Raw genomic sequence first — 56382 nt, forward strand, 5'->3', positions numbered from 1 at the left:
GCCCCTGAAAGCCCATCCACAACGCGATTCGATCCGCCACACTGGTACCCAGACGCTTGGCGAAGCGATCAAATGGCGTATCACGCTGAGTGAAGTCGACCATCTCTTTCTGGCCAATCACCTCGCGCGCCACATAGCTGGCACTGCCCAACGCATCGACCAACCCCAGCTGCAGCGCCTGCTCGCCCGACCAGACCAAACCCGAGAACAGTTCGGGATACTCGTCCGCCTTGAGACGCTCACCGCGCCCCTGCCTCACGCTTTCGATGAATTGGCGATGCGTGGTCTCCAGCACCCCTTTCCAGAAGCGGGTTTCCTCTTCCTTCTGCGGCTGGAACGGATCGAGAAACGCCTTGTGCTCACCCGAGGTGTAGACGCGACGCTCCACACCAAGCTTCTCCATGGCTTCGACGAAACCGAAGCTGGCCGCCGTGACACCAATAGAGCCGACCAGACTGGCCTTGTCGGCATAGATCTCATCAGCCGCACTGGCAATGTAGTAGGCACCGGAGGCACCCAGATCACTGATTACCGCATAGACCTTGGTCTGCGGATATTCGCCGCGCAAACGACGGATCTCGTCATAGATGTAGCCGGACTGCACCGGGCTGCCGCCCGGGCTATTGATGCGCAGGATCACACCTTTGGTATTGGTGTCCTCGAAGGCGGCGCGCAGACTGCCCACCACCTTGTCAGCACTGGCCTCTTCACGATCAGCGATCATGCCGCGAATGTCGATCAATGCCGTATGTGCAGTGGTGGTCGAGGCCGACTTCAGGTTGAGCGCTGGCAACACCAACGCCAGCGCACCAAACAGGTAAATGAAGGTCAGCAGCTTGAAAAAGATGCCCCAGCGCCGCGAGCGACGCTGCTCCTGAACACTGGACAACAGCGCCTTCTCCAGCAACTTCCAGCTTTTGGCATCCTCGCCAGACAAAGACGATGACTTCCACTCATCCGACATGCTCACTCACCTCTGCAGGACGCTGCGCCTGACGGCCTTCCAGCCACGCACGCAGCTCATTGAATTCATTGATCGTCAAACGCGGCGAGCACTCGCGCAGCACCGACAACGGCTGCGCACCGAAACCTACCGCCACGGCATCCATCCCGGCATTGCGCGCCATCAGCAGGTCGAAGGTCGAATCCCCCACCATCAGCGCGCGCTCGGGCTGCACCCGGCAATGTGCAAGAATCTCATGCAGCATCAGCGGATCAGGCTTGCTCGCCGTCTCGTCGGCGCAACGGGTGATATCGAAGTAATCCAGCCAACCCTTGTCAGCCAGCACCCGATGCAACCCCTTGCGCCCCTTGCCAGTGGCCACGGCAAGACGATAACCCTGATCTCGAAAGACCTCGAGCGACTCGCGCACACCCTCGAACAGTGGCGACGGCTCGGTTTCCAGCGCCAGATACTGCTCGCTGTAGGCACGCCGGATGGTTTCGATTCGCAGCGGCTCATCGAGTTCCGGGTAAAGCGTGCGAATCGCCACACCCAGCTCCAGACCAATGATCCCGCGCACCGCAACATCCGTGCAGCGCGGCACGCACGCCACATCGGCAGCACGGTGCATGGCCTCGACGATACGGCCGATGGAATCCACCAGCGTGCCGTCCCAATCGAAAATCAGTAGCTGATAATCAGACACTCAGACGCTCCAGGGTCTTCGCCCACATCTCATCCACCGGAGCCTCGAGCTTCAGCACGCCACCATCGGGCAGCGGCACGTGCAACTCATAGGCATGCAGGAACAGGCGCTTACCGCCCAGCTCGCGAATCTCGCGGGAGAAGTCGTCGTCGCCGTATTTGCTGTCGCCGGCGATACCATGCCCCGCATATTGGGCATGCACACGAATCTGATGGGTACGACCAGTGATCGGCCTGGCTTCGACCAGCGTGGCGAACTCACCGAAACGGCGCAGCACGCGAAATACCGTGAGCGCCTCCTTGCCCTCGGGATTCACCTCGACCATACGCTCGCCGGAGCGCAGGTTGCTTTTCAGTAGCGGCGCGGCGATCTGCTTCTTGGCAGTCGCCCAGTGGCCACGCACCAACGCCATATAGCGCTTGTCCACGCCATCGCCGCGCAGCGCTTCGTGCAGGTGGCGCAGCATGCTGCGCTTCTTGGCGATCATCAGCAGGCCTGACGTATCGCGATCGAGACGATGCACCAGTTCCAGATCCTTGGCATCGGGACGCAACTGGCGAAACGCCTCGATCACTCCGTAATTCAAACCGCTGCCGCCATGCACGGCGATACCGGCCGGCTTGTTCAGCACGATCAGCGCCTTGTCCTCATAAACGATGGCGGCTTCGAGGCGCTGCAGCAGCCCCTGCGCCAGCGGCTCGGGCTCATCGCGCTCAGCCAGGCGCAGCGGCGGCACGCGCACCACGTCACCAGCCTGGAGTTTGTATTCGGGCTTGATCCGCCCCTTGTTAACCCGCACTTCGCCCTTGCGCAGAATGCGGTAAATCAGGGTCTTGGGCACGCCCTTGAGCTGTGTCCTGAGGAAGTTGTCGATGCGTTGGCCGGCGAGATCCGGTGCAACCTCGATCAGCTGAACGCCGGAGGTTGGAGAGGCGGGAGTAGTCATTGCGCAATCATAACAATTTTTTATGGAATTGAAGCACTTAATCATTGCTGCTATAGTCGCGAACGCCGCCAAAAGCGGCCTGGCTTGCGGATGAATGCCAAACTTGCCATCCCCTGCCCGCGCAAACGTATTTGGACGTGAGGCCGTCCGACGGATTCTTCAGGTTAGAAAGGCCGCAAAAGGCCACGAAGACTTCGGAAATAAAGCCTTGAGTATGATGCGCGATTCGCCCACCGGGCGGTCGCGGTAACTGACAACCGCTGCGGAATCCGCGCGCGGCACCCGATTTTCAGCGATACGTGTAGGGTGGAGATGTACAACTGTCGGACTGCGTAGCATATCGCTTGATCAAAGACGCCTCATCTCGTCCGCTACCGCCAGTTGATTCCTCTTCCTGACTGAGTGCTTTCTGTCACCACAGCAAGCAGGAGACGTCCGTCGCGACCGCGGCCCGATAATGGCTGACCGTCGCTAGACAGTGGAACGATTTACGACCGTTTCTGACGCGCCTGACACCGACCCTGAGAGTCGTGTGTGCCTAACGTGGCTTCCGCTAGCCCCGGAACCCATTGGTACCACATGAAAAGAATGCTAATTAACGCGACTCAGCCTGAAGAGTTGCGTGTTGCCCTGGTAGATGGCCAAAAACTCTACGACCTGGACATCGAGTCCGGCGCCCGTGAACAAAAAAAGGCCAACATCTACAAAGGCCGCATCACCCGCGTTGAACCCAGCCTCGAAGCCGCCTTCGTCGACTTCGGCTCCGAACGCCACGGCTTCCTCCCCCTCAAAGAAATCTCCCGCGAATATTTCTCCAAGTCTCCTGAAGGCGGCCGCGTCAACATCAAGGACGTGCTCAAGGAAGGCCAGGAAGTCATCGTCCAGGTCGAGAAAGAAGAACGCGGCAACAAGGGCGCAGCCCTGACCACGTTCATCAGCCTGGCCGGCCGTTACCTGGTGCTGATGCCGAATAACCCGCGTGCCGGTGGCATCAGCCGCCGTATCGAAGGCGAAGAGCGCAACGAATTGCGTGAAGCGCTGAATGGCCTCAACGCTCCGGCCGACATGGGTCTGATCGTGCGCACTGCCGGCCTGGGCCGCTCCAGCGAAGAAATGCAGTGGGACCTCGACTACCTGCTGCAACTGTGGAGCGCCATCAAGGAAGCCTCCACCAGCCGCCCTGCCCCGTTCCTGATCTATCAGGAATCCAACGTCATCATCCGCGCCATCCGCGACTACCTGCGCCAGGACATCGGCGAAGTGCTGGTCGACAGCGTCGAAGCCCAGGAAGAAGCGCTGTCCTTTATCCAGCAGGTGATGCCGCAGTACGCCAGCAAGATCAAGCTGTACGAAGACAGCGTGCCGCTGTTCAACCGCTTCCAGATCGAAAGCCAGATCGAAACCGCCTTCCAGCGTGAAGTGAAACTGCCGTCCGGTGGTTCCATCGTCATCGACCCGACCGAAGCCCTGGTTTCCATCGACATCAACTCGGCGCGCGCCACCAAGGGCAGCGACATCGAGGAAACCGCGCTGCAGACCAACCTGGAAGCGGCCGAGGAAATCGCCCGCCAGCTGCGCCTGCGCGACATCGGCGGCCTGATCGTCATCGACTTCATCGACATGACCCCGGCCAAGAACCAGCGCGCCGTCGAAGAGAAGGTGCGTGAAGCCCTGGAAGCCGACCGCGCCCGCGTCCAGGTCGGCCGCATCTCGCGCTTCGGCCTGCTGGAAATGTCCCGTCAGCGCCTGCGTCCGTCCCTCGGCGAGACCAGCGGCATCGTCTGCCCGCGTTGCAACGGTCAAGGCATCATCCGCGACGTCGAATCCCTGTCGCTGGCCATCCTGCGCCTGATCGAAGAAGAAGCGCTGAAGGATCGCACCGCCGAAGTCCGCGCTCAGGTACCGATCCCGGTCGCCGCCTTCCTGCTCAACGAGAAGCGCAACTCGATCACCAAGATCGAACTGCGCACCCGTGCGCGTATCGTGATCCTGCCGAACGATCACCTGGAAACCCCGCATTTCGAAGTGCAGCGCCTGCGTGACGACAGCCCGGAAGCCCTGAGCGGCCAGACCAGCTACGAAATCGCCGCCACTGCGGAAACCGAAGAAACCGCCGCCCAGCCGGCCGCTGCCACGCGCACTCTGGTTCGCCAGGAAGCCGCGATCAAGGCCGCACCGCGCAGCAGCGCTCCGGTCGCTGCCGAGCCACAGACCCCGCTGGCTCCGAGCAAGGCGCCAGAGCCAAGCCTGTTCAAAGGCCTGGTGAAATCGCTGGTCAGCCTGTTCGCCGGCAAGGAAGAAGAAGCCAAGCCCGCAGTCGTCGAGAAGAAAAGCAACGAGCGTCCGCCGCGTGAAGAGCGCCGCAACGGTCGTCAGCAGAGCCGTAACCGTGGCGGTCGCCGCGATGACGAGCGCAAACCTCGTGAAGAGCGCGCCCCGCGTGAAGAACGTCAGGCCCGTGAACCGCGTGAAGAACGCCAACCTCGCGAAGAGCGTCAACCGCGTGAAGAGCGCGCCCCACGTGAGCCGCGCGAAGGTCAGGAAAATCGCCGTGAGCGCAAGCCGCGCGAAGAACGCGCCCCGCGTGAAGAGCGCGTGCGTGAACTGCGTGAACCTATCGCAGCCGATACCGATGCCGATGCTGGTAACGAGCAACGCGAAGAGCGTGCCGAGCGCCAGCCGCGTGGTGAACGTCAGGAGCGTCAGCGTCAACCGCGTGAAGAGCGTCAGCCGCGTGCCGAGCAAACCGAGGCCCTGCAGGACGAAGCACTGCCGAACGAAGAGCAACTGCAGGACGACGAGCAGGACAGCAACGATGGCGAGCGCCCACGTCGCCGTTCCCGCGGTCAGCGTCGTCGCAGCAATCGTCGCGAACGTCAGCGTGATGCCGATGGCAACCTGATCGAGAGCGCCGAGAACAGCGAAGCTGCCGGTAACGACGCTCAGACCGTCACCCCGGTCGCCGTGGCTACTGCCGCTGCCGTGGTTGCAGAAAGCGTCGACAGCAGCGAAGCCGTTGCCAGCGAGGCTCCGGTCAGCGAAGCCCCGGCCGTCGAAGCCCCGTCTGTTCAGGTTGAAGAAGCCCCTGCTGCTCAACCGGTCGAGGCGCAAGCCGAGGCTGCTGTGAGTGAAGTGGCTGAAGCTGCTCCGGTCGCAGAGAAAGCGGTTGAGGCAGAACCGGCCGCAGTCGAAACCCCTGCTGCCGTTGAAGCGCCAGTTGCCGAGCCGGTCGCTCAAGCTGAGCCGACTGTCGAAGTTGCCCAGGAGCCTGCTCCGGCACCGGTCGAGCAAGCACCTGCTGCCGCAGCGGTTCCGGCCAATGCCACTGGCCGCGCACCGAACGACCCGCGTGAAGTGCGTCGTCGTCAGCGTGAAGCTGAGCGCCTGGCGCGCGAAGCTGCACAGGCCGCCGCTGCAGCCCCGGCTGTAGAAGCTGCCCCAGTAGTCGACGCCGCTCCGGTCGCTGAAGCAAGCGCCCCGGCAGAAGCCGAAGCCGCTGTAGTCGAAACAGCTCCTGTAGTCGAGCCGGTCGCTGAAGCCGAAGCCACCTCTGTCGTAAGCGAGCAACGCGTGAGCGATGCGGTAGAGCAAGCGCAGCCGGAAGAAGAAACGCCAGCCGACAAGGAGGAGGTCAAGCCCCAGGCTTGATCCTCCTGCGGTAAGTAAAAAGGGGATGCCTAGGCATCCCCTTTTTCATTTCCGTGTCTGGCGCTGCAGAAGCGTAGCCGGATGCAATCCGGGAGCGGCAGGCAGCGGATCACGCCCTGCCTACAGTTCAGAGCACGTTGGGCTCGATCTCCAACTCAACACCGAAGCGCTCGAATACATCGCTCTGGATACGCTGCGCCAGCTGCAGCAGTTGCGCGCCCGTGGCCTTGCCGTAATTGACCAGCACCAGCGCCTGCAAACGATGCACGCCGGCATCGCCCTCGCGAAAGCCTTTCCACCCTGCCCGCTCGATCAACCAGCCAGCCGCCAGTTTGACCAGGCCATCACCAGCCGGATAGCTGACCAGATCGGCACGCTCGGCGCGAATGCGCTCGGCCAGCTCGAACGAAACCAGCGGATTCTTGAAGAAGCTGCCGGCATTACCCAGCTCGGTGGGATCTGGCAGCTTTTCGCTGCGGATGGCGCAGATCGCTCGACTGACATCGGTGGCGGTCGGCACTTCGACGCCCATCTCCGCAAGGCGCTGGCGCACCGGGCCGTAGTCAAGGCGCAGTGCAGCCAGACGGCTCAAGCGGAAACGTACGCGCAGGATCAACCAGCGCCCGGCTTCGCGCTTGAACAGACTGTCGCGGTAGGCGAAGGCACAGTCTTCCAGCGCGAAGTCGCGCAGCTCGCCGCTGTGCCGATCCAGAGCGGTCAGGCCGGCAAACAGATCCTTGATCTCCACACCATAGGCGCCAATGTTCTGCATCGGCGCAGCGCCCACGGTACCGGGAATCAGGCTGAGGTTTTCCAGGCCATTGAGGCCCTGCGCCAGGCTCCATTGCACGAACGGATGCCAGGGCTCGCCGGCTTCGGCCTCCACCAGCACCTGCTCGCCGTCGTCCTCGAGGATACGAATGCCACGGCTGGCCATGCGCAGTACCAGCGCCTCGACATCGCGGGTCAGCAGCAGGTTGCTGCCACCGCCGATCACCAGCAGCGGCAAGCCCTGCTGCCCGGCCAGGCGTAGCGCCTCGCGCACTTCGTCATCGTTGTGGGCTGCGGCGAAATGCCGGGCACGCACCTCGACACCAAAGCTATTGAAGGCCTTGAGCGACACATCACTCTGCAGATTCAGGCTCACAGGCGCCCCTTGATTTCCACCAGCAGCGCATCACTGGCTTGCTCGATCAGATCCAGCACCTGCTCGAAGCCATCGTCGCCGCCGTAGTAGGGATCAGGCACCTCATCCAACGCCAGTTCATAGCGACGCAGATAAAGGTCGAGATCAGCCCGAGCAGCCGCCGGGCGCAGCGTCTTGAGATTGCGCAGATTGCTCTGGTCCATGGCCAGGATCAGGTCAAAACGTTGAAAGTCAGCAGCCTCGACTTGACGTGCACGCAGCGCCGACAAGTCATAACCCCGACGCAACGCGGCCTGACGGGTGCGACTGTCCGGCGCCTTGCCGACGTGCCAGTCACCAGTGCCGGCGGAATCCACCTGCACACGACCGTCCAGCCCTGCCGCACGCAGCTTGTGGCGCAGCACGCCTTCAGCCGTGGGCGAGCGGCAGATATTGCCCAGGCAAACGAACAGAACCTTCATCAGGCCCCCAGCAGGTGGCGCACCCGCTCCAGGTCTTCGGCGGTATCCACGCCAGCAGCCGGCGCTTCGAGCGCATCGGCGACATGGATGCGCACGCCGTTATACAACGCGCGCAACTGCTCCAGGCACTCGGTGTCTTCCAGCCAGCACGGGCCCCAGGCAACGAAGTCATGCAGAAAACCCGCGCGGTAGGCATAGATACCAATGTGGCGACGGTATGGCACACCTTGCGGCAGCACATCGCGGCACTTGGCAAAGGCATCGCGCGCCCAGGCCAGCGGTGCACGGCTGAAGGTCAGCGCCAGGCCACTCTTGTCGGCCACCACCTTGACCACATTGGGGTTGAATAGGGAGGTGACGTCCTCGATGGGCTCGGCCAGGGTGGCGATACCGGCCTGCGGATTGGCCGCCAGGTTGGCTGCCACCTGATCAATGATCACAGGCGGAATCAGCGGCTCGTCGCCCTGCACGTTGACCACAATGGCGTCGGCCGGCAAACCGAGCTGGGTGGCGACTTCGGCCAGGCGGTCGGTGCCGGAGTTGTGATCCTCGCGGGTCAGCAGCACCTCGGCGCCAAAGGCCTGGCAGGCTTCGACGATACGCGCATCGTCGGTGGCGATGACCACGCGCTGGGCCGAACTCTTCTTCGCCTGCTCCCAGACATGCTGCACCATGGGCTTGCCGGCGATGTCCTGCAGCGGCTTGCCGGGCAGGCGGGTGGAGGCGTAACGAGCAGGAATGACGACGGTGAAGGCTGCGCTCATTTACTTGTCCAGACGCTCATCGGGGGTCAGGGTGCGCGCTTCGCTTTCCAGCATCACCGGAATGCCGTCGCGGATCGGGTAGGCCACGCCAGCGCCCTTGCTGATCAGTTCAGTCTTGTCTTTGGAAAGCTGCAGCGGGCCCTTGCAGATCGGGCAGGCGAGAATGTCGAGCAGTTTAAGGTCCATGGTGGAATCCTTGCTGGGGTCATCAGGACCCCGGTATGAGGCGGGCCAGCTCTCCATCCAGCCAGTCGACGAACGCCGGCGTGGGCGCGGCGTCGACGGCCAGGTACCACCAGTCGGCGGCGGCGAAGGCCCGGCATTTCACCGCATCCTTCTCCGTCATCAGCAGCGGCAGCGACGGCTCGAAGCTGAGCAGCGTGGCATCGTACTGGGCATGGTCGGCGAAGGGATGCGGAACCGGCTGCCAGTTTAGCGCTTCGAGGGTATTGAAGAAACGTTGCGGATTACCGATACCGGCCACCGCATGCACCGCCTGACCGGGCGGGAAGTGCTCGAGGCCGACACGCTCACCACTGGCAACGTTGACCAGCGCGGTTGGCTGCAGGCGAAAGGCGTAGCCCTCGGCACTATCGGCTTCGGCGCCGTTGAACAACACGGCATCCACCTCGGCCAGACGCTCGACTGGCTCGCGCAATGGCCCGGCGGGCAGGCAACGCCCATTGCCCAGACCACGGGCGGCGTCGATCAGTACCAGCTCCAGATCACGCGCCAACCGGTAGTGCTGCAGGCCATCGTCGCAGAGGATCAGGTCAACCGATTCTTCGGCCAGCAGCGCACGTACGGCGCGGCTGCGATCCGGGTCGATCATCAAGGGCACGCCTGTACGCTGGACGATCAGCAGCGGCTCGTCGCCGGCCTGTGCGGCCGATTGATCGGCACGCACCCGCCACGGCAGGCTCGACGGCGTGGCACCATAGCCACGGCTGACCACGCCGACCTTGAGGCCACGGGCGCGGCAATGTTCGATGAGAAAGAGGATCAGCGGCGTCTTGCCGGTACCGCCGACGGTGATGTTGCCCACCACCAGCACCGGCACTGGGGCGCGATAGATATCACCCTCACCGGCCAGGAAACGCGTGCGCTTGCTCTGCACCACGCGACGGTACAGCCACTCCAGCGGCCGCAGCAGCGTCAGCGCCGGGTGACCGCGGTACCAGGCCTCGAGCAAGCGATCAGCAGCGCTCACTTCAGGGGGCTTCCTGTGCTTCCACCGTGGTGATGCGCAGGTGCGAGAAGCCCAGCTTGCCGGCAGCGTCCATGGCGGTGATCACCGCCTGGTGCGGGGTCTTGCCGTCGGCGCTGATGATTAGCGGCAGGCTGTTGTCGCCGTCGGACTCCTTCTGCAAGGCAGCCATGAGACTGCTCAGGTTGCTTTCCAGCAGTGCCTTGCCATTGAGCGAAAACGCGCCGTCGGCAGCGATCAACACTTCCAACTGTTTCAGCTCGGTCTGCTCGGGCGGCGTGCCGCTGGCGGCCTCCGGTAGGTCGACCTTGAGCTGGGTCTCGCGGGTGAAGGTAGTGGTGACCACGAAGAACAGCAACAGGATGAACACCACGTCGATCAACGAGGCCAGGTTGATCTCGACGTTCTCCCGCGGTTTACGCCGGAATTTCACGCCTTGCCCTCGCCCAGGTCGACATCGCGATCACCCTGCACCATCTCCACCAACTTGATCGCTTCCTGCTCCATGCCCACCACCAACTCGTCGACGCGGCGCTGCAGGTAGCGGTGGAAAAACAGCGCTGGGATCGCCACCATCAGGCCGGCTGCCGTGGTGATCAGCGCCTTGGCGATACCGCTGGCGAGCATGGAAGCGTTAGCCATGCCCGAGCCCATGAAGGAGCTGAAGATTTCGATCATGCCCAGCACGGTGCCAAGCAGGCCCAGCAGCGGCGCGATGCCGGCAATGGTGCCGAGCGCATTGAGATAACGCTCCAGCTCGTGGATGACGCGCGCGGCAGCCTCCTCGATGCACTCCTTCATGATTTCGCGACCATGCTTGGAGTTGGCCAGGCCGGCAGCGAGTATCTGCCCCAGCGGCGAATGCTCGCGCAGCTCCTTGAGCTTCTGGTTGTTGAGTTTCTTGTCCTTGATCCAGCGCCACACCTGAGCCAGCAAATTGGCCGGGGTGACGCGGGCGGGCCGCAGGGTCCACAGGCGCTCGGCAACGATACCGGCAGCAGCGATGGAACAGAGAATGATCGGCAGCATCATCCAGCCGCCAGCTTTGACCAGTTCCCACACGGTAGAGAATCCCCCTCGAAAAAGTGGCGCCACTCTAGCATAGGGCGCCGCCGTTCTCATTTTTCCCGCCAGAAACGTGGCTCGCTTCGCAACCCTCGCGCCGTACCATGTTGCCCCAGGCGAATATGCAGGGCACCGTGCAACGCCGTGTCATGCACCTCGACACCCGCAGCGCGATAGCGTGCAAGCACCTGCGGGTGAGGATGGCCGAAGGCGTTGTGGCGACTGCGGGTGATCAGCACATGCCGCGCTGCGACGGCATCGATGAACGCCTGGCTGGATGACGTGCGGCTGCCGTGGTGGGGAGCCAGTAGCCACTGCGAGGCCAGGGGCAAGTCAGCCTGCATCAGCGCCCGCTCGGCCTGTACGTCGATATCGCCGGTCAACAGCAGGCGTTCGCCCGCCGCCTCTATCTGCAGTACACAGGACAACTGGTTACCGGAGCCGGCCCGTTGCCACTGCCACAGCCTGAAGGTCACCTCGTTCCATTGCCAGCTCTGCCCCGACGCGCACGCTTCGGCGCCGAGGGCATCGGCCAGCCTTTGCGGCTCACCGCTGACAACCCTCGATACCGGCATCCCGGCCTTGATCGCGGCCGCACCACCGGCATGATCGTTATCGGCATGGCTGAGCAGCATCACGTCGAGCTGCCTGAGGTTCAGCGCCCGCAACGAGGGCAGGACAATACGCTCACCGGTATCGAAATCGCCAAAACGCGGCCCGGCATCGTAAAGCAATGCGTGCTCCCGGGTGCGCACCAGCACGGCCAGCCCCTGCCCTACATCCAGCACCCAGATGTCGGCACGCCCGTCGTCCAACTGCGGCGCCGGCAGAAACAATGCCGGCAATAGCAGCGCGATGCCGGGCCAGCGCAAGGGCACACCAGCCGGTAGCAGAAGCAGCAACGCGCCAGCCGCAGCCAATAGCCAGGCCCACAGCGGCAGGTTGCTGGGCAGCCAGGCCGGTAGCCAGGCAGCAATGGCGCCGAGCAGTTCGAACAACAGGTGCAATGCACCACCGGCCAGCCACAGCACGCCTTCACCCAGCCACGGGACAGACAACAGCAAAGCCCCCAACAACGCCAGAGGCACGACCAGCATGCCCACCCAGGGCACGGCAATCAGATTGGCCAGTGGCCCACTACTGCTCACCGGCAGACCGAGGATCAGCATCATCGGCAACAGGCCGATGGCCATGGTCCACTGTGCGCGCGTCAGGCCACGCCACCACCCCCAGAGACCGAGACGACCAGCGAATACCAGCACCAGAATCGCCACTGCCGAAAACGACAACCAGAACCCCGGCTGCAAGGACGCCAGTGGTTCCAGCAGCAGAACCACGATAAAGGCCAGCAGCAGCGGCCACCAGGCGCCCAGATGGCGAAAACGCATACGCCATAGCAGCACCAGCGCGACCATCACACAGGCTCGGCGCACCGGCACCTCGAAACCAGCCAGAAAACCGTAGAGCAAGGCTCCACTCAGGGCCAAGGCACAAGCACAGGGCAGCCAGGGCAGGCGCCTGGGCCAGGCACCGAGCTTCGCCAGCAGTGCCACCAGGCCATAGAGAAACCCGGCCAGCAGCGCGATGTGCTGCCCCGAGATAACCATCAGATGCACCGTTCCGGTGTGCTGAAGCAGGCGCCAGTCTGTTGTGCTCAGACCCGAACCATCGCCCAGAACCAGCGCCGCAATGGCGCCCTGCCGCTCAAAGGCCGGCACAGCCAGCAATTGCTGACGCAGGCTGTCACGCCAACTGCCCAATCCTGTCGCGGATGACAGGCGCTCACCTGACTTGATCGTACCCGTAGCGCCGATCCGCTGCGCCAACAACCAGGCCTCGTAGTCGAAACGCTGCGGATTGACCAGACCGTGCGGGCGCTTGAGATTGACCGCCAGCCGCCAGCGCTCGCCGCCTTGCACCGTCGGCCCGCCATACCAGGCCACGCGCAGCCTTTGCGGCAACTCGGCACGTCGCGAGTGGGCCTCCTCCAGCAAAAAGCGCACGACACCCTCGGAGACTTCGGGTAAGCCCACCACCCGCCCCTCCAGCCATAGGGTACGACCATCGAGTTGTGCAGCGAGGCGATCATCCAGCGCCGATTGCGCCGAACTGCACGCCCAGGCCAGCCCGAGCAGAAAGAAGCCCAGCGGATAAAGGCGCGATAGCAACAGTGCCAGGCCGGCACAGGCTGCAATCGCTAACAGCCAGCCGGGCGGCAAAGCCGGCAAAAAACGCAGCGTGAGCAAGCCCAGGGCCAGCGCCAACATCCCTGTTCGCATTCATCCTCCCTGCTCATCGAGCTACGGCGGGCGCGTCCGACGCTCACCTCCGGTCACAATATGGAAACGCCGCTCATGCGCAAAGCATGCATAATAGCGGTGCTTTTGCCTGCTCAGAGACTCTTCATGCCGCGTCGCTTATTCAAACGCTACATGCCCGACCCCGACAGCATCAAGGGTAACAAGTCCCTGCGTTTTCTCGGCAAGCTGATTCACGATCCCAACCTGTGGCATCTCAATCGTCACTCGGTAGCACGCGGCATGGCCATCGGACTGTTCTGGGCGATGATCCCAATGCCGATGCAGATGCTGGCCGCCGCCGCCGTCGCCATTCCGCTGCGCGCCAACCTGCCGATCTCCATCGGTCTGGTCTGGCTGACCAACCCCATCACCATGCCGCCTATTTTCTATTGCACCTACAAACTGGGCGCGTGGATCATGCAGACACCGCCGGTGCGCATGCCGGAGACGCTGAGCCTGGAATGGATCACGGCCGAGGTAGCGGTGCTGTGGAAGCCGCTGTACCTGGGTTCCTTCGTCGCGGGAATCATCCTCGCGGCACTGGGCTACGTCCTGACCATGCTCTACTGGCGCTGGTGGGTCCAGCGCAGCTGGCGCAAGCGCCAGGAAAAGCTTCACCAACAACGTCACTGAAAAAAAGCCGTCGAAATCGACGGCTTTTTTATGCTTACTCGTAACGTAGCGCTTCGGCTGGCTGTACTTGCGCTGCCCGCCAGGATGGGTAGAGCGTGGCGAGGAAGCTCAGAATCAATGCCGCCGAACAGATCAGCACCACATCCAGCCACTGCAGATCAGACGGCAGGCTGCTGATGAAATACACGTCGGAGCTCAGCACCTGCTGTCCGGCGAAGGATTCCAGCCAGGCCACCAGTGCACTGACATTCAGCGCCGCAAGCAAGCCGAATACCGTGCCGATCAGGGTGCCGACGAGGCCGATCACCGAGCCCTGCACCATGAAAATCGCCATGATCTGCCGTGGTGTGGCGCCCAGCGTACGCAGGATGGCGATATCGCCGCCCTTGTCGGCGACCACCATGATCAGCGTGGCGATGATATTGAAGGCTGCCACCGCGACGATCAGCAAGAGCAGCAGACCGATCATGGTCTTCTCCATCTTCATCGCGCTGAACAGGCTGCCCTGGGTGTGGGTCCAGTCGTCGGCACGGTAATCGGCGCCCAGCTGCGCCTGCAGCGCCTTGGACACCTGCGGCGCCTGATACAGGTCCTTCAGCGCCAGGCGAATGCCCGGCACAGTGCCCTCCGGCAGGCGCTGCATCGCTGCCGCATCGGCGACGTTGATCAGCGCCAGCGAGCTGTCCAACTCGGCGCCGACCTTGAATACCGCTGCCACGTTCAGCCGCTGCATGCGCGGGGTGACGCCACCAGGTGCACTGCTCAGCTCGGGAATGATCAGCGTCAGCTTATCGCCCACCTGCAGGCCAAAACGACGCGCAGTGATATCACCAATCACCACGCCGAACTCACCGGGCTGCAGATTGTTCAGGCTGCCCTGACGGATATGCTCGGGCAGGATCGACACCTTGCCCTCCTCGGCCGGATCAATACCGTGGATCTGGATCGGCTGCATCGTGCCGCGATGCGAAAGCATGCCCTCCAGCTCGGCATAAGGCGCAGCTGCCTGCACCTGCGGATTGGCCATGGCCTTTGCCGCCAGGGCGCGCCAGTCGGCAACCGGCTCGGCACCATAGAGCATGGCGTGCGGCACCATGCCGAGAATGCGCGAGCTCATTTCCTTCTGGAAGCCGTTCATCACCGACAGCACCACGATCATCGCCAGCACGCCGAGTGCCAGACCGATCATCGAAGTCAGCGAAATGAAGGAGATGAAATGGTTGCGGCGCTTGGCCCGTGTGTAGCGAGCGCCGATGAAGATACTCAGCGGACGAAACATTAGAGGGCCACCAGCTTGCCGTCCTGCAGGCTGAGCACGCGATCCATCTGGCGGGCCAGCTGCATGTCGTGGGTCACCACCAGGAACGCGGTGTTGGAGTCGCGGCTGAGTTCGCGCATCAGCTCCTGAATGCCTTCAGCGGTGTGCTGGTCGAGGTTACCGGTGGGCTCATCGAGCAGCACCAGCCCTGGGCGGTTGACCAGGGCACGGGCAATGGCCACGCGCTGACGCTCACCACCGGACAGTTCGGACGGTTTGTGATTGAGACGATGCCCAAGCCCGACTCGCTCGAGCAGCTTGGTGGCACGGTCACGCGCTTCGCTGATCGACGTCTTGCCGATCAGCAGCGGCATGCAGGCATTTTCCAGCGCGGTAAATTCGGCCAGCAGGTGGTGAAACTGGTAGACGAAGCCCAGCGCGCGGTTGCGCAGCAGACCTCGTGCGGTCTCGCTCAGCGCCGAGAGTTGCTCGCCGGCCAGCCACACGCTGCCTTCGCTGGGCGTATCCAGGCCGCCAAGCATGTTCAACAGGGTGCTCTTGCCGGAGCCGGAGCTGCCGACGATGGCCACACGTTCACCGGGGAAGAGTTCCAGCTCGAGGCCATCGAGCACCACCACCGACTCGGGACCCTCGTCGTAACGCTTGCTCAGGTTGCGACAACTGAGCACGGCATTGTGCTGTTTCATGGCGTTCTGGTTCATGGACTCACTCATAGCGCAGGGCCTCGGCCGGCTGGGTACGCGCAGCACGCCAGGCTGGATACAGGGTGGCGAAGAAGCTCAGCAGCAACGCCGCGGTACAGACCATCACCACGTCGGCGCTCTGCAGTTGCGAGGGCAGGTAATCGATGAAGTAGACATCGGCATTGAGAAACTTGATGCCCAGCAGACGCTCGATGCCGGCGATCAGGCTGCTGACGTTGAGCGCTGCGAGAATCCCCAGCACGGCGCCGATCAAGGTGCCGACCACACCGATCACCGTGCCCTGTACCATGAAGATGGCCATGATCTGCCGCGGCGTGGCGCCGAGGGTGCGCAGGATGGCGATGTCGCCCTTCTTGTCGGTCACCACCATCACCAGGGTGGAAATGATATTGAACGCGGCCACCGCGACGATCAGCAGCAGGAGCAGACCGATCATGGTCTTCTCCATGCGAATGGCCTGGTAAAGGTTGCCGTGGGTACGGGTCCAGTCGCGGGCATAGAAATCGCCGTCGAGAGTCTGGGCGATCTCCCAGGCACTGCGCGGTGCCTGGAACAGATCATCGAACTTCAGGCGCAAGCCCTGCACCTGATCCGGCTTCCAGCGCTGCAGGCGCGCCAGGTCACTGATGTTGGCCAGAGCCAGTGCACCATCGATCTCGCCAGCACCGACGTGGAAGATGCCGGTCACGGTAAAGCGCTTCAGACGCGGGAACATGCCGGCGGGTGTTACCGTGACTTCAGGCGCGACGAAGGTGACCTTGTCACCCAGCTTCAGGCCCAGCTTGGCCGCCGCCTTGTCGCCGATGACCATGGCGAAATCGCCAGGCTGCAGGCTGTCGAGACTGCCCTGCTGGAAGAAACCGTCGATGATCGACACCTTGCGTTCCTGCTCAGGATCGATGGCATTGATCAGCACCTTCTGCACCTTGCCGTCGTGTGTCAGCAGGCCCTGCATCTGAGTGAAGGGTGCCAGCGCCTCGACGCGCGGATGGCGCTCGACCTGTCGCGCCAATGCCGGCCAGTCGCTGACCGGGGTCGGCGATTCGACCGTGGCGTGAGGAATCATCCCCAGCACCCGAGTGCGCATTTCATGGTCGAAACCATTCATCACCGACAGCACCAGGATCATTACCATCACCCCGAGGGTGAGGCCGAGCATGGACGTCAGGGAAATGAAGGAGACGAAGTGGTTGCGACGCTTGGCCCGCGTGTAGCGCGTACCGATGAATACGAACAGAGGTCTGAACATGTCGGAGAGATTCGGGAAAAGAAAAAACGTCCTTGTGGCAGGGCCAGGTCAGCAGCCTTACACTCAGAAGCAACTCAAAGCCTGCTGCGTATCGGGCATGCTGCGTTAAAGACACTTGGAAAGTCGCTTATGACCAGCGCGCTTCAGTGTGGCCCCGAAGGGGCGAGCGAAGCGAGCAATGCTCGTTTACCATTCGTAACCGAGGCTTGTTCGACGACACTTGCCTGGCACGCATCCAGTTCGCGAGACTTTCAACAGGGTCTTCGACCACCACCGCTTTCATGGGTTCGCCATGTCGACTAACGATGTAGATGATCGCCGCGAATACTATCGTATCGACGATACGATCGCACTGGAATTCAGCCTGCTGTCGGGGGCCGAGGCCCATGCCAGCGACGCGCTCCACGATCCATCGCCGCTGTTCAACCTGCTCAGCGACCTGCACCTGATGGACTTCGAATCCCAGCATCTGCTGCGCCATATCACTGAGCGCGACCGTACCCTGGCCAACTACCTGAAGGTGATCAACAAACGCATCGACCTGCTCGGCCAGGCTGTGGCGCAAAGCCTGCTACGGGACATCGGTGCACCACGCCAGGTATCGCTGTCCGAAGGCGGTATCAGCTTCAATAACGCCCAGCCCGTGGCGCCGGGCAGCCATCTGGCGATCAAGATGGTGCTTATGCCACAAGCACTCGGCCTCCTGCTGCGTGGTCAGGTGGTGCACTGCAGCCAACGCGCGGACGGCCAATTCGAGATCGGCACCGAGTTCGAAGCGTTGACCGACGCACAGCGCCAGTTACTGGCTCGGCATATCCTGCAGAAGCAGGCTCTGGAGCGTCGCCAAGCCCGCGAATGACACTCGCCAAGGAACCGCTATGTATCGTCTCGCACTGCTCCTCACCCTACTCGCCCCTACTGCTCTGTTGGCCGACACCCTGACCATTCCCCTGGGCAGCCAGGGTGCCGATCTCGACGCCAGCAACCTGCCGCATAGAGGCCAGTCCAAGCGTGCGGTACTGGAGCGTTTCGGCCTGGCCGATGAAGAGCACAAGCCCGTCGGCCAGCCGCCGATCACACGCTGGGACTACCGCGATTTCAGCGTCTATTTCGAATACGATCACGTGATCAACAGCGTGCGCCATCACCAGCCACGTCACCTCGACACCGCCAAGGAGTAACAGTGACTCTCATCTACGGCCATCGCGGCGCCAAGGGCGAAGCCCCGGAAAATACCCTGGCCAGTTTCCAGCGCTGCCTGGAACACGGCGTCGACCGCTGCGAGCTGGATCTGCATCTGTCGCGCGACGGCGAACTGATGGTGATCCACGACCCGACGCTCAAGCGCACCACCGGTCTGCGCGGCAAGGTGGTCGAACACGACGCCGCCGAGCTGATCAAATACGATGCACGCAAGGGCGGCCCAGGCTGGGTGCGCCCCTGCCCCATTCCGCGCTTGGAAGAATTGTTCCAGCAGTGCAAGTTCGAGCATTGGCAGCTGGAGGTGAAAAGCGCCTCGAAAGTGCGCGCCGCGCGCACCGTGCTGGCCATCTCGGAGCTGGTCGAGCGCTTCGGCCTGCGTGAGCAGATCACCATCACCTCCAGCTCGCGGGAGGTACTCAAGGCCGCGCGCGAACTGACCCCGCAGTTGCAGCTCGGTCTGGTTGCCGAGTACGCCTGGCTCGACCCACTGAAAGTAGCGGCGCATTACGACTGCCACCTGCTGGCGCTGAACTGGACGCTGTGCACCCCGGAGCGCCTGCTCAAGGCGCAGAAGCAAGGACTGCACGTGTCGGTATGGACGGTCAACGAGCCGGCGCTGATGCGCCGCCTGGCCGACTTCGGTGTCGACAGCATCATCACCGACTTCCCCGGCATCGCGGTGCAGACGCTGCGCGGCTGAGCCTTAGCGCCCTCCCCCCCCGGCCCCTCTCCCGCAAGCGGGAGAGGCGAGCAAGCCAGAACAGCCCGGGCTACGAACACAATGCAGCCAGCACATGCAGCGCGCCCTCGAAAAGTGCCGTTTGGCGGCCCCAAAATGGCGCCACCAAAGATCGACTGATCGATGCTTATTTCTTGTTAATCAAATGGCTATGCGCGAAATTGACCATCCTGAGCCGCATCGAGAAGGCCCCATCACAGGGCATTTCGCGACCTTCGCGCACCAGCAAAATGCAATCGCTATACCAAACACCAAACCGGTCACTTCACGACTATTCTTGCGGAACCCTCACGCTGCATAGCACTCGTAAACAGTACATACCCAACGCAGAGGACTCCTCACCATGCCACGCAAAGCCGCTACTCCAAGCACCAAGGACGCCCTGCTGGATGAATTCCAGGCTCTGGTCAGCGACACCGAGAAGCTCCTGCAACATTCCGCCAGCCTGGCTGGTGAACAGGCCGAAGCGCTGCGCGATGACATTCGCAGCAGTCTTGACCGTGCCCGTGACACCTTGCACAAAGCCGAGTCCGGCCTGCGCGAACAGGGCAAGATCGCCGTCGACGCCACCGAGGATTACGTGCACAAACACCCGTGGCAGGCGCTCGGCCTGTCGGCCGCTATCGGCCTGGTGCTCGGCCTGCTGATCAGCCGCCGTTGACAGCGCCCATGTCCAACGGCCCCTCGCCACGGCGCCTGGGAGCAGCCCTGCTGGGCCTGCTCCAGGGCCACGTGGCGCTGCTGGCCCATGAACTCGAAGACCAACGCGACCAGGCACTGCGTGCGCTGCTCCTTGGCGGTCTGTGCCTGGCCTTCGCCCTGCTCCTGCTGATAGGTCTGTCCGCTCTGCTGCTGATCATCTACTGGGATACGCACCGCCTGGCAGTCGCCACCGGCCTGTGCCTGTTCTACGGTTTTGGTCTGCTCGGTTGCGGCGCCTGGCTGCTGACCAGTCTGCGCAACGCCGAGCCGCCGTTCAGCGCCAGCCTTGAAGAACTGCAACGTGACCGCGAGCAACTGCTGCCATGACGCCGACCCTGCCTCCTGGCGCCTCGCGCCGTGAACTTCGTAAAGCCGTGCTGCGCATGCGCCTGGAAATGCATCGCCAGGAACTGCGTCATGAAATCCTGCAGATCACTCATCCACTGCAACAGGTACGCGAGTACGGGCAGCGGCTGCGCCAGGGCAATGCACCCTTTTTGCTCACTGGCGGGGTGCTGGCTCTGGCCGGGCTGCTTGGCCGTAAACGCGGCTGGCGCCGCTGGCTGCGCCTGGCGTTGATCGTCATGCCGCTGCTGCGGCGCGCGCAACATGGTACGCGCGGGCGCTCACCTTTGGTCTAGACCTGGGCTGGCCGCGATCTTGCTAGGTTGAGCCACTCTGCCACCATCTGGTGGCTCAACCGCTGAGCGCTAAGGAAATCCCAGGTGATCGACGGACTGCCTTTTGCCGTCTTCCAACCCTTTATCGACACCGCCACCGGCCGAATCGCAGGCGTCGAGGCCTTGGCGCGACTACGCGATGCCGAGGGCCAGGTGCGCTCGGCCGGGCCGCTGTTCGCCGACCCGAAAACACCGCCAGCAGCCCTGCGCCGCCTCGACCGCCAGGTACGCGAGGATGCCCTGCAGCGCTTCCACCAGGCTCCGGCGGACTGGTTCCTCAGCCTGAACATTTCACCACGCTGGATCAGCCGCCTGCGCCCGGCACAGCCACTGCCCAGCCTGATTCAACTGCAGCGCAGCGGTATCGACCCTGCGCGCATCGTCTTCGAGATCACCGAGCTGGGCGGTGCCAGCCAGCGCTTACCCGACGTGGTGGCGCGCTACCGCGACGCTGGCGCGCGCATCGCTATCGACGATTTCGGCGCTGGCTATTCGCAGCTCGACCGCGTGCTGGCACTGCAACCGGACATCCTCAAGCTGGACATGCGCCTGTTCCAGGAAGCCGCTCGCGGCGGCCCTAGCGGCGAAGTGGTCAAGGCGCTGGCCCAGATGGCCGAAAAGACCGGTTGCTGGATCATCGCCGAAGGGGTGGAAACCGAAGCCGAGTTGAACTTCGCCCTGGAGTGCGGCGCCCGTTACGTCCAGGGGTTCCTGTTCGCCAGGCCGGAGGAGGAACTGTTCGCCAGCGACGCCTTCGTCGGCCGTTTCGCGCGCCTGCGTGACAGCTATGTACAGCAGAAACTCGCCGAGCGCGCGCGCCTGGTCAGCCTGCGCCAGCAACTGGCCGAATTGATGTCCGAACTCCGCTTCTGGGCCGAAAGCGGCGCCCCGGCAACGAGCCTTGAGGCGCCGGACAACTATCCCTGGCTGTTGCGCATCTATCAGTGCGACCGCCACGGCACCCAGCTCACACCCAACCTGCAGTGGCGCCAGAACATCTGGCAGGCCGATGAACGCTACCTTGGGCATAACTGGTCATGGCGCCCCTACTTCTATCAACTGCTGGCCGAAGGCTGGGAAGAGCGGCGCCTGACGCTCTCCACCACCTACCGCGACGCCACCACCAACCAGTACTGCCTGACCGCCGGGCAGTTCATCGACAATGGTCGTCGCCTACTGCTGGTGGACATCGACGCCGCCGGTTTCTGAGTACGCAGCTAGGCTTAGCAACAGGCTATCGGACTTCTCTCGGCACAGTCGAACAAGGCGCGCCTCGAGCCAGACGCACCTCGGATACATCCGTGCCCACAGAAGCCTCGCGCCGAACGGCTGAATGATCTGCCCCAGTCTTCGAGGCTGCGCTTATGCTCTGGCTAGCCCTGCGCCTGCTCACCCTACTGCTGCTCAGCGCCAGTGTGCTGGCCGCCGCATCCCCGACCTACCACGACGACATCGCTCCGCTACTGGCCAACCGCTGCCTGGTTTGCCACAGCGGCGCGCAGGCCCCGCTGGGCCTGCGCCTGGACAGCCTGGAAAATCTGTTGCGCGGCAGCCAGCGCGGGCCGGTGGTCCACGCTGGCGATGCTGCCGGCAGCGAGCTGCTGCGCCGCCTGACGGGCAGCAGCCAACCGCGCATGCCGCTGAGCGGCCCGCCATTTCTCGAAGCCGCCGAGATCGCCATGGTCGAACGCTGGATAAACGCCGACCTGCCAGCAGGCAACGAAAGCATGACCCGGCCTGCCGCCGCCGTCCCAAGCCTCGACGAGGTGGTCGACTACCGACACGTCGAAGCTATCCTGCTGCGCCGCTGAGCTACCTGCCATTCCGCCAGCGGCTTGATGGGCGCGGTTCCCGAGGGTTATCTACTGTCATCCTACGCAGCGACCGCTGGCCAGCGGCGAGCGCGCCCGCGTGGTGCCCGGCAACCCTGTAGCCAGCGAGCTGGTGCGGCGTATTCGCGGCCAGGCGCGACCGCGCATGCCGTACGACGGCCCTGCCCTATCTCACCGATGCGGAAATCGATCTGATCGTGGCCTGGATCGAACAAGGCGCACGCTGCCGGGCAGCCAGCAACCGTGCCGGTGGACGCCCGAGTACGTCTGCATGGCCGCCTGGATGATGCCGGCAGGCTGGACGGTCTGGCGCTACTGATCGACGCGCGCACGCGCCTGGACGATGCGCCGCACCCCGGCGCCTACGTGCAGGTACGCGGCCGCCTCGATGCCGGCGGCCGTGTGCAAGTAGAACGTCTACGCCTGCGCTAACTGCTCGGCAGGTGCGTCACTCGGGCGATAGGCGGTGTGCACCACCTTGCTGTCGACATGATTGATGGTGGGCAGTATCTGCGCGGCATCAGTCAGCGACGGCGCCATGGTCCAGCGGTCCAGTGCGTCGTTGCCGATGCGCAGCATGCCGGTATGACTCAGATCGTTGAGGTCCACCACCGGGTCGACGTCATAGAAACCCAGGGCGCGGCGCAGTTGTTCGATATCGGCGCGCGCGCCGGTGAGAAACTGCCAGCCGGGACCGATATGATGACGCTCGACGTACTCGCGCAAACGCTCGGGACTGTCCAGCTCCGGCTGCAGCGTCAGCGAATACAGGTGCACATCGCGCCCGGCGCGCTCGCCGAGCATCTCCTGCACCAGACGCAGGTTGGCGGTGGTAGCCGGACAACTGTTACTCCACTGGGCATACATCATATTGATCGCCACCACCTTGCCACGCACCAGGTCGTCGTAGAAGCGCACTTCACGCCCCTCGTGGGTCAGCAGCGGGACATTGGGAAAGCGTGTACCGCCCACCCCGGCCAGCGGCGCAGCCGGTTGCTGCACGCTGCTGCCCGAGCGCCAGGCGGCCCAGCCGAACACAGCGACGCCCAGCTCTGCCAGTACCTTTCTTCGCGTATTCATGGCAAACCTCCGGCTGGCTCAGACGATGTCAAAACGCAGCATCATGGCGTGGTCTTCGTGGATCAGGTTGTGGCAGTGCATCACGTACTTGCCCTTGTAGTCGCGAAACCGTATCAGCACGCGAAGGACAGTACGATCAGTGATATTGAATACGTCCTTGCGTCCCTTCTCATGCGCAGCAATCGCCACATTCCTGCCATCGGTGGTCTTGCTCAGCAGACAGCCCTCCTCGAAATGGATATGGACGGGGTGATCCTAGCCGTCATCCACGCTGTACAGCTCCCATGCGTTAACCCGCACACGGACGATATACGCACGTCGTCTGAAAAACGGTCGACTCGACTGAGGCCTCCAGGCCGAGACAACTACCAACGACCAGACAGCCCATAGGGCCAGCACGCCAGAGCGAGTCGACTCGGCTCCAGCAAGGTCGGTGCACGGGAAATAGGTAGATGAACAATGAAGGCGTGGCAGCTGCGCCTCGCTGATACGGGGTGCATGGTCCGGCACAATGGCAAGCTGTCCATGACGTTCACCCCAGCAACCTCTACTGCCGGTATGCGAAGCCCTCTCCTTCACCACACTCCGTCAAATAACAAGCAACCACAGGTGTCACTTAAACTCGCCAATCGCAAACAGTCAAATACATGTCACTTTCTTACAAACAAGTCCAATATAATCGTTAAGCATATGCAGAAAAGACAATTTATTGACTTCCCATTAATCATCATCCTTGCCTCGGGTTGCGCTGCGCTGCGCGAACGCCGAAGCTAGGAGGCCTGGATCAACTTGGCGAGGATAGGCCTTGGATTGGCACACCCTGCTCACCCGCGAACGTCTCGGTAAACCTGCACCCAGCTCTGCAGAACTGGGACGCAGTCCTTTCCACAAGGACCATGACCGCATCATCTTCTCCGGTGCCTTCCGCCGCCTGGGACGCAAGACCCAGGTGCACCCGGTGTCGAGCAACGACCACATCCACACCCGCCTGACCCACTCCCTGGAAGTCAGCTGCGTCGGCCGTTCGCTGGCCATGCGCGTCGGCGAGATGTTGCGTGACGACCTACCCCACTGGTGCACGCCAAGCGACCTGGGCATGGTGGTGCAGTCCGCCTGCCTGGCCCACGACATAGGCAACCCGCCGTTCGGCCACTCCGGCGAAGACGCCATTCGCCACTGGTTTCAGCAGGCCGCCGGACGCGGCTGGCTGGATGCGATGAGCGATGCCGAACGCGCCGATTTTCTCAATTTCGAAGGTAACGCCCAGGGTTTTCGCGTGCTCACCCAGCTGGAGTACCACCAGTTCGACGGCGGTACACGGCTGACCTACGCCACCCTCGGCACCTACCTCAAGTACCCCTGGACGGCCCGCCATGCGGACGCACAGGGCTACAAGAAACACAAGTTCGGCTGCTACCAGAGCGAGCTGCCGCTACTCGAACAGATCGCCGCCAAGCTTGAACTGCCGCAACTGGAAACGCAGCGCTGGGCGCGTCACCCGCTGGTCTACCTGATGGAAGCGGCGGACGACATCTGCTACGGCCTGATCGACCTGGAAGACGGCGTGGAGATGGAACTGCTCGACTACACCGAAGTGGAGGCATTGCTGCTCGACCTGGTGGGCGATGATCTGCCGGAAACCTATCGCCAGCTCGGCCCCAAGGACTCACGCCGACGCAAGCTGGCGATCCTGCGCGGCAAGGCCATCGAACACCTGACCAACGCCGCGGCCGGCGCCTTCGTCGAGCAACAGCACGCCCTGCTGGGTGGTGGCCTGCAGGGCGATCTGGTCGAGCACATGCACGGCGCGGCCAAGCACTGCGTGCAGAGCGCGAAGTCACTGGCACGCGAGAAGATCTTCCACGACAAGCGCAAGACGCTGCATGAAATCGGCGCCTACACCACGCTGGAAATTCTCCTCAACGCCTTCTGCGGTGCAGCACTGGAGCTGCACAGTGGGCGTGCGCTCTCGTTCAAGCACCGGCGCATCCTCGACCTGCTCAGCTACTACGCGCCTGAACCCGGCTGGCCCCTGTATCGCTCGTTCATGCGGGTGATCGATTTCATCGCCGGCATGACGGACAGCTACGCTACGGAAATGGCGAGGGAAATGACGGGCCGTTCGAGCCCGATCTGACGAAAACAGCGCATGAAGAACCTGATTCGCAACAGTTTCACCTGGCATGCCGGCCCGCCGGCCTGGGGGCCGGCCGTGGTCGCCGGGCTGGGTTGTGCCTTGCCGCTGGTGCTCGGCCTGTTCACCGCTCACAGTGGTTTTCTCTGGGCCTCGGCTGGCGCCTTTCAGGCCGCCCAGGCCAACCCGCTGCACCGCTTCGGCATGCTGCGCATGCTGCTGCTCACCGGCCTCGGTGCCTGCAGCGCCGGCCTCGGTTTCTGGGCGGCTAGTCACCCCCTGCTCAGCCTGGGCATTTTCGCTGCTTTCGGCCTGCTGCTGGCCTGGCTGCAACGCTTCGGCAGCGAAGCCGGCAAGCTGGGTATCGGCCTGAGCATCTGCCTGTGCCTTGGCCAGGGTCAGTTCGGCATCGGCAACCTGCACAACCCTTATGCGGTGGCCATGCTGTTCATTCTCGGCGGGCTCTGGGTGATGCTGCTGGCCTTCGGCCTGCGTGGCCTGCACGGCCTGCGCATGTGGCCCTACATGCCGCGCTTCCTGGCCATTCTCAAGGTACTCAAGCGCCACGCGCAGCGCCTGCCTCGTCAGCAATGGCGTCTGCATGCCCTGGCCTGCATGCTGGCTTTTGCCGCGTCAGGGCTGATCGTCAATCTGGCCGGCCTGTCGCGGGGTTACTGGCTGACGCTGACCGTCATCAGCACGCTACAGTTGGAATTCCAGGGCAGCCTGGTTCGAGCGCTGCAAGCGAGCCTGGCCAGCCTCGCTGCCGCCGGCCTGCTGATCGTCTTCGGTCACAGCCTGCAAAGCCCCCCGACGATGGTCATCACCTTGCTGGTGCTGGTGATTCTCAGCCGTGCGCTGCAGGCCAATCACTACGGCTTGTTCGTGCTGCAGACCAGCCTGTGCTTCGTGCTCCTGGCCGAGAGCCTTGCTCAGGACTGGCACCTGGCGGAGGTGCGCCTGCTCAACGCGCTGATCGGCGTGGCCTTGAGCCTGACCGTGGCGCTTCTGGTTCATGGCTTGCGCCTGCGACTGAACAAACCGAGCAAAGCCGCGGACAATTCTCGGCAGCCTTTATAACTTTTCGGCAGATTCGCCCACTCTTCACTATGCTGTTCAAGCCTGCAGCGCCCGCAAGGAGTGAAGTGCGATGCTCAATACCGCCGCTCCCAGAGAACGCCGTTTCCCCCTGCACGTTCATATCAGTGTCCTGTTCACGCTTCTGCTGCTGTTCACCGGTGCCGTGCTCGGGTTGTTCAATTACCAGCAGACCAGCCGGCTGATCTTCTCCAGCAGTTCGACACTCTTCGAGCGCATCCAGCACGACGTACAGAGAGATCTGGACAATACCTACCGCCCCATACGCCACCTGCTCAGCCTGCTGGCGCTGCACCCGGCCACCGAGGCCGACACGCTCGATGAACGCCTGGAAATGCTGCCGCTGTTCGTTCAGGCCCTGCGCGACAACCCCAAACTGGCCTCGATCTATCTTGGCTATGAGGATGGCGACTTCTTCATGGTCAGGCCGCTGCGCAACGACATGCTCAAGCAGCGCCTCAACGCGCCGAACAAAGCGGCTTATCAGGTCTGGGCCATCGACCGCAGCAGCGCCGGGACCGACAGCGATTACCTGTTCTATGACGGCTCACTGAACCCGCTCAGCCGCCGGCAGAAACTCAGCGAGCCTTACGATCCCAGGCAGCGCGACTGGTTCAAGCGCGCGCGCGGCGATGGTGGACAGATCACCACCGCGCCCTATCTGTTCTTCTCCACCCAGGAAATCGGCACCACATTGGCCAGGCGCAGCGGCCTGACCACCGTGATCGGCGCCGACCTGACGCTCGACGATCTCTCGGCCACCTTGGCCAGCCACCGCGTCACCCCCAACAGTCAGGTAGTACTCGCCGACAACGACGGCAATGCCGTGGCCTACCCCGAGAGCAACCGCCTGCTCAAGGAGGTCGACGGCAAGGTATCGCTGGTCAAGGTCCGCGAGCTCAATCCGGCCCTGGGCGAATTGCTGTCCGGCCAACTGAACGAACGAGACGAGGGCATCGTCGAACTGGCCAAGCAGCGTTGGGCCATGGCTCACCGGCACATTCAGGAGGGCGGCCCACAGGGGTGCATCTGGCCCTGCTGGTGCCCGAGCAAGAGCTGCTGGCAGAGGCTTATCGCATCCGCTGGCAGGGCGCGCTGATCACTCTCACCACCCTGCTGCTGTGCCTGCCGCTGGGCTGACTGACTTCACGTCTGGTGGTCAAACCGCTGCGTAGCCTGGTGCAGGAGGCGCTGGCCATCCGCCGTTTCGACTTCGCCCATCCGGCCAGCGGTCGCTCGCCGATTCTCGAGGTCGACCAGCTAGCAGTGTCGATGAGCAGCATGAAGGACACCCTGTCGAGCTTTCTCGACATCGCCGCCAGCCTCTCGGCGGAAACCCAGTTCGACGCGCTGATCAAGCGCGTCATGGACGCCACCGTCTCCATCAGCGCGGCCCAGGGCGGCCTGCTTTACCTGCTGGACAACCACAGCGGACGCCTGGAGCCCCATGGACTGATCCTCGACGGTCAGAGCCGCAATCTCGCCGACCTCGGCATCCACGGCCTGGTCCATGACGACCCAACCCTGCCCACCTGGTTACAACGCCCGGCCAGCGGTGGTAACAGCATCGCCACCTCCATCGGCTGCGATCAGGCGGGTAAATTTCAAGGGCTGCTGTCGGCCATGGACAGTCCACGCCTGCACCTGATTGCAGCCGGCCTGCATAACCGCCAGGGCGACACTGTTGGCGTGCTGGTACTGTTGCAACGCGATACCGGCGAAGATAACGAAAGCATGCTCAGCCCGGATCGCGTCGCCTTCGTCGACGCCGTCTCAGGCAGTGCAGCCCTGTGCATCGAGAGCCAGCGTCTGCTGGCCAGGCAGAAGCAGTTGCTCGATGCCTTCATCCAGCTGATCGCCGGCGCTATCGACGCCAAGAGTCCCTATACCGGCGGCCACTGTCAGCGCGTACCGGAAATCACCCTGATGCTGGCGCGCGCCGCTGCCGAGAGCGACGCCCCCGAGTTTCGTGATTACAACCCAAGCGACGAAGAATGGGAGGCGCTGCATATCGCCGCCTGGCTGCATGACTGTGGCAAGGTCACCACGCCGGAATACGTGGTCGACAAAGCGACCAAACTGGAAACCCTGTACGACCGCATTCACGAAGTGCGCATGCGTTTCGAGGTGCTCAAGCGCGATGCCTGGATCGCCTATTGGCGTGCCTGCACCGAAGGTGGCGAGGAGGCGGAGCTGGCCAGGCTACGCGACCAGTTGCTGAGCGATCTGGACGACGAGTTCGCCTTCATCGCCCGCATCAACCTGGGCGGCGAGGCCATGGCCGATGCCGACCAGGCGCGCCTGCAGCAGATCGCCGAACGCCGCTGGCTACGCACCCTGGACAATCGCCTGGGCGTGTCCTGGGAGGAAGCCAAGCGCCTGGAACGCTCGACACCTGCAAGCCTGCCGGTGGAAGAACCGCTGCTCGCCGACCGCCCCGAACACCTGATCGAGCGCGTTGGCCAGGAGGTGATCGCGCCGGAAAATCCCTGGGGCTTCAAGCTGGAAGTGCCGCCGTACAAGTTCAACCGCGGCGAGCTGCACAACCTGAGCATCGCCCGCGGCACGTTGACGGCCGAGGAGCGCTACATCATCAATCATCACATCGTGCAGACCATCCTGATGCTCGACCGCCTGCCCTTCCCCAAGCATCTGCAGAACGTCACCGAGATCGCTGGCGGGCACCACGAGAAGATGGACGGCAGCGGCTATCCCAAACGCCTGAGGCGCGAACAGATGAGCCTGCCGGCACGCATGATGGCAATCGCCGATATCTTCGAAGCATTGACGGCGGTGGATCGCCCCTACAAGAAAGGCAAGACGCTGTCGGAGGCGCTGAACATCATGGTCGGCATGTGCAAGGACGCGCACATCGACCCGCAGCTGTTCGCTCTATTCATTCGTGCCGGCATCTATCGGCGCTACGCCGAACGTTTCATGCAGCCCGAACAGATCGATCAGGTGGACGAACAGATGGTCTTGGAAAAGGCAGGAGTGCTGTAGGAGCGAGCTCTGCTCGCGAAACGTTGATCAACGCTTCGACTCGAGAGCAGAGCCGCTCCTGCAGTCAGATATCAGGCTATGGCCTGGATCAGCCAAAAGCTGAGGCGGCGCCAGAGAACCCAGCGCCGAGTAGCGATCAAGCCTGGTTGATCGGGTTTTCCGGGTACCAGACGTCCTGCAACGGGCTGAGTTCGAACTTCTCCAGTTCGTCACGGCCTTTCAGCCAGGCCTCGACGGCAGCACGCTGCTCCTCGTTGACCGAGCCACGCTTGGCCAGGCAGACCAGACCGAAGTCTTCGCTACCTACGTAATCCAGACCATTGCCGGCGATGGCCTGATCGAGGAACTGATCGACGAAATCGTCGAGGGTCTGGTCGCTCAAGTCGGCCTTGAAGTTCAGGGTCAGCTCGAAGCCCAGCTCCTGGAATTCATCGACACAGAGCTTCTTGCGCAGACGGCGGGAACGGTTGGTCGCCATGAAACAATCCTCAAAGGTAATAACGCGCGGCACTCTAGCAGTTTCGCCGCCAGAGCGCCCGTATTGTATCGTCCTGCCGGCCCTTCGAACATGTTGAACGCCAGCTGTTTGCAGTGACTGTTTTTAACCCGGCGGGGCCGACTGCGAGCAGAATCTTGCGGCATAATGCCGGCAACTTTTCCCCGAGTCGGACTGTCGTTTGTCTGTCTCCCACGTCACTCCCGCCTGACTGCGGAAGGTTCCTGTCGATGATTCAGCGGTTTCGCCATCTGGCGCTGAGCGCCCTGCTTCTCCCCCTCGCCCTGTCCTGCCACGCTGCCAACGCCGCACTCCCTGCCAAGGTCGAGCAGGCGCTGAAGGCCAACAAGATTTCCAACAACTCGCTGTCGGTGATGACCGTGCCTCTGGGCGGACAAGCTGGCGGCCTGCAGTTCAATGCCGATATCTCGGTCAACCCGGCCTCCACCATGAAGCTGGTGACCACCTATGCCGCTCTGGAATTGCTGGGGCCCAACCATCAATGGAAGACCGAGTTCTATGCCGACGGCCCGCTGAAGGATGGTGTACTGCATGGCAACCTCTACCTCAAGGGTGGCGGCGACCCGAAACTGAACATGGAGAAACTCTGGCTGCTGCTGCGCGATCTGCGCATCAACGGCGTGCGCCAGGTTCAAGGCGACCTGGTGCTCGATCGCAGCTTCTTCGTGGCCCCGCAGTTGCCGGCGTTCAATGATGACGGTGGCGATGCCAACAAACCCTTCCTGGTCAAACCCGACTCCCTGCTGATCAACCTCAAGGCGCAGCGTTTCATCACCCGCGCCGAAGGCGGCAAGGCGCATATCGCCATGGACCCGCCAATCGCCACTGTCCGTATCGACAATCAGGTTCGCGTGCTCAAGGCTGCAACCTGTCCGGCCTGGCCCGATATCCGCTACAACGCGGTGGAGCAGTACGACGGCACGACCCTGATCGTCAGCGGCCAACTGGCTGAAGGCTGCAGTGCGCAGACCTACCTGTCGCTGCTCGACCATCCCAGCTACGCCGCCGGCGCGGTACGCGGTATCTGGCAGGAGCTGGGCGGCAAGATTCTTGGCAAGGACCGTCTGGGCCCTGTTCCGGAAAAAGCCCGCATGCTGGTACGCGCCTTCTCCCCGGATGTGGTGGAGATCGTCCGCGACATCAACAAGTACAGCAACAACACCATGGCTCGGCAGCTGTTTCTCAGCATCGGCGCACAGTTCCGTACCGAAGCCGACAAGGATGACGCCATGGCCGCACAGCGCGTCATTCGCAGTTGGCTAGCCCGCAAGGGCATCACGGCGCCGCATCTGGTGATGGAGAATGGCTCCGGCCTGTCGCGCGCCGAACGCATCAGCGCACGGGAAATGGCGCTGATCCTCCAGGCGGCCTGGCGCAGCCCTTACGCTGCCGAGTTCCGCAGCTCGATGCCACTGGTGGCAATGGACGGCACCATGCGCCGGCGCCTGCAGCGCACGCCGCTGGTGGGTGAGGCGCACATCAAGACCGGCACCCTGAACAACGTGCGCGCCATTGCCGGCTACAGCCGCGACAGCAACGGCCAGGACTGGGCTGTGGTGGCCATCCTCAACGACCCAAAACCCTGGGGCGCCACCTCGATCCTCGATCAGGTGCTGCTGGAAACCTACAAGCAGCCCAAACGCTGACCACGCTGTAGCCCGGGGATGTAATCCAGGGGGCTCTTTTGAACCTGAGCTCCGGATTGCATCCAGGCTACGCTGTCAGCGTGCAGTGAAACGCCAGGCGCGGTGGATCTTCGGGTTGCGGGCGAAGTCCGGGTCCAGCGTCTGCGCACTGATCTCTTCGACCTGGTAGCGCGCCAGCAGGCTTTCATCCAACTGGAACTTGCGGAAGTTGTTGGAGAAATACAGCACACCGCCACGGGCCAGGCGCGCCATGGCCAGGTCGAGCAACTCGACGTGGTCACGCTGCACATCGAACACGCCTTCCATGCGCTTGGAGTTGGAGAAAGTCGGCGGGTCGATGAAGATCAGCTCGTACTCACCGCGATCCTCTGCCAGCCAGGTCATCACGTCGCCCTGCTCCAGACGGTGCTTGTCGGAAAAACCGTTGAGCGCGAGATTACGCCGCGCCCAGTCCAGGTAAGTTTTCGACAGATCCACGCTGGTGGTGCTGCGCGCACCACCCTTGGCCGCATACACGGTAGCCGTCGCGGTGTAACAGAACAGGTTGAGGAAGCGCTTGCCAGCGGCCTCGCGCTGCAGACGCAGGCGCAACGGACGGTGATCGAGGAACAGCCCGGTATCCAGATAGTCGGTGAGGTTGACCAGCAGCTTGACCCCGCCTTCATTCACCTCCATGAACTCGCCCTGCGCGGCCTGACGCTGATACTGCTTGGTACCGGTCTGGCGCTCACGGCGCTTGATCACCACGCGACTCTGCGCCACGCCCAGCGCCTGTGGGATTGCGGCCAAGGCATCGAGCAGCCGCGCCTGGGCCTTGTCCGGGTCGACCGAACGTGGCGCGGCATATTCCTGTACGTGCACCCAGTCGCGGTACAGATCGACCGCCACGGCATACTCGGGCATATCGGCATCGTACAGGCGGTAGCATTCGACCCCCTCACGACGCGCCCATTTGCCCAGTTGCTTGAGGTTCTTCTGCAGGCGGTTGGCGAACATCTGCCCGCCTTCGGACAGGCGCGCCTGTTGCGGCGCCTCGTTCGCTGGCTGCTGATCGTCCTCGCGCGCACGCCGTTCGGCGGTGACGAACTGCTCGGTCTGCACCTTGATCAACAGCAGTTTGCAGGGCAGTGCGCCGTTCCAGAACGCGTACTGCTTATGGCTGCGCAGACCCATGCGCTTGCCCAATTCGGGCGCGCCGGTGAATACCGCTGCCTCCCAGCCCAGGCAGGCCTGACGCAGGCGCTCGCCGAGGTTCTGGTAGAGGTACAGCAAGCTGGCTTCGTCGCCCAAGCGTTCGCCGTAGGGCGGATTGCTGATCACCAGACCTTTCTGATTCTGATCCGGGCGCGGCTCGAAACTGCCCAGTTCACCCTGATAGATCTTCACCCAGTCGGATAATCCGGCGCGCTCGACGTTGTTGCGCCCTGGCTGAATCAGACGCGGGTCGGCTTCATAACCACGAATCCACAGCGGTGGTTTGGCCAGGCCGGCCGCAGCGCGCGCTTCGGCCTCGGCATGCAGTTTTTTCCAGATGGCCGGCACATGGCCGAGCCAGTTGGAAAACCCCCAACGCTCACGCCTGAGATTGGGGGCGATATCGGCAGCCATCAGCGCTGCCTCCACCAGGAAGGTACCTACACCGCACATCGGGTCGGCCAAGGCGCCACCCTCGGCAGCAATGCGTGGCCAACCGGCACGGATCAACACTGCCGCCGCCAGGTTCTCTTTCAGCGGCGCCGCTCCCTGCTGTAGGCGGTAACCACGCTGGTGCAGGCTGTGGCCGGAGAGGTCCAGGGACAGCACCGCCTCACCGCGATCCAGGCGCAGGTGCACGCGCAAATCAGGATTGAGTTTGTCGATGCTGGGCCGTTCGCCCCCGGCCGTGCGCAGGCGGTCGACGATCGCGTCCTTGACCTTGAGCGCGCCGAAGTGGGTGTTGTCGATGCCCGAACCATTGCCACTGAACTCCACCGCCAGGCTGCCGGACGACTCCAGATGGTCGCGCCAGTCTACTGCCTGCACGCCGTCATAAAGCTCGTCGGCGTTATTCATGGCAAAGCGCGACAGCACCAGCAGCACGCGGTTGGCCAGGCGCGACCACAGGCACAGGCGATAGGCCACTTCGATCTCGGCATGGCCACGTACTGCAGCAGTCTGCTCGCGCACCTCCTCCAGGCCCAGCGCCTTGGCCTCTTCCAGCAACAGGCCTTCAAGCCCTTTGGGGCAGGTCAGTACGATTTCGTAACGTTCAGACATGGATGTTCCACTGCCTATGGCAATCAGGGAGGTACAGCGATGCACCTCGACTCAAAATAAGTGACAAAAAGTCACAGCGCGACCCTTCGTCGGAATATGTAAGCACTCTCATTTGCAGTATCAAAATGACGGTATCGGCTCGCATAGCCAGATACGACGGCGTCTGGCTGAAAGGTGCTGGACGTATCTCCAGCGCCCTTATGGCCTCACCTGCATTTAGGTTACGCCCTTATGACAAATCGATCATTCACAGGCCTCGGTGCATTCGTTAGAACACTACCTAGAGCTTTCGCTGCAACGGCGAAGGCGCAGAAAGTTCGCCACGCCGGCAGTGGACTTTCGTTGGCAGATAGAACGTCTGCCCGGCCTTGCCACAAGGCCAACGGGACATAACAGTCAACAGTGAGGGCAACACCCTATGAGAAGACTTAAGCGTGATCCGTTAGAAAGAGCTTTTTTGCGCGGTTATCAGTACGGCATCAATGGTAAATCCCGCGAACTCTGCCCCTTTACCCTACCTTCGGTTCGTCAGGCCTGGCTCAATGGCTGGCGTGAGGGCCGTGGTGACAACTGGGATGGGCTGACCGGTACGGCCGGTATTCATCGACTCAACGAACTTCACGCTGTCGGCTGATCAGGATCACACCCGACTTCACCATGCCGACCCCCTCCGGGCGGCGGGCGCAAGCCCAGGGGCTCCTTCGGGAGCCCTATTCATTTAAGCGGCTTATTTGCGCAGCGCGGCAATCGCATCCACTGCCTCGCGAATCAGCGCCGGCCCCTTGTAGATGAATCCCGAATAAATCTGCACCAGGCTCGCCCCGGCCGCGATCTTCTCTGCTGCATGCTTGCCCTCGGTAATACCGCCGACCGCGATGATCGGCAAACGACCTGACAGTTCACCCGCCAGCACCTTGACGATATGCGTACTCTTGTCGCGTACCGGCGCGCCCGACAAGCCGCCGGCCTCATCCCCATGGGCCAGACCTTCGACACCTTCGCGACTGAGCGTGGTATTGGTGGCGATCACCGCATCCATATCTGCGCCCAGCAGCGCTGATGCCACCAGCGCGGTTTCTTCGTCACTCATGTCCGGGGCGATCTTGATCGCCAGCGGTACGCGCTTACCGTGCTCCTGAGCCAGATCCTCCTGACGACGACGCAGCGCCTCGAGCAACTCCTTCAGCGAATCGCCGAACTGCAGACTGCGCAGCCCCGGCGTATTAGGTGAGCTGACGTTGACCGTAACGTAGCTGGCATGGGCATACACCTTGTCCAGGCAGACCAGGTAATCGTCCACCGCCCGCTCGACTGGCGTATCGAAGTTCTTGCCGATATTGATACCCAGCACACCCTTGAACTTAGCTGCCTTGACCCGCTCGAGCAGGCGATCGACACCATGGTTGTTGAAACCCATGCGGTTGATCACCGCCTCGGCCTCCGGCAGACGAAACAGTCGCGGCTTGGGGTTGCCCGGCTGCGGACGCGGGGTAACGGTGCCGATCTCGACGAAACCGAAGCCGAGCTGGGCGAAACCATCGATAGCATCGCCGTTCTTGTCCAGCCCTGCCGCCAGACCGACCGGATTGGCGAACTGCAAACCCATCACGTTTACTGGCAGGCTGGTCGGCGCCTTGGTCAGCAAGCCATTGAGCCCCAGCCGGCCACCTGCACCGATCAGATCGATGGACAGCTCATGAGAGGTTTCCGGGGACAGTTTGAACAGCAGCTCGCGGGCCAGGGAGTACATGATCAGGCTCAGCTCGACAGGTAGAGGGTTGGCAGCCGGCGATTATAGCCGCGCAGGCGTCGTCGGCGCGAGGCAAGCGCGCCAGATCAGTCCAAAGGGCGTAAACTCAGCAGCTCGCCGGAGTTACTGAATTCCAGTACGAAGGAACCAAAGATACCGGCGTGAGTCAGATACGGCCGCAGATGGTGGGCCGGCAAACTGACGCGACGCCCATCCCGGCTTTGCGCCATAATCCGGTTGGCCTGGCCACGATAGATGGCCTGCAATCGTTCGGCCGATAACGCAATATCCAGCACCAAGCTAGGCATGGAGGCACCCTCGCAAATGAATGCGGCTATTTTGCCACAGACCCGCAACGCGACAGGCACTCCCGCCCCGCGCTACGCTATATGGGCAATAGCCATCCGCGTCTGCCACACTGCAGCAGACGCTTCAGGAGCGATCTGCCGGCCATGAGCCTGTCCGAATCCTCAACTCTCAGTAGCCGCCTGGCAGCCCTGGCCCAGCGCATGGGTCTGCTCGGCCGCAACTCACGACAGATATTCGCCAGAGCCAGCGCCCTGCGCCTGCCATTCAAACCGTTGCCTGCAGCGGTCGAAAGTATTGGTTGGCATGACGGCCCGCAATTGCAGCTTCTGCTCAACCTGCCTCGCGGCGCACTCTCCGGCCCGGTACAGGAAGACAAAGCACAGGCACATTCAGCGCTGACTCAAGTAGTGGAAGCGCAAATGCAGCAACTGCAGACTTTCGATCTGCGCCTGATCGACGGCTTCGCCTACCCTTGCCCTGCGCCAGGCTACGTGAGCTTCGAAGACTACGCAGCAAGCGAACACTGCAAGCAGGTGCGCATCATCAGCTACAAGGATTTCGTCAAAACCATCGGCCTGGCGTTGCCGCGTTTTCTCGCTGGCGAACCGATCGAGCTGCGTCAGGCCAACTGGCGCGGCTCACGCACCTTCTGGTCAGGGGATGTGCAAGGCGAAGCCTTCGCTGGAGCAATCGCCTATGCGCGCAGACGCGAACTGGAAGTGCTGCTGCCAGCCAATCTGGTTCGCTATCGTTTGAATGAAGCGGGCCTGGACAACCTGCAAAAGCGCTATCACGTACTGGCCATGCCAGAAGCGGCTTGGAGCGACCCCAGCTTCATGGGACTGCTACTGGACAACGGCATACCCTATGCGCGCCTGTCACTACTGAAGAAAGCCGGCACCCCAGAGTTCCTCCTCCTGCCCAAAGAGCATCAGGAAGCCACTGCGCTTGGCGAGGGACTGCGCCTGGCCGGCGCACAAGACGTGCCGAGCCATCTACGTCAGTTGGCCGTTCAGCCAGCCTGAGCAGACTGACGAGCTATTCGTCGCAACCGCGCAACAGACGCCCAATCATATCCAGCGAATAGCCACGGTAGGCCAGGAACCGGCCTTGTTGAGCACGCTCACGAGCATCACCCGGAAGCCGACCGGCAAACTTGCGCTGCCAGGTTTCACGCAACTGCTCGAACCAGTCGATACCACTTTCATTCAGAGCCTGATCGATATCACCACGCGCGAGCCCACGCTGGCCGAGCTCCTCACGAATACGCAGCGGACCGTAACCAGCACGCGCACGATAAGCGACGAAGCTTTCCAGATAGCGGGCCTCGGATAGCAAGCCCTCCTCTGACAGCTGCTGCAAGGCCGTGTCGATCATGTCCTCGGGGGCGCCACGCTTGCGCAACTTGCGCGTAAGCTCGACACGCCCATGCTCACGTCGCGCCAGCAGATCCATGGCCGCCCGCCTGACGGCGAGCGGGTTATCCAGTACGACGGTCATGCTCTGACGACTTAGAAGTCGACTTCAGCATCAGCCAGATCGGCAGCCGGAGCCTTGGCCGGAGCACTGCTGACCAGCAACTTCTCGCGAATCAGACCTTCGATCTCGCGCGCCACTTCCTGGTTGTCTTCCAGGTACTTGGCCGCATTGGCCTTGCCTTGACCGATCTTGTTGCCCTTGTAGCTGTACCAGGCACCCGACTTCTCGACCAGACCCTGTTGCACGCCGAGATCGATGATCTCGCCATTACGGTAGATGCCCTTGCCATAGAGAATCTGGAACTCGGCCTGACGAAACGGTGGCGCGACCTTGTTCTTGACAACCTTCACGCGGGTTTCGCTACCCACGACCTCTTCGCCTTCCTTCACCGCGCCGGTACGACGGATGTCCAATCGAACCGAGGCATAGAACTTCAACGCGTTACCACCGGTGGTGGTTTCCGGGCTTCCGAACATCACACCGATCTTCATGCGAATCTGGTTGATGAAGATCACTAGGCAGTTGGCGTTCTTGATGTTACCGGTGATCTTACGCAGCGCCTGGCTCATCAGGCGCGCCTGCAGACCGACGTGCATGTCACCCATTTCGCCTTCGATTTCCGCCTTGGGCACCAGAGCCGCCACGGAGTCGACGATGATCACGTCAATGGCATTGGAGCGCACCAGCATGTCGGTGATTTCCAGCGCCTGTTCACCGGTGTCCGGTTGCGATACCAGCAGGTCATCGACGTTGACGCCGAGCTTGCCGGCATAATCCGGATCCAGTGCGTGCTCGGCATCGACGAAGGCACAGGTGGCGCCAAGCTTCTGCGCTTCGGCGATCACCGACAAGGTCAGCGTGGTCTTACCGGAGGATTCTGGGCCGTAGATTTCAACAATACGGCCTTTTGGCAAACCGCCGATGCCCAGCGCGATATCCAGCCCCAGCGAACCGGTGGAGATGGCCGGAATGGCCTGACGCTCATGGTCGCCCATGCGCATGACCGCACCCTTGCCGAACTGCTTCTCGATCTGACCCAGGGCAGCCGCCAACGCGCGCTTCTTGTTCTCGTCCATTACCATCCTCACGTATTAACAAGGGCCTCGAGGGCCGCCGACAACTGTATAAGTAGCCAGTATTATTCCACAGGGCAAGTCGCCCGCCTACCCCACAAGCGGATTTTCCTCCTCCAACAGGCGCAGAAGCCCCGCCAGAGCGGCCTCGACCGTTTGTCGGCGCACCTCATCGCGGTTACCAGCGAACTGCTTGCGCACACTGAAAAGACGCTCGCCATCGCCCCAGGCCAACCAGACGGTACCGACCGGTTTCTCCACAGAGCCACCGCCCGGCCCCGCCACCCCGCTGACAGCCACCGCATAGCGCGCCCCGCTATTGGCTTGAGCGCCACGCACCATCGCTTCGACCACTTCGCGGCTGACGGCGCCCACACTGCTGAACAATTCGGCCGGAACTGCCAGTTGCTTGCTCTTCTGTGCATTGGAATAGGTGACATAGCCGGCTTCGAACCAGGCCGAACAGCCGGGGATGCGCGTGATGGCCTCAGCGATACCACCTCCCGTGCACGACTCAGCCGTGGTGACTTGAGCCCCCTGCGTCTTTAGAGCCTCGCCCAGTAGCTCAGCCAACTCGCTGATTCTGTCCATATTCATACCTCCATCGTGAGCTGCAAACCCTACACAGCTTGCACGGTCGATGGAGACCACAGACTCCGCCACCTGCGAATCGTTGCGCAGGAACAAGAAAGACTCAGGCAGGAAGGCGACGCGGGGGTTCCGACCAGAGACGCCATCCCAGGCCGGACATAGATACCCGGCTGAGTCCGAATCAACAACGAATCGCACCCACGCAACGGTCGAAGTGTGGGAAAATTCTCGGCTTCGTCACACCCACCGCACGTAAGGCCCGGCATGACCGATCTCTCCGCCCACACCCCGATTGTGTGGCAGTAACCCTGAGAAATGCGCGAAAGGCCCGGCGCGTAAAGGCTTCAAGCTAATAAGCAACAAACAAGAGCGCACCTTAAACGGCATTGGGTGGCATGTAGTGGCGTATAACTTGCCCCAATTTTGCCCCATTAATTTCAGGCACAAAAAAAGCCCGGTGCCGCAGGTAATCCTGCGACACCGGGCCTTTCCTTTTTTTCTACACTGCCTTCACCGTCCACAGCTGATCCCACCGAGTGGTATAGCTCGGACTCATCATGTCGCGCTTCATTCCCCAGCCCGGCGCTATGGTTACTCTGCCCGGCCGCAACGTTCCGCGCCCCCACTTGGCGTTGATCTCATCGAGCACACCCATCACTTGCTCTGCGATCACCGGCTGAGTCTCTGCAAACAGATCGTCAGTGAACTCGCCACGCTGGCGTAGATCCAGCAGCAGGATCTCGGCCTTGGCATATGCGAATCCATCCCTGAACAGATGATCAATCCCAGCCATGGCGGCGCGGGTAATCACACGCGTGTCGTCTGTTGGGTATGGGAGCTCGCAAATAATGCCCTTCGCGTACTTCACTTCATCCGATTTGAACATGCCGGTGCGGATACTCACGCGCACCCGCTTAGTGAGGGACTGCTGAGCACGCAGCTTTTCACAGGCTCGGGCGGCGTAGGTGGCGACCGCCTCACGGATCGGTCCGATCTCGCGCAGGCGCTTACCAAATGCGCGGCTGCAGCAGATTTCCTGCTTAGGCTGCGCGACTTCCTCCAGCGCGAGGCAGGCAGTGCCGCGTAACTCGCGAGCTGTTTTCTCGATCACTACGCTGAATTGCTTACGCAGGGCCCAGGGATCGGCACGCGATAACTCCCAAGCTGTCTTAATGCTCATGCCCTGTAGATGCGCAGTCATGCGACGGCCAACGCCCCACACTTCCTCAACCGGCGTTACCTTGAGCACCTTGTCGCGCCGCTCCGGGTCGCGCAGATCAACCACACCTCCGGTCTGCGCCTGCCACTTTTTAGCGGCATAGTTAGCCAGCTTTGCTAGGGTCTTGGTATGCGCAATGCCAACGCCAGTTGGGATACCTGTGCGCTGCAGAACTTGGGCTCGGATCTCTCGGCCGAGCGCCTCCATTGAGCCAGGCATGCCGGTCAAGTCGGCAAAGGCCTCATCAATGCTGTACACCTCCAGCGCCGGAACGAGACTTTCGATAACTGTCATCACTCGTTCGCTGATGTCGCCATACAGCGCGTAGTTACTTGAGAAAGGGACTATGCCCCAGCGCCTTACATCGTTCTTTATCTCGAACCAGGGCGCACCCATTTTCACATAGGGCTTGGCATCTGCAGAGCGGGCAATCACACAGCCATCGTTGTTGCTCAGTACCACGATGGGCGTGCGGCGCAGGTCTGGTCTGAACACACGCTCACAGCTTGCATAGAAGCTATTGCAGTCAATAAGGGCAATAGTGGGCTCATGCATGGCGCCGATGTCGCCGCAGACTGTCTGTTACTACACCCCAGATCACCAGCTCATCGCCCTCTATCACAAAGCGCGGTGGGTACTTGGGATTTTCGGAGCACAGCACGTACTGCAGGCCTTGGCGCGAAAGGCGTTTGACAAAGGTTTCCCCGTTCAGCTCAGCCACAACAATATCGCCGTGCTGCACGGGCAGTGCCTTGCTGACTATGAGGATGTCACCCTCAAAGATCCCCACGCCGGTCATACTGTCGCCGATCACGCGCACCAGGTATGTGTGAGGCGCGTCGATATCCAGCAGCTCATCTAGGGATAGCTTCTGCTCAAGATGGTCCTGCGCAGGGCTCGGGAAGCCGGCCGGAATGCGGAAAGAAAAAAAGGGCAGCTCTATAGCCGAACTGCTCAGGGGACCGACAAATACTGCGGTTGCCATTGAGGGATGCCTGCTCAAGATTACTGTGTTTTTATACAGTTATCATGAAGGCATGTGAAGCGCCAATCATCAGCCAGCAACCGGCACTGGTGCAGCTTTACTGATGTAGCTGAGCGGCGGGGTATTGGCGCTTCTGGCCGGCAGCAGCCGCTAGTGAAGGACTGCTATCGGCCAATAAGTGCCGCACAAATCCCGGCGGGTGCAGATTTCCGGGCGGTTTGCGCCAGATCAGTTGGAGACGCTTTTCAAGCCCCGGGATGGGAAGAGCTACCAGCGCGCCACTGCGAACTTCGTCTTGTACTGCGGAAGCCATCACCAACGACACGCCGAGTCCCGCCCTGACTGCTTGTTTGACTGCCTCGGTGCTGCCTAGCTGCATACCGCTGCGAGGCACGCCCAGCTCGCCAAAGTATTCGGTCAGAAGCCGTCCGGTACCGCTACCCGGTTCACCTCCCAGCATCGGCAGGTCCACCAGACGATCGCGTTCTATGCACCCTGCTTCAGCCAGCGGATGGTCGGGGCTGACGATAAGTACCAGCGGCTCGACCCGCCAGAGGCGGTGTTCGAAGTCGGGGTGAGGTAGCCACCATTCCATGATCGCGGCGTCGAGCTGGCCCGCCAGTAGCTGGTCGGCCACATCCGGGTTGGCGGCGATGCGCAGATCCACCTCGCCCCTCTCATTTGCGGTCGTCAGATAGCTGCGCACGAATGGCTGGAGAAGGTAGGTGCCGATGTTGGAGCTGGCCCCGACGCGCTCACTATTTCCATGCAGGGCTTCTAGCGCCCGGGCGTGCATGTCGAGCAAGGCGGTCGCATGCGGCATGAAGGCCAGCGCACGTGTGGTAGGCTGGCAGCCGCTACGACTGCGCTGCACCAGCGTTACGCCGACCTGCTCTTCAAGCTTCTGCAAGTGCTGCGACACCGTCGGCTGGGCCAGCCCCAACGCCCTCGCCGCGCTCTGAAAACTGCCTGTTTGAACGATCGCTACCAGGCTCTTCAGCCAGACCGGATTCAACATGCGGCAGGCTCGGCCTGGGGCAGACGGTTCGCAGCGTTGATTGGGCGCGCACCTGCCAACGCCTGGATGATGCTCTGCGCTGCACAACGTTCAATCTCCAGGCGCACCGCGCGCACTGCCGACCCTATGTGCGGAGTGAAGAGCGTATTCGGATGCGCGAGCAGCGCAGGATCGATCAGCCGCGGCCGGTCCGCGCGAGCCCAGTCTTCCATTTCGAATACATCCGCCGCATACCCGCCGAGCTGGCCTCGCTCAAGCGCCGCGAGCACGGCGGCTTCATCCACTACCGAACCACGACAGGGGTTTACAAGCAGAGCGCCCGGCCGTACGAGGGCAAGCAGCTCGGCGTTGACCAGATGCTGGGTATCGGCATTCAAGGGAAGCGCCAGCAGGATGAAGTCCGAGCTGGCGAAGAGTTCGCTGCACGCCACCTGGCGCAGGCCGAGCCGTTGCTCGGTTTGTGTATCCAGAGCCTTCGCCTCGTGGTACTGCAGGGTCGCGCCCCATCCCTGCAAGCGCTCAGCCATGGCCTGTCCGATGGCGCCCATGCCAAGGATGCCGACCGTCGCGTTATCCAGCCCCGTGCCGTAGAACTGTGGTTGCCAGCCCTGGAACTTGCCAGAGCGGACGAACGCATCTGCTGCGCGCAGATGCCGCCCCAGCCCCACCGCCAGTCCGATCGCCAGCTCGGCAGTCGGGACCGTCAACAGATCAGGCACGAAGGTCAACCAGACCCCGCGGGCAGTACAGGCGTCCACATCGAAATTGTCGAAGCCCTTGAGCGCGCAGCCGACCACACGCAGCTCGGGGCAGGCTTGGAGAAATTCTGCATCGACCCGATCGGGCATGAACGCCATCATCGCCTGAGCATCGCGGCAGCGGCGCAGAATTTCCTCGCGCGTCAGCGTGCTGTCGCTCTGGTTGGTCATCAGCTCGCAATGTGGCGCCAGCAGTTGCAGGATCTCATCGTGTACTCGGTGAGTTATAACGAGTTTCGGCAGCATGGTTTGTCCTATTTGAAACGTTTGCGCAGCACGCCACTGAAGGCGTCTACTAGCGTGACCATGGCCAGGATGACCAGCAGGATTGCTGCAACCTCCTGGTACTGCATGATGCGCAGCGAGCCCATGAGTTCGAAGCCGATACCGCCGGCGCCAACCATGCCCATCACGGTGGAGGCGCGAAAGTTGTATTCCCAGCGGTAGATCGCCACGTCGGCGAACTGTGGAGTCACCTGTGGCAAAACCGCGTGCAGCAGCACTTGCATCGGCGTAGCCCCCGCCGCCCGAGCGGCTTCCACCGGCGCTTCGTCGACGTGCTCGATGGCCTCGGCGAAGAACTTGCCGACCATGCCGATCGAATGCAGACCCAGGGCAAGCACGCCCGGCAAGGCGCCGAACCCTACGGCTGCAACGAAGATGATGCCCATGATCAGCTCCGGCACCGACCGCAGGGCATTGAGCAGCACCCGGGCAACACCGAACACAAGGGGGTGCGGCGCCGTATTGCGCGCTGCAACGAAGGCCACCACCAGCGAGAACACCACTGCGATGGCCGTGCCGGCGATGCTCATCGCCAGCGTGTCGATCAACGGGCGAATCCAGCTTCGATAGCCCGAAAAGTCTGGCGGCATGGCCTCGCCTGCCAGGGTCGCGATGGAGGGCAGCCCGTTCAGCAGCGTGGTGGCATCGAGCAGCCCCACGTACCAGCAGGCCAACAGCACCACTCCGAGTACAATTGCCACCTGCCCCAGCTGGCGCCACCAACCGAGGCCGAAGCCTCGAAGGATGTGCTCGCGTTGCTCTGCAGGCAGCGCCTGCACGTCATGATGAGTAGACATATCGGTGCTCACATCGTGGCGAAGTCGAGGCCGAGCAGCGATCCCATGTTGCGAATCACATCGTAGTCGGCGTCGGTGATTGGCGCGAAGGCCTCGGCTTTGAAGTTGCGCAGCACTTCGGGATCGTCGATACCGACGAATACATCCCGCACCTTGGTTTTCAGCTCGGGGCTCAGGTTCGAGCGCATCGCCCAGGGGTATTGGGGATATTCGCCGCTGTAACCAAGTACTTTCACCTTGCTCGGATCGATTAGGCCACGTTCGGCTACTTGATTGAAAATTACCTCCGACAGCCCACCCGCATCGGCGTTTCCGTTCGCCACGTTGACGGCAACGGCGTCATGCGTGCCCACAAAATGTTGTTCGTAGTCCTGCCCACCCGTCAGCTCGGCCGTCTCAAGAAGCACGGTTTTGGGAATCAGATGGCTGGACGTCGATGCCCGGTCACCATAGGCCATCTTCTTGCCCTTAAGGTCGGCATACTCATTCACGCCTGACGCCACATTGGCGATAATCACTGAGCGATAGGTCGGCTTGCCGTCGATGACCATGGCAGCGAAGGGCTCGATGTCGCTTTTGCTTTTGGCCATGACGTAGGACAGCGGACCGAAATACGCCAGGTCGATACGGCCAAAGCGCATCGCCTCAATCATCGAGGAATAGTCGGTGGTTACGATCAGCTGCACCTTCTTGTCCAGATGCTCTTCCAGATAATCCTTCAGCGGCTGGTTTCGCTTGATCAACTCCGAGGCGTTTTCGTCCGGCAGCAGCGCAACCTTTAGCACATCCGGATCGGCATCGGCCGCTACGGCGGACAGACTTGAAACAGCGGACAGCAAACAGGTCAATAAGAGCGCGGATAAGCGTTTCATCGGGACATCTCCAGTTAAGGTGCGAGCATGACAGGGGTTTCAGCCGGAGCAGTTGCTGGCTGAGTCGTAGAGCGGCCTGCATAGATGCGCTCAAGCTGCGCATCGGTGAGTTCCGAGGGCGCGGCATCGAAAACGATCTGAGAATCGGCCAGCCCGACGACGCGATCGGCGAAGCGGCGGGCATATTCGAGTTGATGCAGCGAAACGATGGCGGTGATGCCGTCTTCCTTGCAGATGTCGCGCAGCAGTCCGAGAACACGGACCGAAGTGGCCGGGTCGAGACTGGCTACCGGCTCATCGGCCAGAATGATCGCCGGCTGTTGCGCTAGCGCACGCGCGATGCCTACCCGCTGCTGCTGGCCACCGGACAGTTTGTCCACCCGGCTTAGCGCCTTGTCTGCCAGACCGACCCGAGCGAGGCAACTGAGCGCAATCTCCTGATCGGCACGCGGCAGAGGAAACAGCGAGCGGAGCGTGTTGTGAAAGGCCAGCCGACCGGTAAGCACATTAGCCAGTGCGCTTTGACGTTCGATTAGCTGGTGGTGCTGAAAGATCATGGCGGTACGCCGACGATGCTGACGCAAGGCCGAGCCGCTGCCGAGCTCACCGAGCTCGCTGGTGACACTGCCGCGAGTGGGCGTGACGAGTCGATTGAGGCTACGGAGCAAGGTCGACTTGCCTGCGCCCGAGAGACCAAGCAGCACGGTGAACTCACCACGCCGAAATGCAATCGAGGTATCGCGTAGGGCTGTCACGCCGCCTGGGTAGACGACGCTCAACCGGTCGACCCGCAGCACGGCGTCCTGTATCGGATGGGGCGTCATTTGATCACCTTTCGCAATATTGCTGGCCGCACAATTGCGGTTCGCGATGCAAAGGGTAGAAATTCCTTGTTAACGCACTGCTTCTAAATGATGACATTTCGATGAATGCTTCGAATCTGCCGTAGCGGGGCGGCAAGCGAAGCCGTGGAAGAACGGGCGCAACGTAGCGTCTTTCTTCACGCGGGATACAGGAGGCTTTGATTGATACTGCTGCGGATTCGCTACAGTAACGTTGGGCCAGAACGTAATGCCATCCAAGCAAGAGAGCGCACACTAGCGGACTATAGGAGACATTCTACTCTTGCCCGTCGATTAACCCAGGCCGTTATGTGGCTGGTCGAAACCTTCAGGTGCCGCCCAACTAGATGTCTGTTGTCGCGCCCAGCTTAATGCTAGCGCAAGCCGCTTATTCTTCTAGCAACGCCGCGCTAGTCTTGAATGATGTTTCCTCAGTAGACTGATCATGCGCGGTATCTGCTTCGATGCCTTGAAGAGAACGCCTTCGGCTAAATGTCATATGACCAGCGCTTTTTACACTTCGGTTATTACTCCTTTTTTCAGCGAGATTGGGAGGGAAGGATGATTGCATATACAATGGTCGGAACGACCGATCTGAACCGTTCAGCGCGTTTCTACGAACCTATATTCTCAGCAATGGGGTTGGAAATTTCGTGGAGGGACGAGCGATCGGTTGCTTGGGGAGTTCCGGGCAACCGGACCCCCACCTTTCACGCTTGTCTTCCTTATAACCAAGAGGAAGCACGCCCCGGCAATGGAACCATGACGGCGTTACTCACGGAGAGCCCAGCGCTAATAGGGCGACTCTTTGAACTCGCGCTTGAGAACGGAGGTACTGACGAAGGCTCTCCTGGCCCCAGACCTGAGTACGGAACGGGATTCTACGCAGCCTATGTTCGTGATCCTGACGGCAACAAGTTGGCCTTTGTCTATTTCGACGATAACCAGTGTGGCGGTTAGCGTTACCACTAAGTCTTGGTCGCCTCTATATAGATGAATCATTTATATGAACAAGCGACCAAACAAACATGTATTAGCTACTCAAGATAGCAATCCGATATATCCTGCACTTAGTGACCAAATCGTCTTAGCTCCTTTTGACCCCTTCGGCGATATTCGCTGGCATGCCCCGACTGGCGTCACCCCGGTAAATCTCATGCCGTTTCTGGTTCGGGGTCGACTCGGAACGCTTCGTTAGCTGAACGATGCCACTTGATACGCTACCGGCCAGTACGAGGAGTTACAGTACTAGACGACCGCTTTCGGCCAAAAGCGGACAGCCCGGTAAGCGGCCCACCTAAGCCATGAGTTGAGATAATCGACCGCAAAACGCAGGTAGCGACACCAGCGCCTTGGCTGTCAGATACCCTTACCCAACATCTTGCCGTTAACGGTCTTGCCGTAAAGGTTCACGCCGTCATTGGCGTGGTACTTATCTCGAGTTTTCTCGACTGAGCCATCAATCAAGCGCGGGTCTTGCGGTCGCTCGTGGCTGTTCATGAAGGCCGCCACGTTCCAGGCGTCTTCATCTGACAGGGTGCCGCCTTTGCCCAGTGGCATGTTTTCCTTGATGAACGCCGCAGCCGTGTTGATTCGATGCATGCCAGCACCCCAGTTGAACGAGTCCGCCCCCCAGAGTGGCGGGAATACATAAAGGTCACCAGACTTCTGCCCTTCCCCGTTTGGCCCATGACAGACGGCGCACTGTGCGTCGTAGACCTGTTCTCCCTTCGCCAGGTCGTAGCCGCCTTCGGGTTGTGGCACTTCCGGATAGGCCCGACCGGGCAGCTCTTGCCCCGTGGGTGCTCCGGTTGCAAGCCAGTAGGAATAGGCTGAAAGCGCGGCGATAACGGGGCCGTCAGCCTCGGGTGCCTTGCCGTTCATACTGAACTGGAAACAGCCCTGAAGGCGCTCGGCATAGCTGTTCACCTTGTCGTTCTTCTTTCGGTACGCCGGGTACATGGTGTAGGCAGCCCAGAGCGGCGCAGAGTTGGCTTTCCGGCCTTGTTCGAGGTGGCAGTTCGCACAGGCCAGGCCGTTGCCCACATAGTCGGGCGCATGCGTCTTGGTATCGACGAATATGGCGCGCCCTTGCTGTACCAACTGCCCGTAGGCGTTGTCAGGCAGTTCGCTTTCCTTGGGCGGTTGGAAGTACTTGCTGCTGGCGGGATCACCGGCCCCGGTCAGGATCTGCGACTGATCTTCCATCGCGATGTCGTCCGCGAGCACCGGGAAGGCCAATGACATCAACAGCAGTGCGCTTGTATGGGGCTTCATTTGGCTGCTCCTTTGTCGGTCAGGCCTGCGAAGTATGTCGAGACCGCCATTACCTCGTCCTCGGTCAAGCTACGCGCGATGTGGCCCATCAAGTCGTTGGGGTCGTTCTTGCGGGTGCCCTGACGCCAGGCGGTCAACTGAGACGACAGGTACTGTGCCGACTGCCCGGCCAGCGGTGGGAAGGCGTCGCCGACGCCCGTTCCGCTGGGGCCGTGGCAGGCAACGCACTCGGGGATGTTGCGTTCCCAGGCGCCGCGCAGCGCAAGGGTTTCGCTAGGCCCGTCGACCAACGCGGTGCGGTCGATTCGCTCGACCTGCGGTTGCGGCTTGTCAGCCAGCATCGTCGAGACGGCCTCGGCTTCCTCACGGCTTAAGGCTGCCGCAATGGGCTGCATGATTGGATTCGCCCGCGCACCGGATGCGAAATCAGCCAGTTGCTTGCGCATGTAATTCGCCGACAAGCCGGCCAGACGGGGGTATCCCGCAGCGGCCATGCCTTCGCCCTCGGCGCCGTGGCAGGTAGCGCACGCCATCGCGGCGGTGTTGGCCCCGCCTTTGCTGTACACCGCAGCGGCATCCGCGGCGTGCGCGGACACCGAAATCGCAAGGAAGAGCCCGGCCAAGGGCCAGAGGGGGACGTTCATGTAGCCTCCAGATCATTCTTGTTATAGGTGCCGGTGCTGACTGACCGTGTCGTGTTGCTAGCGTTTGGACAACGGCCCCATGATGCCATTCAACGCCTCGGGACGAGGCGCGCCCTGATGCTGCTGCAGACGCCCTTGCTCATCTAGGTAATAGATAGCCGGGGTGGCCGAGGCGCCCATTTCGCCCATCAGGGTGAGGTTCGCCTCAAGCTGTTCATTCACCTCGGGCGCGATACGCTTGATGGCCTTGAGCGTGCTGGCCTTGCCCGCGGCCTCGTGCTCATTGAGCGCCGCCTCAGGGTCCTTCGCGGCCAGCAGTGCCGCGGATTTACCGGCGCTGTCCGGGCGCAGCATGCCGACCATCACGTGGCGAAGCTGAACGTCACCCGCTTCGACCCAGGGCCGCGCCTGTTTCCAGAACATATTGCAGAACGGGCAGTTCGGGTCGGAAAACATGTAGATAACCCGTGGCGCCTCAGCCGCGCCGTCAGCAATCCAGGTGCTGCTTTCGAGCCGCTGCCACATCTCGCTGCTCATCGGCTCATACACCAGCTTTTCCAGCGGTGCCTTGGTCAGGTCTTCGCCAGCGGCGTCCAGCAAACTGCCGATCACGACATGATCACCGTCCGGTGTCAGATACAGCGCAATGCCTTGTCCGTTGTAACGCGCCGCGTAGCCCTTTAATCCGCCCGGCGCGTCGAAACTGCCGACCACTTTGGCTCCGCGCGCTTCAATGGCCTGAACCGCGGGAGGCAGCGCTTCGGCCAGCGCCCAGGGCGTCGGCAGTAAGGCGAGCGTTGAGATAAAAAACGAAAGTGAACGTACCGGTTTCATGGCTGGGTTTTAACCTCTAGTTGCTCAAGGGCGCGCGCCAGGCTGGCACGGGACAGCTCGCCGAGGTGGCTGCCAACCTGGCGTCCCTCGGCGTCATAAAAAAGCGTGGTGGGCAGCGACGCAGACCCTACGTGCTGGCCCAGACGACCGCCGGTATCGAGCAGGACGTTTTCCAGGCCGAGCCCTTCGCCGTCGAGGAAGTCGGCAATCAATCGCTCGCCCTCGCCCTGGTTGACGAACAGAAAGGTCACGTCGGTGTTGTCTTGTTGCGCCTGCGCAAGGACTGGCATTTCTCGTCTGCAAGGAGGGCACCAGGTGGCCCACAGGTTGACTACTAGGGGCTTGCCAACGTAATCCTGCAAGGCGACGGGTTTACCCTGGTTGTCCCGCAGGCCCATCTCAGGCAGTCGCGTGCCCTGCTCGAACGCGTGCAACGCAAGGGTCCCGAACCCCCAGCTGAGCACACCCACCAGCACCGCTGCGCCCAGCGGTCGGCGCAGCCCGCTGTCGCGCCAGGCCAGCAAGGAACCCAACAGAACGGCCACCACCAAGCCCGGCCAGGCAATGAAACCGCCGTCACGTATGTCGATCACGCGCCAGGGCTCATCTCGGAAATGCTCGACGTACACCAGCACGAAGGCCAGCCGCGCGACCAGTAGCGCCACCAGCAGCAGCCTGAAGAGCTGTTGTTCCGGATTCCGCTCGCTGCGCCGCCCAACCCACCAGCCGGTCAGCATCGCTATAAACAGGCTCACCAGCATCAGCACATGTGGGACGGCAAGTGCCAGTGGCCCCAGGTTGATCGTCAGCATCAGCCACGCTCCATAGTCTGGTTCCATCTGTTCAGAAATTGATTCGCATCGACCTCGCCAGTGATGCGCTGGGTACGTCGCTCTTCCCCGTCCGGGCCGATGAAGAGCAACGTCGGCGGCCCCATGACCTGATAGCGGTTCAGCAGCTCACGACTGGCGGGATCGGTCTGCGTCACGTCCGGCCGCAGAATCCGCACGCCAGTTAGCGCCGCCTGCACCTGCGCGTCGCCGAACACCTCCTTTTCCATGACCTTGCAGGACACGCACCAGTCGGCGTAGTAGTCCACCAGCACCCACTGGCCCGCGGCCCTGGCGGCAGCCAGCTCACGATCAAGGTCGGCCGGCTCGCTGAAGCCGACAAATCCGTGTGCAGGCTCTGCACCTTGCGAGGACGCAACGCTGCCCGTGAATACACCGAGCGGCCGCAAGACGTCCTGTGCGCCGCCAGCCGCTCCGAGCAGCAACGCTACGCCCCATATACCAGCCAGCGACGCCACCGCGCGGCTGAGCGCCTGATGCCGCACCAGTTCCCGCGACAGGTGCAACAGCCCGCTGGCGCCCACGACCAGAAGCGCGCCCCACAGCCCTACCCAGAGTGGGTCGGACAACAGCGGACGCAGCACGTAGAGGGCGGCGACCAGAAACAGGAAACCGAAGGACACCTTGACGCGATCCATCCACGGCCCAGGCTTGGGCAGGAAGCGATTGCCCACTGTCACCAGCAGCACCAACGGCGTACCGATCCCCAGGCCCAGCGCGAACAACACCAGGCCACCGTTCAGGGCGTCGCCGCTTTGGGCGATGTACAGCAGCGCCGCGGCCAGCGGTGCGGTCATGCAAGGGCCCACCAGCAGCCCGGACAACACACCCAACGCGCTGGCCCCGGCGAGGCTGCCGCCCCGGCGCTGGCGGCCGGCCTGCTCCAGCCGATCACGCAGGCCGGCCGGCAGTTGCAGCTCGAAGAAGCCGAACATGGGCAGCGACAGGAGCACGAACAGGCCAGCGAAGCTTGCGATCAGCCACGGCTGCATCAGCCATCCCTGCAGATTCGCACCCAGTAGCGCCGCCACCACCCCAAGGGCGGCGTAGACCAGCGCCATGCTGAATACGTAGGCGCCAGCCAGGGCCATGCCGCGGCGAGGCCCGGCCTGGCTACCCACCACGATGCCGGCCAGGATAGGCAGCATCGGCAGCGAACAGGGCGCAAAGGCAAGCAGCAGGCCGAGTCCGAAGAAGATCAGCAGGCTCCAGCCCAGCGACTGCTGCTGTAGCCCGCTGGCCAAGGCCTGGTCGTCGGCCTGAACCGGCGTGGACGGAGGCGTGCTGCTGCCGCCCAGGTCTACCGTGCGGGTTTGCGGCGGATAGCACAGGCCGGCATCGGCGCAGCCTTGCCAGCCGAGTTCAAGCGACGCGATATTCGCATCGGGGAGCTGCACTTCCAGGCTGTCGCGATAGATTCGCGAATCACCAAAATACTCGTCATGGTAGGGCTCGCCAGGCGGCAACTGGGGCTCGGTCCCCGGTGCCAGCCCTGCGAATCGTAGGCGCTCCTGGTAGAGGTAATAGCCGGGCGCAATGTCCCAGCGCAGCACGACTCCGCCAGCGTCAGGCTGCTCGACGTGCAGCGTGAACGCTTCGTCCACGGGCAGAAAGTCCTGCTGCTTCTGACCGAAGGTGAACGGCGAAGCGTTCGCCAGCTGCACGGACCATAGGCAGCAGGCCAGAAAGATAAAAAGCGCTCGCATGCACAACACCCGATTACCCGATTCGACGGCGAGCTTGCCGACTCGGGATTAAGAGGCGATTAACGAGGCTTGCCCGGACACAACCTGTAAGGCTGAGCGGCGTTGAGGCACGAGCAACTCGGCGTACCATCTGCTAACGCGCCGTTAATCCAGGCGGACGATACTGACTGCTGCCTATCAAGCGATTCCCACATGCACGTACTGCTGACAGAAGACAACGCACTGATCGCCAGTGGCATCGTCGCCGGGCTCGAAGCCCAGGGCTTCAGCGTGGCCCATGCCGCTACGGCCGGGCAGGCCGACTCGCTGCTGCGCACAGCCAGCTTCGACCTGATGATTCTCGATCTGGGTCTGCCTGACGAAGACGGCCTGCGCTTTCTGCAGCGCCTGCGCCGCCGCGGCCTCGAGCTGCCTGTGCTGATCCTGACCGCGCGGGATGCAGTGACCGAAAGGGTCTCCGGGCTTCAGGCGGGCGCTGACGACTACCTCGTCAAACCCTTCGACCTGCGTGAGCTCGCCGCCCGCCTGCATGCCCTGCTGCGCCGCGCTGCCGGTCGGGCGACGCAGATGATCGAACATGGAACGCTGAGCTACGATCCCGCCGCCTGTGCGGCGTTCATGGCAGGCGAACCCGTGGACCTGTCGCGCCGTGAACAGGCGCTGCTCCAGGCGCTGCTGCAGAACCCCGGCCGCGTGCTATCGGCCGAGCAGCTCAAGGACGCCGTGTACGGACTGGGCGATGACGTCGAAAGCAACGCCCTGAATGTCCATATCCACCATCTCAGGCGCAAGCTGGGTAACGGCATCGTCGAAACCGTCAGGGGGATAGGTTATCGCCTCGGCCCTGCTGGCCATGCGTCGGCACCCACCGAGGCACCCGCCCCATGAGCTTGCGCCTGCGCCTGACCCTCACCCTTGGCTCGGCCTTCGTGCTGCTCTGGGCGCTGGCCGCGACCTGGATGCTCTTCGATGTTCGCAATCAGTTGATGCAGTCCCTCGACCAGCGCCTTGCTGCGTCGGCGCGGATGGTCGCGGGTCTGCTGGTGCAACTGCCGCAACCGCAACTGGGCGAAGGCACCCGTCTAAGCGCCGAACAACTGGGCATCGAAAACGGCCTGGCCTGCCAGATCAGCTCTTTGCGGGGTGAAATCCTGGCGCGCAGCCATGCGGCGCCAGACAGTGCACTCGACGCTCAGCGCACCGGCTTTCACGACCAGATAATCGGCGATACCGCCTGGCGTAGTTTCACCTTCATCCAGAACGGCATGCGCATCACCACGGCCGATCGCCTTGACGAGCGCACCGCACTCCAGCGTTCGGTGCTCCTGGCCGCGGCGTTGCCGGTTTTTGTCGCGTTGCTGGGCAGCCTGATCGTGCTGTGGATCGGAATCGGCAACGGCCTTGCGCCGCTCAGACGAATACGCATGGCCCTGGCGCAACGCAGCGCCGATTCAGTGGAGCCGTTGCACATCGAACGGCTGCCGCGAGAGCTGACGCCTCTTGTCGAAACACAGAACCAGCTGTTTGCGCGGATCGCGCAAATGCTCGAACGCGAACGCCGGCTGACCGATGATGCCGCCCATGAACTGCGCAGCCCGTTGACCGCCATCAAGACCCACCTCCAGGTGGCGGCCATGACCGAGGGCGACACCGCGAAACGGGCGTTGGCCCAGGCCGAGATCGGCACGGATCGCCTGCACCGGATCCTCGAACAGCTGCTCATGCTGGCGCGAGTGGAAGGCCGCGTGTCCTTTGATGACGGGCTCAGTTGCACGGCGCTCGAAGTCGCGCAACTGGCGATCGCTGACGCCAGCCAGCAGCCTGGGCCGCACATCGAGCTGTGCGGGGCGCAAGAGGTCTCCCTTCGCCCACTGGCGATGCCGCCCACCCTGGCGGTCGCGGCATTGCGCAACCTGCTCGACAATGCCCGCCGCCATACCCAGGACGGCACGACCATCCGCTTGACGATCTCCCAGCTGGATGAAAGCCGGGTTCGCTTCAGCGTGCAGGATCACGGCCCGGCCATCCCGCCGGAAATGCTCGAGCGTCTGACGGAGCGCTTCTGGCGCAGCGGCGAAGGTGAAGGCAGTGGTCTGGGCCTGTCCATTGTCAAGGCGATCGCCGAGCGCTGTGCCTGCGATCTGCGTTTCGTACCGCAGGCGGATGGTCTCGTCGTCGAGCTGGTGGTCAGCCTGCAGGCTCCCGCTCCCTGATGACGGCATCTCGATAGCCTGAACGTCCAGCCACGCACACCGTCCGAATAGTTGACTGAGCAATCCGTTAACCATCGTCGGAGGTGGCAATGCTTGTTTTCGAACCTTTTTATACAGACGGCCTGGCGCAGATTTCCTATCTGATCGGCGACAGCAAGGCCGCGGTAGCCGCGGTCATCGACCCCCGCCGCGACATCGATATCTACCTGCAAATGGCCAAGGCGCGAGGCCTGCGAATCGCCTACGCCATCGAAACACATATCCATGCCGACTTCGTGTCCGGCGCCCAGGCGCTGGCGAAGCGCACCGGGGCACAGATCATCGGCGGTCGCGCGGATAACTACGAGTTCGAGCTTCGCCAGGTCAGCGGTGGCGAGACCATAGAGCTCGGGCAGGCCACGTTGCAAGTCATGCACACGCCCGGGCATACGCCAGAACACATCTCCCTGCAGCTGTTCGACGCCCAGCAGGGCGACCAGCCGATCGCGCTGTTTACCGGCGACACCCTGTTCAACCTGGACGTCGGGCGCCCCGACCTGCTGGGCGAAGGCAGTGAACGAAAACTCGCCGGCGCGCTGTACCACACACTTTTCGATCACTACCTGCCCCTTGGCGACCGGATCGAAATCTACCCCTGCCACGGCGCCGGCTCGGCCTGCGGCAAATCCATCGGCGACCGACGCCACTCCACGCTCGGCAGCGAGCGTCTCTTCAACCCCGCGTTGCGCGAGCAGCGGAGCGAGGACGAGTTTATCGATTGGCTACTGGCGGACATGCCGGAACCACCCCGTCACTACGCGCGCCTGAAACAGCTGAACGTGCGTTCGGCCGTACAGATGGAGGGCGCTTCCCTACCACCGCCACTCGCGCCGTCCGAGTTCGAGACACTGGCGGCGCGCGGCATGCAGGTCGTGGACGTCCGCTCGATCCTCGCGTTTGGCGGCGGGCACGTGCCCGGGGCGATCAACATTGCCCTGCGCAACGAGTTCGTGAACTGGGCTGGCTGGATGCTCGACGACGCTCGCCCGATCCTGCTGGTGGGCGAATCGGCCGACGATGTTCACCAGGCTGTCACCCAGCTCTACCGGATAGGCCTTGACGATATTCGCGGCTATCTACGCAACGGCATGACGGACTGGCAGAACGCGGCGCTACCGCTGAACAGGCTTCAGGAATGGACGGTTCATGAACTGAATGCACGTCGTGAAGCGCCCGATGTGCAGGTGCTGGATGTACGCAGCCCTCAAGAGGTCGCGGCGGGCCGGGTGCCTGGCGCTAGGCACATCTTCGTCGCGCACCTTGCTGACCGGCTCAACGAGCTGGATCCGGACAAGACCACCGTCACCTACTGCGGCTCCGGCTATCGCGCCTCCATCGCCGCCAGCATCCTCAAGAAGGCCGGCTTTCGTGATGTGGCCAATGTTCCGGGCTCCTGGATGGCCTGGAAGGCGGCAAACCTGCCGGTCCAGGAAGGCTAACGTCTTATCCGGTCGCGCGGCGCAGGTGTCTGGCTTGCTACCTGCGGGCGCGCGATCAGAAGGCGACTTGAAGCAACAAAGCCGACGCGGCAACAGCCGCTACCAACCCGAAGCCTCGCTGCAGCACGCGCCCGTCCAGGCGAGATGAAACCGTGCGGCCGGCAAACATCCCCAGCACCGCACCGGCCGAGAACGGCAGCGCCACTGCCCACTGAATGCTACCCGTCAGCGCGGCGGACAACACGCCGCTGACGGACACCAGGCCAATGACCGCCAACGACGTGGCGGCAATCGAACGCATCGGCAGATCACTGAAGCGACTGAGCGCCGGCACCAGCACGAACCCGCCGCCGACCCCCAGCAAGCCGGAGAGGAAACCGGCCAAGGTGCCGGAGGCGGCGACGGTCGCTGCACAGCGTGAGGTCCAGTGAAAGCGGCCCGTCTGCGGGTTCAGCCGAC

56 protein-coding genes and 1 pseudogene (1 of these 57 only partly in view) are annotated in these 56382 nt (G+C 62.4%); 21 read left to right on the top strand and 36 right to left on the bottom strand.

Features of this window, described 5'->3' with window-relative positions:
* From sppA to rluC, 3 genes are all read right to left on the bottom strand, one after another.
* On the bottom strand, positions 1 to 964 hold a 964-nt coding region (sppA, locus tag N5J71_RS15255), incomplete at its 3' end, for a signal peptide peptidase SppA (protein ID WP_279917174.1).
* Positions 954 to 1649 carry an HAD-IA family hydrolase gene (locus N5J71_RS15260; RefSeq protein WP_003461958.1) on the bottom strand — a complete coding sequence of 232 codons (696 nt, stop codon included), beginning with the start codon at positions 1647 to 1649 and terminating at the stop codon, positions 954 to 956. The genes sppA and N5J71_RS15260, both read right to left, overlap by 11 nt.
* Positions 1642 to 2595, bottom strand: coding sequence for a 23S rRNA pseudouridine(955/2504/2580) synthase RluC (rluC, locus tag N5J71_RS15265; RefSeq protein ID WP_039964819.1), 954 nt, complete (start codon positions 2593 to 2595; stop codon positions 1642 to 1644). Before rluC ends, N5J71_RS15260 begins: the two co-directional genes overlap by 8 nt.
* A gap of 579 nt (positions 2596 to 3174) precedes the next feature.
* On the opposite strand from rluC, the gene rne reads away from it, so the two are divergent.
* Positions 3175 to 6243: a ribonuclease E gene (gene rne / locus N5J71_RS15270; protein WP_143509213.1), complete on the top strand. Its 3069-nt coding sequence runs from the start codon at positions 3175 to 3177 to the stop codon at positions 6241 to 6243.
* A 127-nt stretch (positions 6244 to 6370) separates the two neighbouring features.
* Here the strand turns inward: rne and murB are convergent, their stop codons facing one another.
* From murB to N5J71_RS15310, 8 genes are read right to left on the bottom strand one after another with little or no spacing between them, the layout of a single operon-like run.
* Positions 6371 to 7390, bottom strand: a complete 1020-nt coding sequence (gene murB / locus N5J71_RS15275) for a UDP-N-acetylmuramate dehydrogenase (RefSeq protein ID WP_003461965.1) — start codon at positions 7388 to 7390, stop codon at positions 6371 to 6373.
* Positions 7387 to 7851 carry a low molecular weight protein-tyrosine-phosphatase gene (locus tag N5J71_RS15280; RefSeq protein ID WP_003461968.1) on the bottom strand — a complete coding sequence of 155 codons (465 nt, stop codon included), beginning with the start codon at positions 7849 to 7851 and terminating at the stop codon, positions 7387 to 7389. The genes murB and N5J71_RS15280 overlap by 4 nt, the downstream gene beginning before the upstream one ends.
* The gene (kdsB, locus tag N5J71_RS15285; protein ID WP_003461969.1) at positions 7851 to 8615 is read right to left on the bottom strand and encodes a 3-deoxy-manno-octulosonate cytidylyltransferase; all 765 of its coding nucleotides are present in this window, start codon (positions 8613 to 8615) and stop codon (positions 7851 to 7853) included. Before kdsB ends, N5J71_RS15280 begins: the two co-directional genes overlap by 1 nt.
* Entirely contained in the window at positions 8616 to 8801 is a 186-nt protein-coding gene (locus N5J71_RS15290; RefSeq protein ID WP_003461970.1) for a Trm112 family protein, read from the bottom strand.
* Positions 8802 to 8823: 22 nt separating this feature from the next.
* Complete coding sequence (lpxK, locus tag N5J71_RS15295) at positions 8824 to 9825, bottom strand: tetraacyldisaccharide 4'-kinase (protein WP_003461971.1); 1002 nt, start codon at positions 9823 to 9825, stop codon at positions 8824 to 8826.
* 1 nt (position 9826) lies between these two features.
* Entirely contained in the window at positions 9827 to 10255 is a 429-nt protein-coding gene (locus N5J71_RS15300; RefSeq protein ID WP_003461976.1) for a flagellar polar localization protein PocB, read from the bottom strand.
* Entirely contained in the window at positions 10252 to 10884 is a 633-nt protein-coding gene (locus N5J71_RS15305) for a flagellar polar localization protein PocA (RefSeq protein WP_039964821.1), read from the bottom strand. The genes N5J71_RS15300 and N5J71_RS15305 overlap by 4 nt, the downstream gene beginning before the upstream one ends.
* Before the next feature lie 56 nt (positions 10885 to 10940).
* Positions 10941 to 13166, bottom strand: a complete 2226-nt coding sequence (locus tag N5J71_RS15310; protein ID WP_279917175.1) for a DNA internalization-related competence protein ComEC/Rec2 — start codon at positions 13164 to 13166, stop codon at positions 10941 to 10943.
* 126 nt (positions 13167 to 13292) lie between these two features.
* Here N5J71_RS15310 and N5J71_RS15315 point away from each other — a divergent pair, with 126 nt between their 5' ends.
* Positions 13293 to 13820, top strand: coding sequence for a DUF2062 domain-containing protein (locus tag N5J71_RS15315; RefSeq protein ID WP_279917176.1), 528 nt, complete (start codon positions 13293 to 13295; stop codon positions 13818 to 13820).
* A gap of 34 nt (positions 13821 to 13854) precedes the next feature.
* On the opposite strand, the gene N5J71_RS15320 is transcribed toward N5J71_RS15315, so the two are convergent.
* Genes N5J71_RS15320 through N5J71_RS15330 form a run of 3 tightly spaced genes read right to left on the bottom strand, consistent with a single transcriptional unit; the run spans position 13855 to position 17052 of the window.
* Positions 13855 to 15099: a lipoprotein-releasing ABC transporter permease subunit gene (locus N5J71_RS15320; protein ID WP_012018147.1), complete on the bottom strand. Its 1245-nt coding sequence runs from the start codon at positions 15097 to 15099 to the stop codon at positions 13855 to 13857.
* Positions 15099 to 15800: a lipoprotein-releasing ABC transporter ATP-binding protein LolD gene (gene lolD, locus N5J71_RS15325; protein ID WP_279917177.1), complete on the bottom strand. Its 702-nt coding sequence runs from the start codon at positions 15798 to 15800 to the stop codon at positions 15099 to 15101. Before lolD ends, N5J71_RS15320 begins: the two co-directional genes overlap by 1 nt.
* Positions 15801 to 15804: 4 nt before the next feature.
* Positions 15805 to 17052 carry a lipoprotein-releasing ABC transporter permease subunit gene (locus N5J71_RS15330; RefSeq protein ID WP_003461982.1) on the bottom strand — a complete coding sequence of 416 codons (1248 nt, stop codon included), beginning with the start codon at positions 17050 to 17052 and terminating at the stop codon, positions 15805 to 15807.
* A 292-nt stretch (positions 17053 to 17344) separates the two neighbouring features.
* Here N5J71_RS15330 and N5J71_RS15335 point away from each other — a divergent pair, with 292 nt between their 5' ends.
* The 9 genes from N5J71_RS15335 to N5J71_RS15375 all read left to right on the top strand — a co-directional run bounded on the left by N5J71_RS15335 (position 17345) and on the right by N5J71_RS15375 (position 22640).
* Positions 17345 to 17911 carry a PilZ domain-containing protein gene (locus N5J71_RS15335; protein WP_003461983.1) on the top strand — a complete coding sequence of 189 codons (567 nt, stop codon included), beginning with the start codon at positions 17345 to 17347 and terminating at the stop codon, positions 17909 to 17911.
* Positions 17912 to 17930: 19 nt separating this feature from the next.
* Positions 17931 to 18233, top strand: coding sequence for a hypothetical protein (locus N5J71_RS15340; RefSeq protein WP_003461984.1), 303 nt, complete (start codon positions 17931 to 17933; stop codon positions 18231 to 18233).
* A 2-nt stretch (positions 18234 to 18235) separates the two neighbouring features.
* Entirely contained in the window at positions 18236 to 18955 is a 720-nt protein-coding gene (locus tag N5J71_RS15345; RefSeq protein ID WP_003461985.1) for a glycerophosphodiester phosphodiesterase, read from the top strand.
* Positions 18956 to 19337: 382 nt separating this feature from the next.
* Positions 19338 to 19655, top strand: coding sequence for an ElaB/YgaM/YqjD family protein (locus N5J71_RS15350; protein ID WP_003461988.1), 318 nt, complete (start codon positions 19338 to 19340; stop codon positions 19653 to 19655).
* A gap of 8 nt (positions 19656 to 19663) precedes the next feature.
* Positions 19664 to 20023 carry a phage holin family protein gene (locus N5J71_RS15355; protein WP_003461989.1) on the top strand — a complete coding sequence of 120 codons (360 nt, stop codon included), beginning with the start codon at positions 19664 to 19666 and terminating at the stop codon, positions 20021 to 20023.
* Positions 20020 to 20337, top strand: coding sequence for a hypothetical protein (locus N5J71_RS15360; protein WP_279917178.1), 318 nt, complete (start codon positions 20020 to 20022; stop codon positions 20335 to 20337). The genes N5J71_RS15355 and N5J71_RS15360 overlap by 4 nt, the downstream gene beginning before the upstream one ends.
* A gap of 84 nt (positions 20338 to 20421) precedes the next feature.
* The gene (locus N5J71_RS15365) at positions 20422 to 21585 is read left to right on the top strand and encodes an EAL domain-containing protein (RefSeq protein WP_279917179.1); all 1164 of its coding nucleotides are present in this window, start codon (positions 20422 to 20424) and stop codon (positions 21583 to 21585) included.
* Positions 21586 to 21740: 155 nt separating this feature from the next.
* Positions 21741 to 22187, top strand: coding sequence for a c-type cytochrome domain-containing protein (locus N5J71_RS15370; RefSeq protein WP_003461995.1), 447 nt, complete (start codon positions 21741 to 21743; stop codon positions 22185 to 22187).
* 270 nt (positions 22188 to 22457) lie between these two features.
* A complete protein-coding gene (locus N5J71_RS15375; RefSeq protein WP_241198158.1) occupies positions 22458 to 22640 on the top strand; it encodes a hypothetical protein in 183 nt (60 codons plus the stop codon).
* Here N5J71_RS15375 and N5J71_RS15380 read toward each other — a convergent pair.
* Both N5J71_RS15380 and N5J71_RS15385 read right to left on the bottom strand, forming a co-directional pair.
* Complete coding sequence (locus tag N5J71_RS15380) at positions 22626 to 23288, bottom strand: SCO family protein (protein ID WP_003461997.1); 663 nt, start codon at positions 23286 to 23288, stop codon at positions 22626 to 22628. The genes N5J71_RS15375 and N5J71_RS15380 overlap by 15 nt on opposite strands.
* Positions 23289 to 23306: 18 nt before the next feature.
* Complete coding sequence (locus N5J71_RS15385) at positions 23307 to 23528, bottom strand: multicopper oxidase domain-containing protein (RefSeq protein WP_255312120.1); 222 nt, start codon at positions 23526 to 23528, stop codon at positions 23307 to 23309.
* Between the two features lie 565 nt (positions 23529 to 24093).
* Between N5J71_RS15385 and N5J71_RS15390 the strand changes: the two genes are divergently transcribed.
* From N5J71_RS15390 to N5J71_RS15400, 3 genes and pseudogenes are all read left to right on the top strand, one after another.
* The gene (locus N5J71_RS15390; RefSeq protein WP_074855936.1) at positions 24094 to 25425 is read left to right on the top strand and encodes a deoxyguanosinetriphosphate triphosphohydrolase; all 1332 of its coding nucleotides are present in this window, start codon (positions 24094 to 24096) and stop codon (positions 25423 to 25425) included.
* Between the two features lie 12 nt (positions 25426 to 25437).
* Entirely contained in the window at positions 25438 to 26502 is a 1065-nt protein-coding gene (locus N5J71_RS15395; RefSeq protein WP_279533611.1) for an FUSC family protein, read from the top strand.
* Positions 26503 to 26572: 70 nt separating this feature from the next.
* A pseudogene (locus N5J71_RS15400) lies at positions 26573 to 29523 on the top strand (HD domain-containing phosphohydrolase).
* A 136-nt stretch (positions 29524 to 29659) separates the two neighbouring features.
* Here N5J71_RS15400 and N5J71_RS15405 read toward each other — a convergent pair.
* A complete protein-coding gene (locus tag N5J71_RS15405) occupies positions 29660 to 30001 on the bottom strand; it encodes a YggL family protein (protein WP_003462002.1) in 342 nt (113 codons plus the stop codon).
* A 248-nt stretch (positions 30002 to 30249) separates the two neighbouring features.
* Between N5J71_RS15405 and dacB the strand changes: the two genes are divergently transcribed.
* Positions 30250 to 31686, top strand: coding sequence for a D-alanyl-D-alanine carboxypeptidase/D-alanyl-D-alanine endopeptidase (gene dacB, locus N5J71_RS15410; protein ID WP_003462004.1), 1437 nt, complete (start codon positions 30250 to 30252; stop codon positions 31684 to 31686).
* 75 nt (positions 31687 to 31761) lie between these two features.
* Here the strand turns inward: dacB and rlmKL are convergent, their stop codons facing one another.
* The gene (gene rlmKL, locus N5J71_RS15415; protein WP_279917180.1) at positions 31762 to 33942 is read right to left on the bottom strand and encodes a bifunctional 23S rRNA (guanine(2069)-N(7))-methyltransferase RlmK/23S rRNA (guanine(2445)-N(2))-methyltransferase RlmL; all 2181 of its coding nucleotides are present in this window, start codon (positions 33940 to 33942) and stop codon (positions 31762 to 31764) included.
* A 418-nt stretch (positions 33943 to 34360) separates the two neighbouring features.
* Between rlmKL and rmf the strand changes: the two genes are divergently transcribed.
* The gene (rmf, locus tag N5J71_RS15420; RefSeq protein WP_003244273.1) at positions 34361 to 34576 is read left to right on the top strand and encodes a ribosome modulation factor; all 216 of its coding nucleotides are present in this window, start codon (positions 34361 to 34363) and stop codon (positions 34574 to 34576) included.
* Positions 34577 to 34669: 93 nt separating this feature from the next.
* On the opposite strand, the gene N5J71_RS15425 is transcribed toward rmf, so the two are convergent.
* A complete protein-coding gene (locus tag N5J71_RS15425) occupies positions 34670 to 35692 on the bottom strand; it encodes a quinone-dependent dihydroorotate dehydrogenase (RefSeq protein ID WP_074855931.1) in 1023 nt (340 codons plus the stop codon).
* Between the two features lie 86 nt (positions 35693 to 35778).
* Positions 35779 to 36000: a DUF2835 domain-containing protein gene (locus tag N5J71_RS15430; RefSeq protein WP_003462010.1), complete on the bottom strand. Its 222-nt coding sequence runs from the start codon at positions 35998 to 36000 to the stop codon at positions 35779 to 35781.
* Positions 36001 to 36144: 144 nt separating this feature from the next.
* On the opposite strand from N5J71_RS15430, the gene N5J71_RS15435 reads away from it, so the two are divergent.
* Positions 36145 to 37026, top strand: a complete 882-nt coding sequence (locus N5J71_RS15435) for a DUF6685 family protein (RefSeq protein WP_074855930.1) — start codon at positions 36145 to 36147, stop codon at positions 37024 to 37026.
* 13 nt (positions 37027 to 37039) lie between these two features.
* Here N5J71_RS15435 and recX read toward each other — a convergent pair whose 3' ends face one another.
* The 10 genes from recX to phnC form a co-directional block, all read right to left on the bottom strand.
* Positions 37040 to 37501, bottom strand: a complete 462-nt coding sequence (recX, locus tag N5J71_RS15440; protein ID WP_279917181.1) for a recombination regulator RecX — start codon at positions 37499 to 37501, stop codon at positions 37040 to 37042.
* 11 nt (positions 37502 to 37512) lie between these two features.
* Positions 37513 to 38556: a recombinase RecA gene (gene recA / locus N5J71_RS15445; RefSeq protein WP_003462016.1), complete on the bottom strand. Its 1044-nt coding sequence runs from the start codon at positions 38554 to 38556 to the stop codon at positions 37513 to 37515.
* An 87-nt stretch (positions 38557 to 38643) separates the two neighbouring features.
* The gene (locus N5J71_RS15450) at positions 38644 to 39144 is read right to left on the bottom strand and encodes a CinA family protein (RefSeq protein WP_104730259.1); all 501 of its coding nucleotides are present in this window, start codon (positions 39142 to 39144) and stop codon (positions 38644 to 38646) included.
* Between the two features lie 499 nt (positions 39145 to 39643).
* Positions 39644 to 40918 (bottom strand): translesion error-prone DNA polymerase V subunit UmuC, encoded by a 1275-nt coding sequence (gene umuC, locus N5J71_RS15455; protein WP_031690420.1) that lies wholly within the window; start codon positions 40916 to 40918, stop codon positions 39644 to 39646.
* Positions 40911 to 41348: a LexA family protein gene (locus tag N5J71_RS15460; RefSeq protein WP_031690419.1), complete on the bottom strand. Its 438-nt coding sequence runs from the start codon at positions 41346 to 41348 to the stop codon at positions 40911 to 40913. Before N5J71_RS15460 ends, umuC begins: the two co-directional genes overlap by 8 nt.
* A gap of 97 nt (positions 41349 to 41445) precedes the next feature.
* Complete coding sequence (locus tag N5J71_RS15465) at positions 41446 to 42366, bottom strand: LysR family transcriptional regulator (RefSeq protein ID WP_049951354.1); 921 nt, start codon at positions 42364 to 42366, stop codon at positions 41446 to 41448.
* Positions 42360 to 43370 (bottom strand): phosphonate dehydrogenase PtxD, encoded by a 1011-nt coding sequence (ptxD, locus tag N5J71_RS15470; RefSeq protein ID WP_279917182.1) that lies wholly within the window; start codon positions 43368 to 43370, stop codon positions 42360 to 42362. Before ptxD ends, N5J71_RS15465 begins: the two co-directional genes overlap by 7 nt.
* Positions 43371 to 43378: 8 nt before the next feature.
* Positions 43379 to 44206, bottom strand: a complete 828-nt coding sequence (phnE, locus tag N5J71_RS15475) for a phosphonate ABC transporter, permease protein PhnE (protein ID WP_003298907.1) — start codon at positions 44204 to 44206, stop codon at positions 43379 to 43381.
* Positions 44207 to 44214: 8 nt separating this feature from the next.
* Positions 44215 to 45078: a phosphate/phosphite/phosphonate ABC transporter substrate-binding protein gene (gene phnD / locus N5J71_RS15480; protein WP_003117866.1), complete on the bottom strand. Its 864-nt coding sequence runs from the start codon at positions 45076 to 45078 to the stop codon at positions 44215 to 44217.
* Positions 45079 to 45092: 14 nt separating this feature from the next.
* Positions 45093 to 45902, bottom strand: a complete 810-nt coding sequence (gene phnC, locus N5J71_RS15485) for a phosphonate ABC transporter ATP-binding protein (RefSeq protein ID WP_279917183.1) — start codon at positions 45900 to 45902, stop codon at positions 45093 to 45095.
* Positions 45903 to 46496: 594 nt separating this feature from the next.
* Here phnC and N5J71_RS15490 point away from each other — a divergent pair.
* Complete coding sequence (locus N5J71_RS15490) at positions 46497 to 46880, top strand: VOC family protein (RefSeq protein WP_231098776.1); 384 nt, start codon at positions 46497 to 46499, stop codon at positions 46878 to 46880.
* Positions 46881 to 47279: 399 nt separating this feature from the next.
* Here N5J71_RS15490 and N5J71_RS15495 read toward each other — a convergent pair whose 3' ends face one another.
* From N5J71_RS15495 to dsbD, 5 genes are read right to left on the bottom strand one after another with little or no spacing between them, the layout of a single operon-like run.
* Positions 47280 to 48197, bottom strand: coding sequence for a c-type cytochrome (locus N5J71_RS15495; protein ID WP_003289353.1), 918 nt, complete (start codon positions 48195 to 48197; stop codon positions 47280 to 47282).
* Positions 48194 to 48841: a c-type cytochrome gene (locus tag N5J71_RS15500; RefSeq protein ID WP_279917184.1), complete on the bottom strand. Its 648-nt coding sequence runs from the start codon at positions 48839 to 48841 to the stop codon at positions 48194 to 48196. Before N5J71_RS15500 ends, N5J71_RS15495 begins: the two co-directional genes overlap by 4 nt.
* Before the next feature lie 57 nt (positions 48842 to 48898).
* Positions 48899 to 49675 carry a thiol:disulfide interchange protein DsbG gene (gene dsbG / locus N5J71_RS15505; protein WP_279917185.1) on the bottom strand — a complete coding sequence of 259 codons (777 nt, stop codon included), beginning with the start codon at positions 49673 to 49675 and terminating at the stop codon, positions 48899 to 48901.
* On the bottom strand, positions 49672 to 50487 hold the full coding sequence (locus N5J71_RS15510) for a TlpA family protein disulfide reductase (RefSeq protein ID WP_279917186.1): 816 nt from the start codon (positions 50485 to 50487) through the stop codon (positions 49672 to 49674). Before N5J71_RS15510 ends, dsbG begins: the two co-directional genes overlap by 4 nt.
* Positions 50487 to 52232 carry a protein-disulfide reductase DsbD gene (gene dsbD, locus N5J71_RS15515; protein ID WP_075750112.1) on the bottom strand — a complete coding sequence of 582 codons (1746 nt, stop codon included), beginning with the start codon at positions 52230 to 52232 and terminating at the stop codon, positions 50487 to 50489. Before dsbD ends, N5J71_RS15510 begins: the two co-directional genes overlap by 1 nt.
* A gap of 192 nt (positions 52233 to 52424) precedes the next feature.
* Here dsbD and N5J71_RS15520 point away from each other — a divergent pair, with 192 nt between their 5' ends.
* The 3 genes from N5J71_RS15520 (at position 52425) to N5J71_RS15530 (ending at position 55923) form a co-directional block, all read left to right on the top strand.
* The gene (locus tag N5J71_RS15520) at positions 52425 to 53120 is read left to right on the top strand and encodes a response regulator (protein ID WP_057387746.1); all 696 of its coding nucleotides are present in this window, start codon (positions 52425 to 52427) and stop codon (positions 53118 to 53120) included.
* A complete protein-coding gene (locus N5J71_RS15525; RefSeq protein WP_279917187.1) occupies positions 53117 to 54445 on the top strand; it encodes a sensor histidine kinase in 1329 nt (442 codons plus the stop codon). Before N5J71_RS15520 ends, N5J71_RS15525 begins: the two co-directional genes overlap by 4 nt.
* Before the next feature lie 89 nt (positions 54446 to 54534).
* Positions 54535 to 55923 carry an MBL fold metallo-hydrolase gene (locus N5J71_RS15530; RefSeq protein ID WP_045431018.1) on the top strand — a complete coding sequence of 463 codons (1389 nt, stop codon included), beginning with the start codon at positions 54535 to 54537 and terminating at the stop codon, positions 55921 to 55923.
* Positions 55924 to 55978: 55 nt separating this feature from the next.
* Here N5J71_RS15530 and N5J71_RS15535 read toward each other — a convergent pair whose 3' ends face one another.
* Positions 55979 to 56382: the 3' portion of a sulfite exporter TauE/SafE family protein gene (locus N5J71_RS15535; protein WP_057387749.1), read on the bottom strand. 379 nt of this gene lie beyond the right edge of the window; only the last 404 of its 783 coding nucleotides appear in the window; its start codon lies beyond the right edge, outside the window; its stop codon occupies positions 55979 to 55981.

The sequence above is a fragment of the Ectopseudomonas oleovorans genome (assembly GCF_029845265.1).
Taxonomy (GTDB): domain Bacteria; phylum Pseudomonadota; class Gammaproteobacteria; order Pseudomonadales; family Pseudomonadaceae; genus Aquipseudomonas; species Aquipseudomonas oleovorans.

Excerpts from the sequence above, each read along its gene's own strand:
- rluC (WP_039964819.1), bottom strand. The coding sequence starts at position 2,595 with ATGACTACTCCCGCCTCTCCAACCTCCGGCGTTCAGCTGATCGAGGTT.
- rne (WP_143509213.1), top strand. The coding sequence starts at position 3,175 with ATGAAAAGAATGCTAATTAACGCGACTCAGCCTGAAGAGTTGCGTGTT.
- N5J71_RS15280 (WP_003461968.1), bottom strand. The coding sequence starts at position 7,851 with ATGAAGGTTCTGTTCGTTTGCCTGGGCAATATCTGCCGCTCGCCCACG.
- kdsB (WP_003461969.1), bottom strand. The coding sequence starts at position 8,615 with ATGAGCGCAGCCTTCACCGTCGTCATTCCTGCTCGTTACGCCTCCACC.
- N5J71_RS15290 (WP_003461970.1), bottom strand. The coding sequence starts at position 8,801 with ATGGACCTTAAACTGCTCGACATTCTCGCCTGCCCGATCTGCAAGGGC.
- N5J71_RS15310 (WP_279917175.1), bottom strand. The coding sequence starts at position 13,166 with ATGCGAACAGGGATGTTGGCGCTGGCCCTGGGCTTGCTCACGCTGCGT.
- N5J71_RS15315 (WP_279917176.1), top strand. The coding sequence starts at position 13,293 with ATGCCGCGTCGCTTATTCAAACGCTACATGCCCGACCCCGACAGCATC.
- N5J71_RS15320 (WP_012018147.1), bottom strand. The coding sequence starts at position 15,099 with ATGTTTCGTCCGCTGAGTATCTTCATCGGCGCTCGCTACACACGGGCC.
- lolD (WP_279917177.1), bottom strand. The coding sequence starts at position 15,800 with ATGAACCAGAACGCCATGAAACAGCACAATGCCGTGCTCAGTTGTCGC.
- N5J71_RS15330 (WP_003461982.1), bottom strand. The coding sequence starts at position 17,052 with ATGTTCAGACCTCTGTTCGTATTCATCGGTACGCGCTACACGCGGGCC.
- N5J71_RS15335 (WP_003461983.1), top strand. The coding sequence starts at position 17,345 with ATGTCGACTAACGATGTAGATGATCGCCGCGAATACTATCGTATCGAC.
- N5J71_RS15340 (WP_003461984.1), top strand. The coding sequence starts at position 17,931 with ATGTATCGTCTCGCACTGCTCCTCACCCTACTCGCCCCTACTGCTCTG.
- N5J71_RS15350 (WP_003461988.1), top strand. The coding sequence starts at position 19,338 with ATGCCACGCAAAGCCGCTACTCCAAGCACCAAGGACGCCCTGCTGGAT.
- N5J71_RS15355 (WP_003461989.1), top strand. The coding sequence starts at position 19,664 with ATGTCCAACGGCCCCTCGCCACGGCGCCTGGGAGCAGCCCTGCTGGGC.
- N5J71_RS15360 (WP_279917178.1), top strand. The coding sequence starts at position 20,020 with ATGACGCCGACCCTGCCTCCTGGCGCCTCGCGCCGTGAACTTCGTAAA.
- N5J71_RS15370 (WP_003461995.1), top strand. The coding sequence starts at position 21,741 with ATGCTCTGGCTAGCCCTGCGCCTGCTCACCCTACTGCTGCTCAGCGCC.
- N5J71_RS15380 (WP_003461997.1), bottom strand. The coding sequence starts at position 23,288 with ATGAATACGCGAAGAAAGGTACTGGCAGAGCTGGGCGTCGCTGTGTTC.
- N5J71_RS15395 (WP_279533611.1), top strand. The coding sequence starts at position 25,438 with ATGAAGAACCTGATTCGCAACAGTTTCACCTGGCATGCCGGCCCGCCG.
- N5J71_RS15405 (WP_003462002.1), bottom strand. The coding sequence starts at position 30,001 with ATGGCGACCAACCGTTCCCGCCGTCTGCGCAAGAAGCTCTGTGTCGAT.
- dacB (WP_003462004.1), top strand. The coding sequence starts at position 30,250 with ATGATTCAGCGGTTTCGCCATCTGGCGCTGAGCGCCCTGCTTCTCCCC.
- rlmKL (WP_279917180.1), bottom strand. The coding sequence starts at position 33,942 with ATGTCTGAACGTTACGAAATCGTACTGACCTGCCCCAAAGGGCTTGAA.
- rmf (WP_003244273.1), top strand. The coding sequence starts at position 34,361 with ATGAGAAGACTTAAGCGTGATCCGTTAGAAAGAGCTTTTTTGCGCGGT.
- N5J71_RS15425 (WP_074855931.1), bottom strand. The coding sequence starts at position 35,692 with ATGTACTCCCTGGCCCGCGAGCTGCTGTTCAAACTGTCCCCGGAAACC.
- N5J71_RS15430 (WP_003462010.1), bottom strand. The coding sequence starts at position 36,000 with ATGCCTAGCTTGGTGCTGGATATTGCGTTATCGGCCGAACGATTGCAG.
- N5J71_RS15435 (WP_074855930.1), top strand. The coding sequence starts at position 36,145 with ATGAGCCTGTCCGAATCCTCAACTCTCAGTAGCCGCCTGGCAGCCCTG.
- recX (WP_279917181.1), bottom strand. The coding sequence starts at position 37,501 with ATGACCGTCGTACTGGATAACCCGCTCGCCGTCAGGCGGGCGGCCATG.
- recA (WP_003462016.1), bottom strand. The coding sequence starts at position 38,556 with ATGGACGAGAACAAGAAGCGCGCGTTGGCGGCTGCCCTGGGTCAGATC.
- N5J71_RS15450 (WP_104730259.1), bottom strand. The coding sequence starts at position 39,144 with ATGGACAGAATCAGCGAGTTGGCTGAGCTACTGGGCGAGGCTCTAAAG.
- umuC (WP_031690420.1), bottom strand. The coding sequence starts at position 40,918 with ATGCATGAGCCCACTATTGCCCTTATTGACTGCAATAGCTTCTATGCA.
- N5J71_RS15460 (WP_031690419.1), bottom strand. The coding sequence starts at position 41,348 with ATGGCAACCGCAGTATTTGTCGGTCCCCTGAGCAGTTCGGCTATAGAG.
- N5J71_RS15465 (WP_049951354.1), bottom strand. The coding sequence starts at position 42,366 with ATGTTGAATCCGGTCTGGCTGAAGAGCCTGGTAGCGATCGTTCAAACA.
- ptxD (WP_279917182.1), bottom strand. The coding sequence starts at position 43,370 with ATGCTGCCGAAACTCGTTATAACTCACCGAGTACACGATGAGATCCTG.
- phnE (WP_003298907.1), bottom strand. The coding sequence starts at position 44,206 with ATGTCTACTCATCATGACGTGCAGGCGCTGCCTGCAGAGCAACGCGAG.
- phnD (WP_003117866.1), bottom strand. The coding sequence starts at position 45,078 with ATGAAACGCTTATCCGCGCTCTTATTGACCTGTTTGCTGTCCGCTGTT.
- phnC (WP_279917183.1), bottom strand. The coding sequence starts at position 45,902 with ATGACGCCCCATCCGATACAGGACGCCGTGCTGCGGGTCGACCGGTTG.
- N5J71_RS15490 (WP_231098776.1), top strand. The coding sequence starts at position 46,497 with ATGGTCGGAACGACCGATCTGAACCGTTCAGCGCGTTTCTACGAACCT.
- N5J71_RS15495 (WP_003289353.1), bottom strand. The coding sequence starts at position 48,197 with ATGAAGCCCCATACAAGCGCACTGCTGTTGATGTCATTGGCCTTCCCG.
- N5J71_RS15500 (WP_279917184.1), bottom strand. The coding sequence starts at position 48,841 with ATGAACGTCCCCCTCTGGCCCTTGGCCGGGCTCTTCCTTGCGATTTCG.
- dsbG (WP_279917185.1), bottom strand. The coding sequence starts at position 49,675 with ATGAAACCGGTACGTTCACTTTCGTTTTTTATCTCAACGCTCGCCTTA.
- N5J71_RS15510 (WP_279917186.1), bottom strand. The coding sequence starts at position 50,487 with ATGCTGACGATCAACCTGGGGCCACTGGCACTTGCCGTCCCACATGTG.
- dsbD (WP_075750112.1), bottom strand. The coding sequence starts at position 52,232 with ATGCGAGCGCTTTTTATCTTTCTGGCCTGCTGCCTATGGTCCGTGCAG.
- N5J71_RS15520 (WP_057387746.1), top strand. The coding sequence starts at position 52,425 with ATGCACGTACTGCTGACAGAAGACAACGCACTGATCGCCAGTGGCATC.
- N5J71_RS15525 (WP_279917187.1), top strand. The coding sequence starts at position 53,117 with ATGAGCTTGCGCCTGCGCCTGACCCTCACCCTTGGCTCGGCCTTCGTG.
- N5J71_RS15530 (WP_045431018.1), top strand. The coding sequence starts at position 54,535 with ATGCTTGTTTTCGAACCTTTTTATACAGACGGCCTGGCGCAGATTTCC.